Here is a 57,671-nt window from a genome sequence, read left to right on the forward strand (position 1 = left end):
AAGCGGAGTGACGTATGGACACGTCACCCCGCTTCTTCACTGAATTATTCTGCGCGCTTTTAGTGGACACACTAAAGCTGTAGCTTACAGAAAAAGGCTTTTTTGGTCCACCGCTAAAGAGCCTAAAAGGCCGGAGAATGCGACAGGGCGTCGCGCGGCGAAGAAAAACCAGCGCAAACAGGGCGTTTGCGCTGGGTAAAACAGTCAATCAATGCAGATCGAGCACGTCCTGCATGTCATACAGACCTGGCTCGCGAGCATCCAGCCACAACGCCGCACGCACCGCGCCCTTGGCGAATGTCATGCGACTGGAAGCCTTGTGCGTGATCTCCAGGCGCTCGCCTTCGCAGGCGAACAGCACGGTGTGATCACCCACCACATCACCACCGCGAACGGTGGCGAAACCGATGGTTTCGCGCTCGCGCACACCGGTGTGGCCTTCACGACCGTAGACTGCGACTTTCTGCAGATCACGATCCAGCGCCTCGGCGATTACTTCGCCCATGCGCAATGCCGTGCCCGACGGAGCATCAATCTTGTGCCGGTGATGCGCTTCGATAATCTCGATGTCGGCATCATCACCCAGCACCCGGGCAGTCATCTCGAGCAGCTTGAGCGACAGGTTGACCCCAACGCTGAAGTTGGCCGCGAAGACGATCGGAATATCCTTGCCCGCCTCTGCCAACAACTGCTTCTGCGCGGCGTCCAGCCCAGTGGTGCCGATGACCATGGCCTTGCCGGCCTTGCGACAGAACGCGAGGTTTTTCAGCATGACTTCCGGCAGGGTGAAGTCGATCAATACGTCGAACTCTTCCGCCACCGATTCCAGATTGCCGGACAACGGCACCCCGATGCGCCCCAATGAAGCCAGTTCACCGGCGTCCACCCCGATCAGCGTACTGCCGGGACGAACGATCGCAGCGGTCAGGCCAGTCAACGGCGCGCGCTGCTGCACGGCCTCGACCAGAATCTTGCCCATGCGCCCGGCGGCGCCCATCACAGCTATACGTCGCATGCCGACTCCTTACAGATCGCCGAAGAAGCGCTTCACACCATCGAACCAACCGGTGGTTTTCGGCGAGTGACTGTTGTCGTCCGCCAGCGAGCTGCGGAATTCTTCGAGCAATTCGCGCTGGCGACGGTTCAGGTTGACCGGGGTCTCGACCGCGACGCGACACATCAGATCGCCCGCACCACCACCACGTACCGGCGCCACGCCTTTACCGCGTACACGGAACTGCTTGCCGGTCTGGGTGCCTTCGGGGATTTTCAGTTTGACGCGACCGTCGAGGGTCGGAATTTCCAGCTCGCCGCCCAGCGCCGCATCCACAAAGCTGATCGGCACTTCGCAAAACAGATGCTTGCCATCACGCTGGAAGATGTCGTGTTCGCGCACGTTGATCACAACGTACAGGTCGCCAGTCGGGCCACCTTGAGTACCCGCCTCACCTTCGCCGGACAGACGAATGCGGTCGCCGGTATCAACACCAGCCGGCACTTTCACCGACAGCGTCTTGTACTCTTCGACACGGCCGTCGCCGTGGCACGAATCGCACGGGTCGGAAATGATCTTGCCCTGGCCATGGCAGCGCGGGCAGGTCTGCTGCACCGAGAAGAAGCCTTGTTGCATACGCACCTGACCGATGCCGCCGCACGTCGGGCAAGTCGATGGCGACGAGCCTTTCTTCGCACCCGAACCATCGCACGGCTTGCAGTTGACCAGTGTCGGGACGCGGATATTCACGGTGGTACCGCGCACCGCTTCTTCCAGATTCAGCTCCAGGGTGTAGCGCAAATCGCTGCCACGCTGAGCGCCGCCACGGGAACCGCCGCGACCGCCGCCGAAGAAATCACTGAAGACATCGCCAAAGATGTCAGAGAAATTCTGCCCACCGAAACCGGCGCCGCCGCCACCCATGCTCGGGTCTACACCGGCATGGCCGTACTGATCGTACGCCGCACGCTTGCTGGAGTCGGACAATACTTCGTAGGCCTCGTTGGCCTCTTTGAACAGTTCTTCCGACGCTTTGTCATCGGGATTACGGTCAGGGTGATGCTTCATCGCCAGGCGACGGTAAGCCTTTTTCAGGTCTGCATCGCTTGAGCCACGCTCAACACCCAACACTTCGTAATAGTCACGCTTTGCCATAAGTCTTTTGCACTCTTGAGGACGTTCGGCAAACCCCTCCTGAGGATGGCCAAACTCGTTGAGCCCCAATACAGGCCCGGACCCAACTCACGTCAATTCAACGATCCTGGTCTTTGTTTCATGCGGTACTTGCGGCGCGAAAAGCAGGAGCATTTCCGGCCATACCAGCAACACGCGAGGCTTGTCGCATGCTGTAAAAATTCGCGTATTCCAGATACGCCAACGCGGGAGCAAGCTCCCGCGCGGCGACATCCTACCAGTCACCGCCCAAAGGCAGTCAACCGGCCGACCAACAACTTACTTGTGGTCTTTTACTTCTTCGAACTCGGCATCAACAACGTCGTCAGCCTTTTCAGCCTTCTCGTCGTGTGGCGCTGCGCCTTCGGCAGGCTGAGCCTGTTCGGCGTACATCTTCTGGGCAACCGGTGCCGAGACTTTCGACAGCTCTTCAACCTTGGCTTCGATGGCAGCCTTGTCGTCGCCTTTTACAGCGGCTTCCAGTGCAACCACAGCAGCTTCGATCGCGGTCTTCTCTTCGGCGGTGACTTTATCGCCCGCGTCAGCAACCATTTTGCGAGTCGAGTGAACCAGTGCATCACCCTGGTTACGGGCAGCGGCCAGCTCTTCGAACTTGCGGTCTTCCTCGGCATTGGCCTCGGCGTCACGCACCATGCGCTCGATTTCTTCGTCGGACAGACCGGAGTTGGCCTTGATCACGATCGACTGGGTCTTGCCGGTTGCCTTGTCTTTCGCGCCGACATGCAGGATGCCGTTGGCGTCGATGTCGAAGGTCACTTCGATCTGCGGCACGCCACGTGGAGCTGGTGGAATGTCGGCCAGGTCGAACTTGCCCAGGGACTTGTTCTGCGCAGCTTGCTTACGCTCGCCTTGCAGGACGTGAATGGTCACGGCGCCCTGATTGTCGTCGGCAGTCGAGAACACTTGCGATTTCTTGGTAGGAATCGTGGTGTTTTTCTCGATCAGCGCGGTCATCACGCCACCCATGGTTTCGATACCCAGGGTCAGCGGGCTGACGTCGAGCAGCAGAACGTCTTTCACGTCACCCGCCAGAACGGCGCCCTGGATTGCAGCACCCATGGCAACAGCTTCGTCCGGGTTAACGTCTTTACGAGCTTCTTTACCGAAGAAATCAGTAACCAGCTTCTGTACCAGCGGCATACGAGTCTGACCACCGACCAGAATCACGTCGTTGATCGCGCCAACATCCAGGCCAGCGTCTTTCATGGCGATGCGGCAAGGTTCGATGGTGCGCTGAACCAGGTCTTCAACCAGAGCTTCGAGCTTGGCACGCGAGATCTTCACGTTCAGGTGCTTAGGACCGGTGGCATCTGCAGTGATGTACGGCAGGTTGACGTCGGTCGACTGAGCGGACGACAGCTCGATCTTGGCTTTCTCAGCGGCTTCTTTCAGCCGCTGCATGGCCAGCGGGTCACCTTTGAGGTTCATGCCGCTTTCTTTCTTGAATTCGTCAACGAGGTAGTCGATCAGACGAATGTCGAAGTCTTCACCGCCCAGGAACGTGTCACCGTTGGTGGCCAACACTTCGAACTGGTGCTCGCCGTCAACTTCAGCGATCTCGATCACGGAAACGTCGAACGTACCGCCACCCAGGTCATAAACGATCACGGTGTGATCGCCCTTGGCCTTGTCCATACCGTAAGCCAGAGCCGCTGCGGTTGGTTCGTTGATGATACGTTTTACGTCCAGACCCGCGATGCGGCCGGCGTCTTTGGTCGCCTGACGCTGGCTGTCGTTGAAGTAGGCCGGAACGGTGATTACCGCTTCGGTCACTGGCTCGCCGAGGTAGTCTTCGGCGGTCTTCTTCATCTTCTTCAGGATTTCAGCCGAGATTTGTGGCGGCGCCATTTTCTGGCCGTTCACTTCTACCCAGGCGTCATTGTTATCAGCCTTGACGATCTTGTAAGGGACCATCTGGATGTCTTTCTGCACAACTTCTTCGTCGAAACGACGACCGATCAGACGCTTTACTGCGTACAGGGTGTTGTGCGGGTTGGTCACTGCCTGACGCTTGGCCGACTGACCTACCAGGATTTCGCCATCGTTGGCGTAAGCGATGATCGACGGCGTGGTGCGCGCGCCTTCAGCGTTTTCAATAACTTTGGCTTTGCCGTTTTCCAGCACGGAGACGCAGGAGTTGGTAGTCCCCAGGTCGATACCGATAATTTTGCCCATGTTCACTCTCCCGAAACTTTGGATTTTTTTGCCGCAGCAGTGGTGGCTAACTGCGGTAATACTTAAACGCTTGACTTCTAAATGGGGGCCTTGCGGCTAATTTCAAGCCTTCTCGTCAATCGAAGGCGAAATTGGCGCCGGCGCCTTGCTGACCACAACCATGGCCGGACGCAACAGGCGCCCGTTGAGCTGATAACCCTTCTGGAACACCTTCAGAACGCTGTTCGGTTCTACGTCGGCACTTTCCTGCATGGCCATCGCCTGATGGTGAACGGCGTTGAACGGCTCGCCATGCGGATCGATCGCTTCAAGCTGGTAGCGCTTGAGGGTGTCGTGGAACATCTTCAGCGTCAGTTCGATGCCTTCACGCATCGGACGGATGCTTTCGTCGTCCGGGTTCGACAGCTCAAGGCCGCGCTCCAGGCTGTCGACGATCGGCAGCAAGTCGCTGGCGAATTTTTCCAAGGCAAACTTGTGGGCCTTTTCAACATCCTGCTCGGCACGGCGGCGGACGTTCTGCAGATCGGCAGCTACGCGCAGAGACTGATCCTGCGCGGCGGCCAATTGCTCTTCGAGCACTTGTACACGGGTCGCCAGGTCGTCACCCGAAGTCTCGGGCGCCTGATTGGCTTCTGGATTTTGCGTATCTACTGTCTGTTCGTCAGCCATAGGATTCTCCTTTCAATTACGTCCGCGAGCTCGACTCGCGCTTCTGCCCCGATATATGGGGCCGTAAAATCAGGCTTCAAGGGCCTGCAATGATTACCCCTACAAAAAAGTGCTGCATTGTCATTCCCGGCTGGACTAAGCATTTGATCGGATCAAGCAAATCGAGCTAAGCGAGGGCATTGTCAGGCCGAAACAAAACACTGTATAAATAACCAGACCTAAAGCCTGGGAGCGGCCTTTATGCTGGTGCACCTGTCCGTACACAACTACGCCATCGTTGAACATCTCGATCTCGAACTCGATCGCGGGATGAGCGTGATCACAGGGGAAACCGGCGCCGGCAAGTCGATCATGCTCGACGCGCTGGGCCTGACCCTCGGCGATCGCGCCGACAGCGGCGTGGTTCGCCCGGGCGCCGACAAGGCCGACATCCTTGCCACCTTCGATCTGGTCGACATTCCTGAAGCCCATGCCTGGCTGGCCGAGCGCGACCTCGAAAATGACGGCCCGTGCATCCTGCGCCGGGTCATCACTGCCGAAGGACGTTCGCGCGGCTATATCAACGGCACCCCCTGCCCGCTCGGCGACCTCAAGGCCCTCGGCGAACTGCTGATCGATATCCACAGCCAGCACGAACACCAGTCGCTGCTGAAGACCGATACCCATCGCCGCCTGCTCGATGAATACGCCGGCGCTACCGATCTGGCGCGCCAGGTTCAACTGGCTGCTCAGCGCTGGCGTCAAACCCGTCAGGAACTGGAGCGACTCTCCAATTCCGGCGACGAACAACGTGCTCGCCATCAATTGCTCAGCTACCAGCTAGAAGAACTGGAAAACCTCGGCCTCGGCGAAAACGAGCTGGAACAGCTGGAGCAGGAGCACAAAAACCTGACCAACGCCGAAACCCTGCTCGGCATTTGCCGACAAGTGGTCGAGCAATGCAGCGAGAGCGACTCCGGCAACGTGCTGAACGCGCTGACCGCCAGCCTCAATCGCCTGTCGAGCGTGAACAACTCGATTGGTGCACTGGGCGAGGCCAGCAGTCTGCTCACCAGCGCCCAGATCCAGGTCGAAGAAGCGGTGGGCGAGCTCAATCGTTTCCTCGATAACTTCGATGCCGATCCGGCGCGCCTGCAATATCTGGAAGAACGCCTCGACGCGATCTACACCCTGGCGCGCAAACACCGGATCCAGCCGACCGAGGTCGGTGAAATGCAGCAGAAGCTGCTGGATGAAATCGAAACGCTCAACGCCAATGACGAATCCATCGAGCGTCTGGGCGAAGAACTGGCTTCTTATGCCCGCCATTATCAAGAGAAGGCACGAGAACTGAGCGACTTGCGTCATCAGGCATCCGGCAGCCTCGCCAGCGCCGTAGAGCAAGAGATCCAGCGCCTGGGCATGCCGGGAGGCCGTTTCACTATCGAACTGCGCGCCAACAGCAGCGACGAACTGCTGCCCAACGGCCTGGAACAAGTGGAGTTGCTGGTCAGTGCCAACCCCGGGCAACCGCTGAAGGCCCTGGCCAAAGTGGCATCCGGTGGCGAGCTGTCGCGGATCAGTCTGGCGATTCAGGTGATCACCGCGCAGACCTCGCGGGTGCCGACCCTGGTATTCGACGAAGTGGACGTGGGCATTGGCGGGCCGACGGCGGAGATTGTCGGCCAGTTGTTGCGACGCCTGGGTGATCGCGGGCAGGTACTGACCGTGACGCACTTGCCGCAGGTCGCGGCGCAGGGGCATCAGCATTTATTTGTGCACAAGGTGCGCGGCGAGCAAGCAACTCACACCGCCGTGTCCAAGCTGAGCAAGAACGACCGGATAGAGGAAGTGGCGCGGATGCTGGGTGGCATCGATCTGACCAAAGAGTCTTTGGCTCACGCGAAAAAGATGGTCGTCACCGCCAAGGCCTGACCTCAGGTTTCATGCACAACAGAAAGCACGAAGGCGACCCTTGGGTCGCCTTCGTTCGTTTCGCGAACCTGAAATTCGCGCGACATGCTTACTTTTTCTTGCGTACGTACAGCACCAGATTGTGATCTACCAGATCAACACCGTGCTCCTCGGCAATTGCCTTCTGAAGCTTTTCGATTTCCGGGCTGACGAATTCGACGACTTCACCGGTTTCCACGTTGACCATATGGTCGTGGTGTCCACCATCAGCCAATTCGAATACCGCGTGGCCACCGTCGAAGTTGTGACGGACCACGAGGCCAGCGGCTTCGAACTGGGTCAGAACACGGTAAACCGTGGCCAGACCGACGTCCTCGCCAGCTTCCATCAACGCCTTGTAGACGTCCTCGGCACTCATGTGACGCTGCTCGGTAGAGTCGAGCATTTGCAGGATCTTGACCCGTGGCAGGGTCACTTTGAGGCCGGCTTTGCGTAGTTCGCTATTTTCAACCATGGTCAGCTTTCTCGCGATGCTGCTTCGCAGCTTCTCTTAATGCGGGTATGATCGGCGTTTACGTTGTCCCAGCCAAGATAGTGGAAGTCGCCCACCGATGCAAAACACCAAGCTCTTGCTAACCAGTTTCACCTTTGTGGGACTGCTCGCACTCGCCGGTTGTTCATTCCCCGGGGTTTACAAAATCGACATCCAGCAGGGCAATGTCGTCACGCAGGACATGATAGACCAGTTACGCCCGGGAATGACCCGTCGGCAAGTACGGTTTATCATGGGCAACCCTCTGCTGACCGACACGTTCCATGCCGATCGCTGGGATTATCTGTACAGCCTGCAACCTGGTGGCGGTGAACGTCAGCAGGAACGCATGAGTGTTATCTTCAACTCCAACGACCAGCTTGTCAGCCTGTCCGGTGACTTCATGCCGGGCGTAAGCCGTGACGAAGCCATTCTGGGCAAGGACAGTGGCACCAGCGTGACAGCGCCTGCTACCGAGAACGCCGAGAAGCCGAAGCCGGAACAGCCAGCCAAACCAGGTTCCTTGCTGGATCAGATCCAGAAGGACGTGGACGGTGTTGAAACCGTTCCGGTTCCGACGCCTGAGCCGCTGGACACCACGCCGCAATAATTTGCGACGCAATAAAAAACCCGGAGATTCCGGGTTTTTTATTGCCTGCGATTTGGCGCGTTACTGATTCCGCGCCTTGGCCTCGGCAGCCTTGGCCGCCCGCAAGCGTCGCACCTCTTTCGGATCCGCCAGCAATGGCCGGTAGATCTCGATACGATCCCCCGCCTGAATCAAGCGAGCCCGCGGATCACTGACCACCTTGCCGAAGATACCCAGTGGGCACTCGCTCAAGTCCAGCGTCGGGAACTCAGTCCCAATACCGGATTTCAGCGCTGCCTCACGCACTGTCGTACCTTCAGGGAGGCTGACAGCGCGCAAGATCTGACGATCCACGGCGGCATACACCACTTCTATCTCGATCACCGGCTCAACCATGCATCTGCTTGGCGCGCTGGCAAAACGCATCCACCAGCGTATTCGCCGCCTGATTGAACAACGGGCCGAGTGTCGCGCGCACTATCGGGCCGGCGTAATCGAACGACAGATCAAGGCTGATCTTGCAGGCCTTTTCACCCAGCGGCTTGAACACCCAGACGCCGTGCAACTGATTGAACGGACCTTCTTCCAGATTCATTTCGATCGATTGCCCGGGCACCAGCGTGTTGCGCGTGACGAAATGCTGACTGAGACCGCCCTTGGCCACTCCGACGCTGGCACGCATATGCTCAGGTGAGCTTTCCAGCACCTCGGCAGACGAACACCAAGGGAGAAACTCCGGGTAACGCGCCACGTCGTTGACCAGGTCATAAAGAAATTGCGCCGGGTATGGCAGCAGCGCTGATCGTTGAATATGTGTCGTCATGTAAGCGTCACTTCCAGAGCTGGGTGGCAAACACTACAAGAATGCCGATGGGCGCCACATAGCGCATCAAGAACAAGGACAGGGTAAACAACAGCGGATTACGGATCGACAACTCTTCACGCACCGCATCACGCCCCATCACCCAACCGGCAAACAGCACGAAGCACAAGCCACCGAGCGGCAACATGATCCGCGAGGTGAAGAAGTCGATCACACCGAAGAAGTCCAGACCGCCCGCGGCCCCCCATTGGTAGAGATGGAACAGCCCGCCTTCGTTCACGAAAAATTTGGCTTCCTTCCAGATGTTGAAGGAGAACACGGTGCCCAGACCGACGAACCAGCAGATGAATGCCAGCCAGAAAGTCACCCAGCCGCGACTGATTTTGGTGCGTTCAACCAGATAGGCAACCATCGGCTCAAGCAGGGAAATCGCCGAGCTCCAGGCGGCAATCGCCACCAGAACAAAGAACACCACGCCCATCAACTGGCCGAAAACCACGTTACCGAAGGCAAATGGCAGGCTGACGAACATCAGGCCCGGGCCTTCGCTAGGGTTCAAACCGCCGGCAAACACGATCGGGAACAACGCCAGACCCGCCACCAGCGATACAAAGGTATCGAGCAACGCCACACCCACCACGGTGCCGGATAGTGAGGCCTCCTTGGTCATGTAAGCGCCATAGATCATGATCGAGCCAACGCCCACGCTCAGCGAAAAGAATGCGTGCCCCATGGCCGGCAGCAAGCCGTCGAGGACTTTTTCCGGGTGGAAGTCGAACATGAAGTGGACGCCCTCCATGAAATGCCCGGTGGTCATGCTGTAACCCAGGAGCACCAGCACCATCACGAACAGCAGCGGCATCATGATTCGCAGACTGCGCTCAAGCCCGGCGACCACGCCTTTGGCGATCACCACGGCCGACAACAGCATGAAAACCGTGTGCCAAAGTGTCAGACGCCAGGGATCGGAGATGACATTGCCGAAATAAGCGCCAACCTGATCCGCCGTGGCACCCTGGAAGTCTCCGCGCCCCATGTCGATGATGTAATCCAGCGACCAGCCGCCGACCACACTATAGAAAGACAGGATCAGCAACGCGGTGATCATTCCGGCAAATGCGCCCCACGACCACTTGCCCGAATGCCCGGCTTCCAGCGCCAGCACCTTCAAGGCGTTCGCCGGACTCTGCCGTGCGCGCCGGCCGATCAGGGTTTCAGCCAGCATGACCGGGACTCCGATCAGGGCGATGCAAGCCAGAAACATCAGCACGAAGGCGCCGCCACCGTAGACCCCGACCATGTAGGGGAATTTCCAGATGCTGCCCAGTCCCACGGCCGAACCGGTCGCGGCGAATATGAAAACCCAGCGGCTAGCCCAACTGCCGTGGACAGAAACCTTGTCTGTCGACATCGAATATCACGCCCAAGCATCAGAAAAAGAGGCCGCATTGTCCGGGATTCACTCAACCTGCTCAAGCACGCAGCATCACCGTAGCCGAGGACCGTTTATCTCCATATAATGCCGCCCCTATGGCTAAACAGAAGAAACACCCTACAGGGACCATCGCGCAGAACAAAAAGGCGCGACACGATTACTTCATCGAACATCGGTTCGAGGCTGGTCTGGTCCTGGCCGGCTGGGAAGTAAAAAGTCTGCGGGCAAGCAAGCTGCAACTGGTCGACAGTTACGTGCTGCTCAAGGATGGCGAAGCCTGGCTGCTGGGCAGTCACATCACGCCGTTGATGACCGCCAGCACCCACGTCATCGCCGATCCGACCCGCACCCGCAAACTGCTGCTCAACAAGCGCGAGCTGGAAAAACTCGCCGCTGCCGTGCAACAGAAAGGCTACGCCTGCGTCTGCCTGTCCTTCTACTGGAGCAAGCACATGGTCAAGTGCGAGATCGCTCTGGGCAAGGGCAAGAAGGAATACGACAAGCGTGACACCGAGCGCGAACGCGACGCCGGTCGTGAGTTGCAGCGCGCCGTGCGCAACAAGGGCAAGGAAGAATAATTTCTTCTGCCTTTAAAGCGTATTCGCGAGCAGGTCGAAACGTCGCACCGTCGCTCCCACCCTGGAATGTATTTCAAATGTGGGAGCGAGCCTGCTCGCGATAGCTATTGCAGCATCAACACACAAACAACTGATCACATCCCCTTGCGCCGCTCCGCCCGAGCCATGCGCTGAACCTCTTGGCGCACTTCTTCCAGCACCTCCTGCACATACAGAATGTGTCGGCTGGAGACTTCCCGCGCCTGCTCCGCGCGCCCTTCGATAATCGCCAGGTACAGCTCGCGGTGCTGAGAAATCAGCATGTCGCGGGTTTCCGTGCGCTGCTTGTACATGCCACCGATGTTGGTCACCACGTTGCGCTTGAGCAAATCGAATAGCCCGCGAATGGTGTGCAGCAGCACCGCGTTGTGGCTGGCTTCGGCAATCGCCAGATGAAACTTCGCATCCGCCGCGCCCTCCTCCACCCGACTCACTTCGTCATGCCGCGTATAGCAATCCTGCAGCTCGTTGAACGCTGCTGTCAGGCGCTCGCGATCCACGTCGGTAGCGCGCAATGCTGCGTAATAGGCGCACGATGCCTCCAGAGTGTGCCGAAATTCCAGCAAGTCACGCTGCGCCTCCGGATTGCTCTCGAGCAGCAGTAACAGCGGATCGCTGAACGTCGAACCAAGGGTTTCCACCACATAGTTGCCACCGCCCTGGCGACTGACCAGCAAACCCTTGGCCGCCAGTTTCTGAATCGCTTCGCGCAATGACGGCCGCGATACGCCGAACTGCTCGGCCAGCGCTCGCTCAGCCGGAAGCCGTTCACCGGACTTCAGCGTGCCCTCGAGGATCATCCCCTCGAGTCGCTCGACAATATCGTCAGACAAACGGCGCTGACGAATCTGATCAAACCCCATAACTCATTTCTCCACGATCCCGACCGCTCGCCGGGCTCTCTATTCTGGCCTATCAGCGCCTCGCCGACACCTGTCAGACAGCATTTGCCCGACCGGATCAGATGACATCTGCACCGCTCATTCGACAAAAGTTTCAGGGCGACAAATTGACACACCGTCATCAAGGCTTTTACCCTAGCCAACAGCGATTGTAAATTGGTATTACCAATTAACCAAGAACGCTGACAGTGCCTGACCAACAACAATTAGGGGCCACCCCATATGCAAACCTGGCAACAGCTCTACACCCCGCTCGGCAGTCTCGGCGTCTCCGCACTTGCGGCCGTCATTCCTATCGTTTTCTTCTTTCTCGCTCTGGCGGTGTTCCGCCTCAAGGGCCATGTGGCCGGCAGCATCACGCTCGCCCTGTCGATCGCCGTAGCGATTTTCGCCTTCCACATGCCGGTCGACATGGCCTTCGCCGCGGCTGGATATGGTTTTGCCTACGGTCTGTGGCCGATTGCCTGGATCATTGTTGCAGCGGTATTTCTCTACAAACTGACGGTCAAGAGCGGTCAGTTCGAGGTCATCCGCAGTTCGGTGCTGTCGATCACTGACGACCAGCGCCTGCAGGTGTTGCTGATCGGTTTCTGCTTCGGTGCGTTCCTGGAAGGTGCCGCCGGTTTTGGCGCCCCCGTGGCAATTACCGCCGCGCTGCTGGTCGGCCTCGGGTTCAACCCGCTGTACGCCGCTGGCCTGTGCCTGATTGCCAACACCGCGCCGGTGGCCTTCGGTGCCTTGGGGATTCCGATCATCGTGGCCGGCCAGGTCACCGGTATCGACGCGTTCAAGATTGGCGCCATGACCGGTCGCCAATTGCCACTGCTGTCGCTGTTCGTGCCGTTCTGGCTGGTGTTCATGATGGACGGCCTGCGCGGTGTGCGTGAAACCTGGCCGGCAGCACTGGTTGCAGGGTTGAGCTTCGCCGTGACCCAATACTTCACGTCGAACTTCATTGGCCCGGAACTACCGGACATAACCTCGGCTCTGGCCAGCCTGATCTCTCTGACTCTGTTCCTGAAGGTCTGGCAGCCAAAACGCACTGCGGGCGCGCAAATCGCCGGTGCCACGTCGAGCGCAGCAATCACCGCCAGCGTCGGTGGTTTCGGCCAGAAGCGCACCACTGTGGCTTCGCCTTACAGCCTCGGGGAAATATTCAAAGCCTGGTCGCCGTTCCTGATTCTTACCGTGCTGGTGACCATCTGGACGCTGAAGCCTTTCAAAGCGATGTTTGCCGCCGGCGGCTCGATGTACAGTTGGGTGTTCAACTTCGCGATCCCGCACCTTGATCAATTGGTGATCAAAACCGCGCCAATCGTGGCTGCTCCTACGGCCATCCCGGCGGTGTTCAAACTCGATCCGATTTCCGCGACTGGCACCGCAATTTTCTTCTCCGCGCTGATCTCGATGCTGGTGCTGAAGATCAACTTAAAAACTGGTCTTACCACTTTGAAGGAGACCTTCTACGAACTGCGCTGGCCTATTCTGTCGATCGGTATGGTGCTGGCCTTCGCCTTCGTCACCAACTACTCGGGCATGTCTTCGACCATGGCCCTGGTGCTGGCAGCCACCGGTGCCGCGTTCCCGTTCTTCTCGCCATTCCTTGGCTGGCTCGGCGTGTTCCTGACCGGCTCCGATACTTCCTCCAACGCGCTGTTCAGCTCGCTGCAAGCCACCACTGCGCACCAGATCGGCGTCAATGACACCCTGTTGGTGGCGGCCAACACCAGCGGCGGTGTGACCGGCAAGATGATCTCGCCACAGTCGATCGCCGTGGCCTGTGCTGCGACCGGCCTGGTGGGCAAGGAATCGGATCTGTTCCGCTTCACCCTCAAGCACAGCCTATTCTTTGCCACGATCGTCGGCCTGATTACTTTGGCCCAGGCCTACTGGTTCACCGGCATGCTGGTGCACTAAACCTGCAAGAGCCTACAAGCAGCATGGAAATAACCGACGCCGGTTCGTGATGCCGGCGTCAGCAATTCACACCCCGGTCTGTAAGGCTGCTGAAAGCCACACGCTCTATATTCAGCAGCCTCAGCGGACGGATAACCGGGACCACCCGGAGACACGCCTGATGAGCGAGCTTTTTTACAACGCAGTGCCAAACGCGACCCGTGTTGCACCGCCACTGTCCGAACCTCGGCAATACCCCAGCGAGAAACCGTCGCGGGTCTACCTGTTCGGTACGTGCGTGGTCGACCTGTTCTACCCCGAAGCCGGGATGGACGCGATCCACTTGCTGGAGCGCGAAGGGATCACGGTCGAGTACCCGCAAGGGCAGAGCTGCTGCGGGCAACCGGCCTACACCTCGGGTTACACCGAGCAGGCACGGACGGTCGCGCGCTCGCAACTGGCGCTGTTTGCCGGGGATTATCCGGTGGTGGTGCCGTCGGGTTCCTGCGCGGGCATGCTGCGCGAGCATTACGCCGACTTGTTCAAGGACGAGCCGCAAACGTTGAAACAGGTGCAGGCCCTCGCGGCCCGTACCTATGAACTGGCCGAGTTCCTGCTGTTCGTCTGCAAGGTGCAGCTCAAGGACAGCGGCGAGCCGGTCAAAGTCGCGCTGCACACCTCGTGTTCGGCACGGCGCGAAATGAATACCCACCTGCACGGTCGCGAGTTGTTGGCGCAGTTGAGCAACGTGGAGCGGGTCAACCACGATCACGAAAGCGAATGCTGTGGCTTCGGTGGGACATTCAGCGTCCGTATGCCAGATATATCCGGCGCGATGGTGGCGGACAAGACCAAAGCGTTGAAGGACTCTGGCGCACATAAGGTATTGAGCGCCGACTGTGGCTGTTTGATGAACATCAACGGCGCATTGGAGAAACAAAAGGAAGCACTGCGCGGGCAACATCTCGCCAGCTTTCTGTGGCAAAGAACCGGAGGTGCGCAATGAGCACTTCCGCGATTATTCCTACGGTCGCCGTAGAAGAGGATTTCCGCACCCGGGCACACAATGCCTTGGGCGATGCGCAGTTACGGAACAACTTCCGCACTGCCATGGATTCACTGATGACCAAGCGGGCCGCGGCTTTCAGCGATGCCCACGAAAGAGAACACTTGCGCGCCCTGGGCAACTCGATCAGGGCACGCGCGCTCTCCAAGTTGCCCGACCTGCTCGAGCAACTGGAACAGAACCTGACCCGCAACGGTGTGACAGTGCACTGGGCGGAAACGGTGGACGAGGCCAATGGCATCGTCTTGTCGATCATCCGCGCTCACGAGGCGCGGCAAGTGATCAAGGGCAAATCGATGGTCAGCGAAGAGATGGAGATGAACCATTTCCTCGAGGCTCAAGGTGTTGAATGCCTGGAGTCCGATATGGGGGAGTACATCGTCCAGCTCGACCACGAGAAGCCTTCACACATCATTATGCCGGCGATCCACAAGAATGCCGGTCAGGTCGCGTCCTTGTTCCACGACAAACTTGGCGTGGAATACACCAAGGACGTTGACCAACTCATTCAGATCGGTCGCAGAGTCCTGCGGCAGAAATTCTTCGAAGCAGACATCGGCGTCTCCGGTGTCAACTTCGCCGTCGCCGAGACCGGCACCCTGTTGCTGGTGGAGAACGAAGGCAACGGGCGCATGACCACCAGCGTACCGCCGGTGCACATCGCCGTCACCGGCATCGAAAAAGTCGTGGAAAACCTGCGCGACGTGGTGCCGCTGCTGTCGCTGCTGACCCGTTCGGCGCTGGGCATTCCGATCACCACCTACGTCAACATGATCTCCGGCCCGCGCAAGGAGCATGAACTCGACGGCCCACAGGAAGTGCATCTGGTGCTGCTCGACAACGGTCGCAGCCAGGCCTTTGCCGACAGTGAACTGCGTCAGACCCTGAACTGCATCCGCTGCGGCGCCTGCATGAATCATTGCCCGGTCTATACCCGCGTCGGCGGCCACACCTACGGCGAGGTTTACCCGGGGCCGATTGGCAAAATCATCACTCCGCACATGGTTGGCCTGGCGAAAGTTCCGGATCACCCGAGCGCTTCGTCGCTGTGCGGTGCCTGCGGTGAAGTGTGCCCGGTGAAAATTCCGATCCCGGCAATTCTGCGCCGACTTCGCGAAGAAAACGTCAAAGCCCCGGACGCGCCGCATCAAGTGATGCGCGGCCAGGGCAGCAAGTATTCGCGCAAGGAACGCTTCATCTGGAATGCCTGGGCGAAACTCAACAGCTCGCCGACCCTGTATCGACTGTTCGGCTTCTTCGCCACACGCCTGCGTGCGCTGACACCAAGTAATGTCGGACCGTGGACGCAAAACCACAGCGCACCGAAACCCGCTGCCCGCTCACTGCACGACATGGCCCGCGAGCATCTGGCCAAACAGGGAGACCGCTGATGAGCGCCAAGCAAAATATCCTCGCCAAGCTACGGAAAAGTCTGACTGGCGCCACACCGATTGCCGACGACTTCGACGTCAATCTGGTGACGCAGCCTTACACCTACAGCGCCGAACAACGCATCCCGCAACTGCGCAAACTGATGGAAGCGGTGCACACCGAAATCCATCTGACGACTGGCGCAGACTGGCCGGCGCTGCTCGCGCAATTGCTGCGTGATCGCCAACTGCCAAGCCTGCTGATCGCACCGACAACGCCCCAAGGTCAACGCATCACACAACACTGGGCGAACAATCCCGATCTGCCGGCACTGAAATCCTACGACCGACCGATGGAGGAGTGGAAAGCCGAGCTGTTCAACGACACCCCGGCCAGCGTCACCGGCACCCTCGGTGCCATCGCCGCGACCGGTAGCCTGATCCTCTGGCCAACCCGCGAAGAACCGCGGTTGATGAGCCTGGTACCACCGGTGCATTTCGCCCTGCTCAAGGCCAGCGAAATCCGCGACAACTTCTATCAGGTGCAACAGGAATTCGAGTGGGCGCAAGGCATGCCGACCAATGCGCTGCTGGTGTCCGGCCCGTCGAAAACCGCCGACATCGAACAAGTGCTGGCGTATGGCGCCCACGGCCCGAAAGACCTGGTGGTTCTGATTCTGGAGGACCAATGACGTTACCGGCGACTTTCCTGCGAGATGCGCAACAACTGATCCCGGCCGAGCGCCGTTTTGATGACCCATTGTCGACCCTGGCCTTCGGCACCGATGCCAGCTTCTATCGGCTGATTCCCAAACTGGTGATCCGCGTCGAATCCGAAGACGAAGTGGTGGCGTTGCTGAAACTGGCCAAGCGCGATCAGGTTCCGGTGACCTTTCGCGCCGCCGGCACCAGCCTTTCCGGGCAAGCGATCAGCGACTCGGTGCTGATCGTGCTTGGGGATAACTGGAACGCCCGCGAAATTCGTGGCCAAGGCATGCAAATCCGTCTGCAGCCGGGCGTCATCGGCGCGCAGGCCAACGCATGGCTGGCACCGTTCGGACGCAAGATCGGTCCGGACCCTGCGTCAATCAACGCCTGCAAGATCGGCGGCATCGTCGCCAACAACGCCAGCGGCATGTGCTGCGGCACGGCGCAAAACACCTATCACACGCTGGCCGGGATTCGCCTGGTGCTGGCCGATGGCACCCGCCTCGACACCGAAGACGCCGCGAGTGTCGCAGCCTTTCGCGAAAGCCACCGCGAACTGCTGGAGCGCCTGGCGACGTTGGGCCGCGAGACCCGCGCCAATGCCGAACTGGCCGCCAGAATTCGCCACAAATACCGTCTGAAAAATACCACCGGCCTGTCGCTCAATGCGCTGGTGGATTTCGACGAGCCTGTGGATATCTTGAGCCACCTGCTGGTCGGTTCCGAAGGCACCCTTGGATTCATCAGTGCGGTAACCTACGACACGGTGATCGACCACCCGAACAAGGCTTCGGCACTGATCGTCTTTCCCGATGTGGAAACCTGTTGCAACGCCGTTACTGTGCTGAAAAGCCAACCGGTCTCCGCCGTGGAACTGCTGGACCGACGCAGCCTGCGCTCGGTGCAGGACAAACCGGGCATGCCTGATTTCGTACAACAGCTGTCGGACGATGCCTGCGCCCTGCTGATCGAATCCCGCGCGGCCTCCTCCGCTTTGCTGCAGGAGCAACTGGCGCAGATCATGGCATCGCTCAGTGGCTTCGCGGTCGAAAAGCAGGTCGACTTCACCGAAGACCCGACTGAGAACGCCAAACTCTGGGCGATCCGCAAAGACACCTTCCCCGCGGTCGGCGCCGTGCGCAAAACCGGCACCACGGTGATCATCGAAGACGTGACCTTCCCGGTCGAGCAACTGGCCATCGGCGTAAACCGCCTGATTGCACTGTTCGATAAACATGCCTACGACGAAGCGATACTTTTCGGACACGCACTGGAAGGCAATCTGCACTTCGTCTTCACTCAAGGCTTCAACAGCCCGGAAGAAGTCGTACGCTATCAGGCGTTCATGGACGACGTCGCGCAACTGGTGGCGGTGGAGTTCGGCGGTTCGCTGAAGGCCGAACATGGCACCGGGCGCAACATGGCGCCGTTCGTTGAACTGGAATGGGGTAGCGACGCCTATCAGTTGATGTGGCAGCTCAAACGCCTGCTCGACCCCAACGGCATCCTCAACCCGGACGTAGTGCTCAGCGAGGATCCGCAGATCCACCTCAAGCACCTGAAACCGTTGCCAGCGGCTGACGAGATCGTCGACAAATGCATCGAATGCGGCTTCTGCGAACCGGTCTGCCCGTCGAAAGGACTGACCCTCAGCCCACGCCAACGCATCGTGATCTGGCGCGACATTCAGGCGAAAAAACGCGCGGGTGTCGACACCACCGAGCTGGAAAAAGCCTACGAATACCAAGGCATCGAAACCTGCGCAGCGACTGGCCTGTGCGCGCAGCGTTGCCCGGTCGGCATCAACACCGGTGAGTTGGTGAAAAAGCTTCGCGCCCGTCACGCCACGCATCAGAAAACCGCTGACTGGATCGAAGGAAATTTCGCCAAGACTCTGCAAGGCGCACGCTTCACCCTGCACGTGGCCAACGGCGCACGGATGCTGCTCGGCGCACCGCGTCTGGGCAAACTTTCGGCGACCCTGACGCGCTTGTCCAAAGGCCAGGTGCCGCTGTGGACCAATGCGATGCCGCAACCGGAAAAAGCCATTCGCTTCAGCCCGAGTGTCTCCGATGAGCGCCCGCGCGTGGTGTATCTGGCGGTGTGCGTATCGCGGGTCATGGGCCCGGCGGCGGGTGACAAGGAGCAGATGTCGCTCTACGACAAGACCCGTGGTCTGCTGGAAAAGGCTGGTTACCAGGTGGTCTTTCCGGACAATCAGGACAACCTCTGCTGCGGTCAGCCCTTCGCTTCCAAAGGCTATACCGAACAGGCGGAACACAAGCGTCAGGAACTGATCGGCGCGCTGCTTCACGCCAGTCGCGGCGGGCTTGATCCGATCTATTGCGACACCAGTCCGTGCACCCTGCGCCTGGTTCAGGACGTGGGAGATGTGCGTCTGGATCTGTACGATCCGGTGCGCTTCATCCGTACGCATCTTCTCGATCGCCTGGATTTCACCCCGCAGGAAGCACCGATTGCGGTTCACGTGACGTGCAGCACGCAGCATCTGGGCGAGAGCCAGGCGCTGATCGATCTGGCACGCAAATGCAGCAAGACCGTGGTCATCCCTGAAGGTATTCACTGCTGCGGGTTCGCCGGTGACAAGGGTTTCACCACGCCGGAGCTGAACAGCCATTCGCTGCGTACGCTCAAGGATGCGGTGCAGCATTGCAGCGAGGGGATTTCCACCAGCCGCACCTGTGAGATCGGCCTGACGCAACACGGCGGGATCGACTATCACGGGCTGGTCTATCTGGTGGATCGGGTGACTCGGGCCAAGGCCTGCTGAAGAAAAATAGAACCCTTGCGCGCCACCGTAGTCCACAGAACAGGCCCCGAAATTCGGGGCTTTTCCTCCACTCGGTTGCCCGTCCTGACGGCCAGCGAAGTCTGGATCCCTCAGTTCAAGGAGATACACATGAAACGTTCTGTACTGTTAGGTCTGTTCGTGACGGCCTCGATGCTGGCCTCCACCTCGTTCGCCGCCGACAAACCTGCCGACCTGTGCGATGCCAATATCCAGACCATCAACAATGCGAAGGGGCAGCTGTCAGCGAACCCGGAACTCAGTCAGCGTGCAGAAGCCAGCGTGAGCAAGGCTCAGGCGCTCAAAGCCCAGGGCAAGATCGATGACTGCGTTGCGGAAACCTCGCAAACCATCCTGGAGCTGCGCAAATCCACCGGCACCAACAATTGATTCACGCCCGGGCCAACCTTCGGGTTGGCCTTGCAGGCCGTTTGGCGTACACTGCACAGGCTTGTTGCCTCACATGATGTACGAGGCAATGAGTTCGGGGCCGATTAGGATTCGACGCCGGTGACGAAACTTTAGGTGCATGCCGACTTGGTAACAGAAGTCGTAAATCCACTGTTGCAACTTCTTATAGTTGCCAATGACGACCAATACGGTGCTGCTCTCGCTGCTTAATTGCAGCTGACATGCACTCCTGGTGCCTTCGGGCCCAGCAATCATCAGGGGATGTCTGTAAACCCGAAATGATTGTCATATAGAACAGAATCGCCGTGCAGTACGTTGTGGACGAAGCGGCTAAAACTTACACAACTCGCCCAAAGCACCCTGCCCGTCGGGTCGCTGAGGGTTAACTTAATAGACACGGCTACGCATGTAGTACCGACAGCGGAGCACTGGCGGACGGGGGTTCAAATCCCCCCGGCTCCACCAACTTTACATCTAAAGACGTCCAAGGACGTCTTTTTTTGTGCCTGCAATCCAGCAAAATCAAGGCTTTAGCGTCTATTAGCGTCTATGGGCGTCCGACACAATCCACGTAACCCGGTATTCCAGATGGTATTCCAAGCCCTTCAGTGGTAATTTTTGGAATACCAATTGATGTCATGGAACACCTCATGTGCGCCCAAGCCACCCGCCTCTCTGACCGCCAGCTCAAAGCGGTAAAGCCGAAAGACAAGGACTACGTCCTCAGCGATGGAGACGGCTTACAGCTGCGCGTGAGGATCAATGGCTCTACGCTATGGAACTTCAACTACCGGCAGCCGATTACCAAAAACCGCATCAATATGGGCCTCGGCACCTACCCAGAACTCTCGCTCGCTCAAGCCAGGAAGAAAACTGTCGAAGCCAGAGAGCTTCTCGCTCAGGGCATCGACCCGAAAGAACAACGTAGCGAGCTGGAGCAGACAAAAAGACAGGCAACCGAGCACACATTCGAGAACGTGGCGTCTGCGTGGTTTGAACTGAAAAAGGATTCTGTGACTCAAGCTTATGCCGAGGACATCTGGCGCTCGCTCACACTGCATGTCTTTCCATCGCTGGGAACAACACCTATCTCGCAGATCAATGCCCCGAGGGTCATCGAGCTGCTGCGCCCTTTGGAAACCAAAGGCAGCCTGGAGACAGTGAAGCGACTGACCCAACGACTCAACGAGATCATGACCTACGGTGTGAACTCGGGAATGATCTTTGCCAATCCACTTAGTGGTATCCGGGCGGTTTTCAAAAAACCGAAAAAGCAAAACATGGCTGCCCTCCGCCCAGAAGAACTGCCAGAGCTAATGGTCGCCATCGCCAATGCGAGCATAAAGAGAACAACACGCTGCCTGATCGAATGGCAACTCCACACCATGACCCGTCCTGCGGAAGCGGCTACGACGTCCTGGGCTGACATCGACCTCGACAGGAAAACCTGGACGATTCCAGCGGAGCGCATGAAGAAGCGACGCGCTCATGTCATTCCGCTGACCGAGCACGCGCTTGCCCTGCTAGAGACGATCAAACCCTACAGCGGCCACAGAGAGTACGTGTTCCCTGCTGATAGAGACCCGCGGACCCACTGCAACAGCCAGACGGCAAACATGGCCCTGAAGCGCATGGGTTTTGAAGGTCGATTGGTGAGCCATGGAATGCGCTCCATGGCCAGCACCATCTTGAACGAACAAGGATGGGACCCAGAGCTGATCGAAGTCGCACTTGCGCACGTGGACAAAGACGAGGTGCGTAGCGCCTACAATCGTGCAGATTACATTGAGAGAAGACGCCCAATGATGACTTGGTGGAGCGAGCACATCCAACAAGCCGCCACCGGAAGCTTGTCAGTTTCAGCCATCCAAAGGGCTAGAGGCTTAAATATAGTTTCGATGCAATAGCCAGCAAGTATCGAAAGTCGTTCGGGGTGGCCGGTCCCCCCTCCTTCCCTCAAACCCCAATATGGTTTCCGCACATAAGTTCAGCCTCCCTACTAACTCGTTTTATCTTCCATAAATTAAACGGTTACCTAATCTAACTTTATGGCGGTTCTGACACGCGAAATAGGGGAGCTAATGCCAGTTATGTGGAATCTTTTAGAATCGTATTTCGCAGGGTGAGCTGATAAGTAGTCCTACTTGGTTAGTGCTTGTGCGGAAATGAACATCGTGTCAGAAGCGACGCACTGCGTGTTGACCTAACATGAGTCCTCTCTCCTCAATCCGAGTCAATCTCATCCCCCAAACCGGCCACAGCAGAAAGTCCCTCCAACGGATACACTGTACTCAGCCGGATCCCGCTTCGACCATTACCGTCTAGTTCCAGTATTCGAAGAGGCGGCTGCCGCCCACTTGGTGTCTCTACCAAACCTACACCAGCAAACTTTTCTATGAGGTGTCGAGCCAATGCGCGACTAGAGGTGGTAATGACGAGGTTAAGCGTATTACTGCTTTCTAAGACAGTCGCTCGCAAAATGTCGAGAAGACCGACACGATTCAAGTCGTCCAAATGGACGATCGGCTCATCAAGAAAGAATGTCCCGCCGAGGCTGCGTGCCCGCGCCAAGAATAATGCGAGCGCAAGATCTTGCCGCTGGCCTTGGCTAAAATCTTTGCCCGGATCGAGCTGCTGGTCCCCTGCGTCAGCGAGCCAATGCAGAAAGTCAGTATCCGCACCGAGATTGATCCGGTCAAAAACACGATTAGCATGCATCCGCGCGAAGAGCGGGTTTACCACTCGGCTCAGGTCTTGAACCTTTTGACGGCTAATCGTGGTATAGGCCTCATAGAACACTGCACGCGCGCGGTTCGCGGCGTCCAACCTACCCGTCATCACACTTGATTCATCGATTAAAAGTTGGGTCGCCTGCTGAAGCTCCAACAGACGAGAGCGACGAGATTCGGCTGCCCATGCTGCCCGAGCCGCCGTAATGTGTCCTTCAATTACAGTAAGTCGAACGTTTTCTTTTGTGAGTTCAGACATCAATGTATCGAGCTCGGCGTTCGACCATTCAATATCTGGCGAAGCCTCTTGCCATGCCGATTGCAAAGAGGCGAGTTCCGCTGACTTTTGCTCTAAGCCCAGACGGCAATCCTTCAAATTTTGCTGCGCCGCGGCATACTTTGCGCGTAGATCGTCACGATTACTGATCGCAGCCTCGATAGACTTCGCGAGCTCAGCAAGCTCGAGCTGTACCACACGATGTCTTGCCTCGAAGACGGTATCCAAATGTTGGTGCAGGTCTGCGACCTGGAATCCGGAAGCGGGCATGCGAAATTCAGAACCGAAAACTGTAGGTAAAATCCCATCTCGGGCTGACAGCAGCACGGAAATAGCATCGGCTACATCCAGATGCGCAGCAAGAGACTTGAACTCTTCTGCCGTGGCACCTTGGCTGACACCGAGCCTTTCCAGCTCGCGATCATGAACAGCATTGGCCAACTGCAGATCCGATTGCTCTTTTTCCAGTCCGTGTAGATATTTTTGCTTTTGCAGAGCTGCATTGAGCTGGGAGTGTGCAAGCGTGGCCGCATCATCGGCTGCGGCAACCCCAGACCTGGCGGCTACAACTAACTCTGGGGCGGCGGAAAGCGTCGCATTGATTGCTGATCTTAGATTTTCAGCATCCTTCCAGTCATGAGAGCAAAGAGGGCATTTTCCAATGTCCACACCATGGTCATGATTTAAAAGCTCCCTCGCAGCAGCTTGTAAGCGAGCCACAGGGCTCGCCACAGCATCTAGCAGCTTGGTGGCAGCTTTGGCGTGAGAAACGGTCTCAGCGGCTTTGTCCTGCAAATGCTCCAGCTCCTCACGTGAGGGTGCATCTGAGCGAGCGGCACTAACCTCGAGGTCCAGTTCCGCTAAGCGCTTGGTCTCATAGCTGGATCCGGCACTAGATAACTCAAGCCCTTTCAATTCATGACGACGTTGTTGTCGTGCGCTCGCCGGCCATTGGTATTCAGAGTATTTATGCGAAAGTTCTATGAGGCTTAGAGAAAGATCATCGGCAAAACCGCCATCCAGAAGTGTGGCGACTACCATCGCACCCAGATGAGTCAGTTCATCCTTAGCCTTCGCGAGTTCTTGCGCCAGCAGATAGGTGGCTTCCCGCCGAGAATTAAAATCAGTGAGCTCAGTTGCAGCTTGCCGTCCATCCTTTTCAATGTGGGCTAAGGACTGCGCCAACGCAGCCTCAAGATTGATCCCTTCAGTGACAGCCATTTCTAGGCTGCTACGGATGCTCCACTTCGCCTCAACACGCTTAGCTGCGTGTGAGCGTGCATCGAATAAGTGTTTGTAACGACTGTGCAACGCGGTGAGAGAGGCGAGTTGATCGTCGAGGTTGGGCTGCTCTACGAACCACTGAGTATCCTCGGGCGCAAAGAGATTCGCGGCAGTATCAGCCTCGAGACGCGCCGAGCTCGAGTGCGAAGTTCCGGCCGCTTCATCAGGGCCAAGAGCGAGCTCCAGATCAGTAACTTCCGCTGATCTCGACTCAGTCATTTTTGTAAGATTTCGCAGGCGCCTACCGATCTCAACAATGTACTTTTCACACTGCCGCTCGGCATCAAGCAGATGCCGAATTCCGAGCAAATCCGCGAAGACTTGAGTTCGTCGCTCGATAGTTTCTTCGTCGGTATCGACCAAGGCCGCCAGCGCTTCAGAACTCAAAAAGCGCGTTCCTTTAAGCCACCGCTGCCGTAAATTTATAGCCGTTATAGCATGTGCTTCGTCTGCCGCAGCGACCGGAGCCAAGAGGGCCAGAAGTTCGTTGGGACGAAGGGTAACTGCTGCCCCTTCATCGGCACCATATGCTGCAGAAGACTGAGATCCATCAACATCTCTTCGGACAAATTGTTCCGTTCCATCAATATAGAGGCTCGCAGCGGCGGAGGTAGTGGCGTCATTTTGGCTGGGAAACTTCGGACTCAGAACTAGAGCGTCGAATCCATTACCTTCCTTCAACCTTTCTACTTGGCCTGTAAGCAGCCATTCTGCAGCCTCGCACATTGTTGTCTTGCCGGTGCCGTTTGGAGCGTATACCACGGTCAAAGGTGAGCTGAAATCAAAGCGGACAGAGTCGTTGAGCCCACGAAAGTGAGACACATTTAGAGTGTTAAGTCTAATTCCGCGCATTCAGCGGCCCCTCATGACGTAAAATTGTCCCATTGACGCCAAGCGTTGAAAGCTCGGCCCACAATGCTTGAGCTTCAGAATCCAGCTCTGGCCATTGGAGTTCATTACCCGAGGGGGCAGCTGAATCTGGCAGTCCCAAGACTGTTATGTCGGCTACTCGTTGCCACAGACCCGGCTCATAATTGTAATCTACAGGTAATGAAGGCCAAATCATGTGCTTGCGGCACACCTGCGCCGACAGCTCTAGTCGGCGAATCTCCTCTCGGGCATATGCCTCAGGGGCCTCGGGGATGGCGAGCACTAGATAGCCATCTATTGGGCTTCCAGGAGACAGCCTTTCGTTCCGGACGAGAACTTCATCAAACCAGGCTTGGCCTTGCGCTGCTGCTCGCTCGATGGAAATATGGTCACTTCCACTGCAGGGCCATAGGAGGACAAGCGCGTAAGACGAAGACCAAAGCGTTGTTCCCGCAGGCGCGGAAATCATTATGCCCAGTGAGGGAAGCTCTGGAGTTTGGTCGAGACCTACTTTGACGCACAGCTCATTAAGCTGCTCGCGGGCGGAGTTCCAAAACTCAGAGTCTTCATTCATGCATCTTTACTCCCTAAAAAAAGAGGCGATCTGACCGAGCAATTCCGCGACTCGCTCGTCATCTTCTGATGCCACATATTCTGTGTAGACCGCGGCGGCTTTCGACAATCCGAGACCGGCTACTCTGCGCATGCCTCTGAGACCCCTTATGTCCCCTGTCACGGGTGCAAGTGATCCACCAGCGCGAAGATCAGCATTGCTCCTTGGAGTGGTGCTGATGTCATCGCGCCTCTCTGGTGCGATCTCCCCGCTGTCTAGGTCGCCATAACGAGTCGCTCCTAGAACGATTAAAGGCGGATGTGGACCACCTCTATCCCGCCATTCTCCGAGAGAACGTTTTAGCGCCCTAGGTGACTCGTTATGAGAACGCCATATTAGTAAATGCCGGTTTTGAGCGCGGACGATGAGTTGACCAGCGGCACCAGGAGAGTCTTGCCAATCTATTCCATCAATCGATTTCAGCGTTGCTAGCGCGTGAAGGCCGGCTCGAAGAGCGCTGATCACTTCAGGATCATAAACTGCGTCAGGATCGACCGGTTTGAGGGAGCTTGTGCCCTCCAAAATGGTGTTGAGCATGGAACTCGAGTCGGCTGATTGGATAGTGCGCAAATGTTCGCCGATTTCGGCGATGCCTGCATCTAGCCGAGGGGCTGCATTCATGTCAGGCGGATACCTACGTAAAAAACGCTCAATCTCATAGGTGACCTTGTTAGGAGCAGCCGGCACCGGGAGCATCATCCCTGTGTTCTGAATAGGGCAAACCATATTCCCTCTCCAAATCAGCAAGCTGTTAACAGGGGTGTATGGCGGCCAATACACAATACCTGCAGTGACTGATGGGTTTGTCGCTCGTACCACCGCCCCCACAATGCCCTGAGAACTCAGCGCCCGCGTCGCAGTGAGACTTTTCTGACCGTGAGGCATCTCAGTAAATGACGCAAAAACACCACTGAGACTTCTCCATTTATCGTTCGCCTCATCTGCAACGGGCCTATCGTGAGACACGTTGCATAGGGCGACTACTCCCCATCGACCCGCAAGAACGTGGTTCAAAAGTGAGTCGATAGCGATTCCCCAATTCTGGTTGTATCCCGTCTGGAGCAAGGAACCTACGATGAGCGCTGGACGGTCATTGTTCAGGCTCTCGAGTTTGCGGTGGATACGTGCTTGGGGTGAACGCCCATTCTGCCCTGCAGGCATCAGTAAATCAGCACAGATCAGAGGAAATAGGTCCAAGTCGTTGAAACGCAGATGCAAAAGTGTGTCATGGGCCTGCACATCGTCTAACTCGATTGCCTCATAACTTTGCTGGAGAACATTTTTAAGATAAGTGATGCAGTGCGTCTGACCGTTTGGCTCATGAATCCAACACCAACCGCCATTCACACGCATCGCTGGGCTGATGCCATTACGAGCCTGCTCCCAGGCGAGGTGCCTAACTGTGCCGTCTTCGGAGGGCGCCCCATACCATTCGAGTACAGCTTCACCCGACGAGACACCAAATCCGCTGACCAAAACGAGTGGTCGATCGACACCTCTGACAAGAGCGTCAACAGCGTTCCAGTCCACTGAGCCCAATGCCCACTCCGGCGCAACAATGAGCACAGGGTCACCACCTGGCGCTATCGTGGACAGGGCAGGTCTCGTCCCACCTGGCCCAGCCTCGAGCAGATTGCGCAGAACATTCAACGCAGTCGTCCGACTTAGATCTCCTAAGGCCTCATCAATGGACGCAGGCAGCTGCAGCAGGCATAGATTGAGTCCACCTCTGGGGCGAAGCGCACAATTAACTTGAACGCTCGTGTAGTTGTCTTGAAACTCAAAATTCAGGTCGGGCACGATAGCGCAGCCATTAGCCTAGGGCATCGAAGAGGGACGGTAGAGCAGCAATTTTGGCGGGCCAATACGCCATCATCTGCAGAAAAATTATCGTCGAATGAATGAATCACTTAGGGTACAGATCGCGAACGCGAATGAAGGGGGAACCGGTCTCTGCCGCGCGGCGGACTTTGATCTTGAGGAGTTCGGATAGCGAAATCTCCCGATCTAACATTTCGTACAGATCTAATCCATCCATGCAAATCACCCGCCTGCCTCGGCCGAAGGCGGCAAGACCATCCTCTGTGAACCCGCTATTGCTTACAAATAGTCCTCGAGTCCAAGCAGCCTTCTGCTCGATCTTCCCATGAAACGTATGCAAGTCGGCGACACCAATGGGTTGGCCGTGCCATTTCGCTTCGAGCAGATAAACCTCGTTGTCCAGCTCAAAACTACCGTCTATTTGCTCACCTCTAAGCCGAAATGGTTCTCGGGCTGCCAGCTGAAATGCATCGAAGAGGTTTTTGAGAAATGCCTCGAAAGCATAGCCACGAGCGTGAGGCAGGAGCGTACCGACTTCTAAAAGGATATTTTTGAATGCGGCGAATTTACACCCTTCAATTACCGGCTCGACCGGTTTCGCTGCCGTAGGTGCGGCCTGCGGTTGACCCGACAGCCGACTTAACAATGCGTGATACCTCTGCTCTGCATTGGCGATTGGGTCTGGGGATTCAGTCCGAATGAGATGTTCGCTCCGATGCTCCCAAAGGGCAGCGAGCAGCCGAACAGCATCAGAGTCGTTGCAACTCTGTAGGAAGCACTTTAAACGTTTGCCCTTCGAACGACCATTCACCGCAAATTTAGGATCGTCGATATCAACATTCAGCTCAGCCGCGAAAAAAGCCGCATAACTGACGTCTGAAAAGTCCAGGACATAACCAGCACCACGGACGAAATCGACGAGGTCGTCTACGAAGCGTAAGTCGATAGGTCTGATCGAGCTAATGTTGGACTCCTTCCTATGACTCACATTTCCTAGGTGCCCAATCTTCCTTCAACACCTAAAGCTAACGCAAGACCGTTCGACTCAGGGAAGGAAAATCGGCTCTTCGGGTAGCTGCGTTTATGGGGCCGTCAAGAACGTAGCTGAGCGTCAAATACGCCAAAGCCGCGAGCATCGACCCGCCTTGGCGCAAACGGGCTGAGGGCCACGGCAGCGACCAATGCCTTGGCATGAGGCCAACATGGCCAAGGTTCTGGCCTGGCAAGGCCACTCCAATAGCACGACCCGAATCAATGCCGCCGACGGCTAAGACCGGAGTATTCTCCGACGTTTAAGGCCACAACCTTGTCTAAATGCGGACATTTTTTGAAAAACCTTCAGGGGTTTCGGCGGATCTCAGGCCCTCTCCCCACAGCGCTTATGAGCCCAATCTAGTCGGCCATACCCAATAGCTATGATGCGTATGCCTACTTGAAGGGCGTCCTCACACGCCCGCCCACGCAGCCGGCGAGTGAAATCGGGAAGCTGGTGCCGCATCGTTGGCGACCGGCTTGGTTTCGCCAGACGGGATACCCAATAGCTTACCGCCATTCTTTCTGATTGCGACTTTGACATTGTCAGATTTTTAGTAATAATATCTGACAATGTCAAAACCGGTATTCACTGGGGGCTAGACGAAATGAGCGATGGGCCACATAGAAGCTTGAAGCTGCGAAAGCCATGGAAAGAACTGGCAAAGCGTGCGGACCAAGATACCTACGATGCCTCCCAGATAGCTGAGGCTACGGCGTACGCAGTGGCCAGTGACTTCAGAATGGAGGTCTCGTGGCATCTGATGGAAGCCCTGAAAGCAGTCTTTACCGGTTGTGATAACTCCCTGGAAATGCCGGAACTTGCGCTGGATCAACTTGAAAATGCGAAAGCTCTAGCAGCAGCCTCCGTTTTTGGAACGAATCTTGTGGAATGGAGCATCACCCTCATCCATGAAGGCAAATTTGGAATTGAAGCATTCCATGAAGCGGTAGGCCTTGCCGCTAAAGACCGCTGCCACGCAAACATCCGGTCGATCGAAGAACACTACCTTCGCGACTCGAATGAGTACAGAGCAGAGCACGTGAGTAAGAGACTCCAGAATGCCATTTCTACTCTATCGAGCACCCAACTCGGTCTGGATCTTGTGGGCCCAGAGCCCAATCGAATCCTCCCCTTTAGGAAGATGGAAGGTCTTGATGACGGAGTATCGTTGTGATGAACACCTTGCCGCCTAAGGAAATAGCTGTAGATATACTTGAACCTGGCGCCCGCAAAAGAAACGGTGTGGTCCCGTGTTACATCGAGAAGAACATCGAGTTCAATCTTGAGGCTCTCGCATCCTTCTCATCCCATGACAAATGGGAGCCCGTAGCGTATGACGCACTTCTCATAGCCGCTGCGGTCGAGTTCTGTGATCGCATCCTTGTCCGCAGCACCATGAGCTGGGGCAGGCGGTTCATCGTGCATGTTCCAGTACACGACGTTGAACGGTGGTCGAGTAACAAGGTAGATCGAGCGCTCGTCAACGCGCTGAACCTCCTGACCGGCGACGACTGGAATTTCAACTTTCGATATCGAAAGCAACCCGCACAGAGACCGCCACAAGGCCAAATATCTTTTCCTTCCGATGCAGAGGCGGTCATTGCTTTCAGTGATGGAATGGACTCGCGTGCGGTCTCTGAACTTGAGAGCAAGCGCCTAGGCAAACGCCTGATTCGTCTTCGAATAGGGAGCAAACAACATGATATTTCAAAGAGGGAGCGACAAAGGATTCCGTTCACGGCCATCCCATATTCAGTCAAACTTGATGACGCAAGAAGCGCCGAGAGAAGTGCGCGCAGCCGCGGGTTCAAGTTCAGCATCATATCCGCAATTGCGGCGTATCTAATTGATGCTCCAATGGCCATCATCCCCGAAAGCGGACAAGGTGCCCTTGCACCTGTGCTCCTTCCTGTTGCACATGGGTATGAGGACTATCGAAATCACCCCGTGTTCACCAAGCTTATGGAACGCTTTATCGAGGCCCTTCTTGGTTATCGATTCCAGTACACCTTCCCCAGGCTTTGGATGACGAAAGGCGAGACCCTGCGTGAGTTTGTGGAAACCTGCGGCCCTCACGCGAATTGGATAACGACCAGGTCGTGCTGGCAGCAATCCCGACAGGTAGCCGTTTCAGGCGCAAGAAGGCAGTGCGGTATATGCGCCGCGTGTATGCTTCGCCGCCTTAGCGTCCATGCTGCAGGATTAGAGGAGCCACCAACGAATTATGTATGGGAATCCCTAGACAGCCCAACCTGGGAAACAGGCGCAGCAAAAGAATTCACCAGTTGTACTAAAGCCTTGCGACAATACGCTATCGCAGGGGTGCTTCATTTCGAACACCTTTCTTCGATTCGGGAATCTTCGCAGTACGAACTGATCAAACGCCGCAGAACGACCGAACTGGCTCGAGCTCTGGCCGAGTCGCCACATGCCGTGGCGCAGAACCTTGACAGGCTCTTGCAGCAACATGCCAAGGAATGGTCAGCGTTCACGAGCGATATGAGATCAGAGTCGTTCGTGAGGAAGTGGATAGATGGCGCATCATGACCAAACCAAACTTTGAACTGAACCCAGCTGAACTGGGTGACCGACTGAAGGTCGCGCGCGAAACCGCGGCCATGACCCAAGACGCAGCGGCCAAAGCAGTTGGCTTTGCTCGAACCACTCTTGTGGCCATTGAAAAAGGACAGCGCTCTGCAAAGCTTGACGAGATCCAGATGCTTAGCCGCTGTTATGGAGTATCTGCTAACTCTTTGCTGCGCCGAGAAGCGGTCCATGTGGACCTTGTTCCTCGCTTCCGCTCACTCCCAGACACTGGTGATGCAGGCATCGACCAAGCTGCTCGGATGCTGAATGATCTCGTCAGGGCAGAAGTAGAACTTGAGAACATTTTAGGTGTTCGGAAAACCTCAAATTATCCGACCGAAAAAAGCATCTTGCCTGGCGATGTACGCAAACAAGCAGAACACGATGCACATAGCCTCCGGAGCTGGCTAGGGCTCGGCGAGAGCCCGATTCAAGATCTGTTTTCACTCATAGAGATGCAACTTGGAATTCGTGTCTATAGCCGGAGACTTGAATCGAAAGTGTCTGGGCTGTTTGCCTATGACGACGCCGTTGGCGCCTGTATGCTAATAAATACAGTACATCGGAAGGATCGTCAAACTCAGACTGGCGCCCACGAGCTAGGGCACTTTATAGCGACGCGGCGTCAGCCCGAGATCTATCAAGCCGAAAAGTATGAAAACTCGCGTGAAGAGCGTTACGCGAACGCTTTCGGAAGCGCGTTTCTAACGCCAGCCCGTACTGTCATGGAAAAGTTCAAAGAAGTGACCATTGGATCAACTCACCTCACTCGTCGGCACATCATCCTGCTCGCTAGTTTCTTTGGTGTTTCACGCCAGGCGATGGTGTTGAGGCTTGAAGAATTGGACCTGACGAAAAAGGGTACTTGGGATTGGTTCATGGATAATGGCGGTATAACCGACGACCAAGCCCAGCAGGTACTAGGCCCGATAGCTCACGATTCCACGCCTACGGAAGGCGCGCAATCAACGAGGCTTTTTTTATTAGCTATCGATGCGTGGAAGAAAGATTTAATCAGCGAAGGGCAAATGTCGGATTTGCTTAAGCTCGATAGGGCAAAAGTACGCGAGTTGCTTGATGAGGCAGAAGAGGATGAGGTTGATGACCTTTTCAAGCTGTCTCACTGATCGAGATAGCATTCTCGTTCTAGACGCCAGTGTCATCATAAACTTGCTGGCGACTGGCTATGCAGGCGCAATCCTGCAAGCAGTTCCGGCACCTATTGTCGTCACCGACAATGTAATACGGGAGATTGCGCAAGGAGCAGTAAACGGCCGGCCTGAGCCGAAACAGCTTTCGGAGCTAATCCATAATCAAACTTTAAAGAGAGAAGAGCTTTCTGGCATTGCACTAGAGCACTTCTTTGACTTGGTATCCGGATCCACAGCGGCCTCGCTCGGAGACGGAGAAGCCGCGACACTCGCGCTTGCACATAGCAACGGGTTCACAGCTGTCATTGATGAAAAAAAAGCAACTCAGATTTCCTCCCAACGCTTTGGAACACTGAGACTAATTACAACAGTCGATATTCTTGCTTACGAGCCCGTGCGTATTTCAATCGGAGATAAAGCCTTAGCCGATGCAACGCTTCAAGCGCTGAAACACGCCAGAATGCAAGTCCGAGACAGTCAATTCGACTGGATTGAAAAGGTGATCGGATGCGAAAATGTAGGTTTATGCCCAAGCCTTAGGAGGCTTGTAAAGCTTAAGCTGGCAGAGCGCCGCAATGTTAGCCAGTAATGCTGGACCAACTTATACAGCTAAAAATTAGCTGTATAAGTCTGAGAATTCAATCACCAGAGGGCCGCACTAGGAGAAACAAATTTCTCTTTGCTCGAGTAGCAGCAACGTGCAGCAAGCATCTTTCAGAAATTTCAGTATCTTCGGTTACCCCTGCATCCTCATCACGGCTTAATTGGTCGGCGTAGGAAGCGGCTCCTTTGTAGGCGGCAACAATCACTACGCTAAACTCAAGCCCTTTGATGCGATGCATGGTGGCCAGGCGAACGCCCGGCTGTGCCGAATCGTCAGAGGTTGAGTTGTCCAGTTTCAATTGAACAATACCTGCCTGCTGCAGAGCCCGAGCGACATTATCCAGATCGTCATTAGTACGCGCAGTGATGCAAACCTGTCGAGGCTCCATCCCATCGTCCTGCAATTGTTTAAGGATCGCCTTTATATGCGGCATATCTTCGTGTGCGGAAGACGACTCGATGATATCCGGCACATCACCATGCGTCAGAGACCGATAACCGCGCAGAGAGTCCACGTTGCCATCCAAGTCATCGACAGCACATCCTTCGAGTTGAGCGCAGGCCCATTGACGGATTTCGTCGGTGGTTCGGTAATTCACCTTCAGGTTATGGCTACGGCCGCGAACCTCGATGCCCACCCGACTAAGCACGACTTTGTGCCGGTAGATACGCTGGTGGGCATCACCAACAATAAACAGGTCGTTTTCGGCTACCTTTACTGCCGTACGAATTAGCTCAAAGCCCGCGTTGCTAATGTCCTGGGCTTCGTCCACCACCATGGTGCGGATACCCAGTGCAGGCTGCTCCTTCCTTAACAACTGAGAGGCCTCACGGAAAGCTTCTTCTGGCTCACGCAAATTGGCAGCTTGCAGTTGGGCCCGGTATTCGGCAAACACCGGCCAGATAGACTTACGCATCGCACGGCCAAGCTGACCGCCGCGGCCTACTCGACTAGCACGCATATAGTCCTCAACAGTTTCGCAGGCTTGAGGAAGCACCACCCGCTCATATTCGGCACGCATGAACTGCAAGCTGAGATCAACCGATGCGGGCATCGCCGATAAGGCTGCTTGCCAGAAACGGCGACGGTCGCCTTCGTTATACAACAGGTTATGTGGGTAGCCAAAACGACGCAGAAGACTGGAAGCCCACTGATCCAGGTTCACCACCTGAATTTTCTCCAGCTCCTGCGGTGTGCACAGCAGAGCCAAATGCTGGCGAATGTCCTCAGCCAGGGTTTTGGTGAAGGTGGTAAACAACACCGGACGACCTGGCAAATCCGAGTATTGTCGTGCAAGTCTTGCAGCGCGATGCATGGCTACAACAGTTTTACCAGTACCTGCGCCACCGGTCACCTTCACAGGGCCACTCCAGTCACGCTCAACCAACTTACGCTGGCTTGGGTGCAGGAAGACCCTCCAATGCTCTAGAGGTGCCGCCAGTAAAGCTTCTAGATCGCTGTCGTCAGTAAGCACCACGAAATGACGGCGTGAGCTATCACGCTCCAGCGCAGCACCGAAGTCTGTAGGGTCGACCGCCGCCGGCGCGGATTGATCACTGATAATCTTGTCGAAAGTCTCGCCGGCAGCAAACAGATACAACGCTTCGTATGCCTCATCGGGCAATTGCGCTTCCAACACCTCAAGCTCGCGCTCATTAGTAATGGAGCGCACAGCTTCCAGCCGGTCATCAGGTACACCCAGGCGGCGAATTTCGCGGTCTTTGAGTGCATCGAACAAGCCTGCCACTCGCACTTCAGCCGGTGTGTCAGCAGCCGTCGTGTCAGCAGCCTCCTGCACTGCATAAACCTGAATACTGCCAACATCCGGGTGGATAGCGACTCGATGGCGACGCGCCCAGTGATAGGCATCGTCATGCTGATCGACCCATAGCAGGCAATACACATTGCCTACATCCGGCTTGAGTACAATGCCACGCATATTGTCGTTGATCCGAACCGAGCGCATGTTCGGATCGGCGGCATCATGAATGCGTTCATAATTGATGCCGGTCGCCATTGGGTTCTGACGAAACTTTGCAACGAAGGCCAGTACCGCCTGCTGATGAGAACGTGGAACTACCGAAAACGACTTCAGGAAGTCATCGGACATTGCAATCTTGAGTGCCAGCGTCATGCCAGTGTCTCCATCAAAAGGGTTCTCAGCTCATCAGGCAACTCACTGCCGTCATTGGTAAAAGAATGCCAACCTTGGCGAGCAAAAAGCGCAGCCTCTGATCCAGAATCTGGCAGTAGTACCGCGGTACGAACATCTGGCCAAGCCAATTCAGCTTCTGCTATTATGCGACCTTTTTCATCCATCAACTCATAGCCCACTTCTGGGGCGGTTACGTCCAAACCAGCCAGAGCCAAGCCCCAAGTTTGTACTTCATGAGCAGCCAAACTCAGCGCTTCCCGCCAGGCCTCAGACAGCCCGCCGGATTTTGCTTTGAGCGCAGAACAATCCTGCAGCGCAGGTAACCCTGGCATTTCAGCGTTGCCAACCCAAATCTGACTCAGCGGCAACAATAAGTTCAGCGCCTGCCAAAGTTGCTGCCAGCGTAACTGAAGCTCGCTTTCGGACAGGCCATCTTCTTTCCACTCGCCAACCAAAACAGGCTCAGAGCCTGCAGAGCCATTTCCCGTCATCACTTGCTTCAGATGCTCCGGATGCATGGCAATGGCCAGCATCCAGGCTGTACCGAGCTGACGCAGGCTCAACCTATGCAGTTGCAGGCCTAGTAGCAGACCCAGCTCATCCAAACGCTGCCAGAAAGCTCCTTCGCGCAGGACTTGAAGCGCAGTGGTGTCCCCCGGCGGCATCAACATTCCCGCAGCCAGGGAGACGGCCAATTTGCGGAGCGCTTGGTGTTGCCCATGAGCTAAACGCTGATGCAGCTGGGTAAAGGACGGCAGCGATTTGAAATTGGAGAGTGTTGCGATGCCCTGTGCCGCGCACAGCTTCTGCACTACCTGCTGCGGATCATCATTAAGCAAAGTTGGCCAAGGCGATGGCGTAGGTAATACCTGGCTTTGCAAGGCGCATTCGACATCATCCCAGGTCAGCGTCCAGACTGAGAACTTCCCGCTCTTGGCCACCGCCATACGTTTTGCCAGATCGGTAGTGATGATGTCTTTGTGGTACTGCCAACCATCAACAAAAACCGCCACGGGCATGTCGTCGGCTGCATCATCCGGCCAGAACACGAAGTCAGGCTTGCACGGAATCAACACACCATCGCTGGCTCCCAGATTGACCTGCAACTCCATCCGCCAGCGACGCGAGCCAGCCTGTATCTGATAGCCCGCCTTGCCCTTGAACAACAGCTCACTCAGCTTGAACTTCTCACCTTCATGCTCACGGCGCAGCGCTTCGACAAACCGCTTCTCCAGCATGCTGTCCAGTAACTGGTTAGCTGGCTGGGCTTCGGTCAGATGGGTAACAGGCTTCAGTGCTCCCTTATACTGCATCACCTCACCCAACAACTTCTGTGCTGTACGTCGCGAGATAGACTTACGATCATGGCTGTTGTGATAGCGGTACACGCAGCGATAACAGCCATCGGTGTCCGCATTCTGGTTGCAAGTACAGGTATTGAGGGCTTGGAGTGCAATGTCGAATACTTCCAACAGCGGTTCGGGCGCGCGCATCAATTCCTTGAGATAGCCGGTGCCACCTGGCACGCTGTCGTAGATCACCAGATAACAACGCGGCGTATCTGAGCCCGCGGCCATACGCATATCTAGGGCAATACGCAGATGGTCCACTGCGCCCCTAAACCGCCGCGCCAACCCCAACTCCAGAGCCGACACAAAGCTCAGCAGGGCCTCGTTGGTATCGGCAAAACCCACCTCGGGCAAAAATAGACGAATGCCCTCACTAGTGAACTCTCGGTAGAGGAACACGCACTGCTGCGTGCTCGCCTCGGGGTTCTTGCGCTTCGCGCACCAGGACGAATGGTTGCGATATAGCTCCTCGGCCTTACGCTTGCGCTGTAAGGTGCCGCACTCGGGGCAGATGCTAAAACCAGGGCGGCTGAGTTCCTTCCCGCCGATCTCCATCGGCATGCCTTCCGCTGACTGCTCGCCAAAGTTCACCTCGCGAAAAGTCACCCGATCGAGAAACTCGAAGCCGAAAGGAAATGTCTGCTCGTCAATCACAAAGGCCTGACGCACGGCATCAGGCGGGCTATCCACCAAAGCTTGGCGCACATAAAAGCCGCGCTGACGCTCGTCTGAGTCGTCAGCAATACGGCTATCGCGATCCAGCGTTCTGGCAAACACCGTGGTCAAGCGCAGCATCTCATGTACGCGCCCACTGTCGCGCCACAGCGTATCGCCACATCGTGGGCAGTAAGGGTGTTGATCACCTGACGACAGCGGTTCGGTATAGGAACACTGCCTACAAAAACGCCAGTGTTCCGGCTTGATCTTCGATACGTCGATCTGGTTGATCACCACCCGCCGGCCTTCGGCATAAAAGGTGTTGTTCGGTGCCAACTCAGTGATGGCCGTAGATCCAGGTCGCTCATATTCGAAGGTCAGCGGATCAGGAGCGGATGTTCCAGGCTTTGAATCGCGCACAATGATCGAGCGCAACAGCACACCTTGCTCCGGGAACGCATAGTTGGGTAGCAAGCCCTCATCAGTCAGCACATTGAGCGTAGCCTTACCCTCAATGCTGCCAATCAAACGCGAAAGCGCAGTTCGATCTTGAAGCAGTCGTGCCAACTCCAAATCCTGATCCTCACCACGCACCGTCAATGCCTGCAGCTTATCGATCTCCTTCACTGCGGCCTCACGCTTGCGCTTGATGCTTTCAACATCACTTGCAATGCCCTGCAAACGGTTGACGATCTTGTACGCCAACGGGCTGCTATCACCGTTGCTGCCCTGAATGAAATTAGCCAGCCATTGGCATGTACCGTCGCTCAAAGGGCACATCTCCCCCTGATTGAACAGGCGCAAGAACCGTTCAAGAAGCGACGCCTGGTGCTGTTCCACAAAACTCAACCAGGGGTAAGGAAACTTGCTGTTGGTCTGATTATTGACCGCAGTGAACACCCCACGAATTTCCTGAGGGATCTGCGCCGCCCGTCCGTTCTCATGCACCCAGCAATCCAAGGTGAACGCTGTAAGTTGACGTTCAAGTACCGCTGAGGCGTTAAGGAAAACCCCTGGTGCCTGCACGGAACCTGCAATCATGGTTTTCGGGTCATCCCAGAAATACAGGTCATGCGACTTGCTGGTCGCCATGCTCATCAGCAACGCATTACCCGTGCTACGCCCTGCCCGTCCTGCTCGCTGAATGTAGTTTGCCTGCTGGGGAGGAATCGAACATTGCAGCACACTGGATAAATCGCCGATGTCGATGCCCATTTCGAGTGTGGGTGTTGCGGAGAGCACATTGATGCCGCCAGGGCGATCACTGTTGGACTTGAAGTTACGCTCCACCGCCTCGCGTGTCTCGCGTGGCAGCAAGCCGGTATGCTCATGCGCTACCACCCGCTGAATGTCCGCATTCAGGTAAAGCTTGCGATAAAAATCACCGGGCAACTCAAGTGCCTGCAACTCGCCCCGGCAATCAACGCGGCGACACGCTTGCTCAGAAAAATCATCCTCTGGGCCAGAGAGTGTTGTGTTGTGGCAGCTGGCACACCGCCACACGTTGCCACCCAAGATAACGTGGAAAGCAGAGGGCTCCAGCCCCCATACACGGATATCCGGCTTCTCGGTAGCCTCCTCAAAACCTGCTAAGCCAACGCTTTCCAATGCCTCAAGAGCAAGCCGATAAAGCGGCGCAATCAAGGCATCCGTGCCCAGCGCCAGATCATGCAAAGCAGGCAGTGCCTTGAACGCCCAGTCGCTAAACAAACGGGCATGGCTCTTAGTTATACTGACGCAGCGACCAAACTCTGCAAGTGTCAAAAACCTCGGTGGCCTCGGGCTGGTTAGAAGCTTGAACTGGCTAGAATTCTTCTTATACCCCCAAGGGCTGCTACCCATTCGCGCATAAAACCCTAGTTCCTGATCACGCCAAGCCCCGATGCGCTGCATGTTTTCCAGTAGCCCGCGCAGTAAAACAACAACTTCGTCCAGCTGCGCGGCGGCTAACGGTTCAAGCGTGTCACGTAGACGTGGCAATAGCCATTGAGCGGCTTCGTCTAACTTGCCAGCAAGTGGCACTACGCATGCAGTTCCCGTAGCTACCAGAGTGCGACCAATATGAGCATCCTGGCCAAATTCTGCATTGAGCACCCAAGGCAACACCCTCGCCAACTCGCCAGGTAGGTTGCTGCTTTCAGGCAGCGCTCCCTCTTCCATCAGGGTCTCGTAATCACGTAGCCACTGCATTTGCGGCGGCAGGAAGTTAGCAATGTAATGACCATCACCTAACACCGTGCGCCAACGTTGCGCGAATGCTGTTGGCAAATTTTCCAATGTCACAGGTCGCCCAGCTGCGTAGGCATCAGCAATTACCTGCGCCAACGCCGGGCGTAAGTTCATTCGCCAGGTTCGCGCGGCAAGGAACCCTGCACGATGCGCCGCATCCTGTACCGAGTCAGAGAAAGCAATCAGCTTTTTGTCCGGGTTGAAGCGCGTTGCAAACAACTGTCCCACCATCACCGCCGCCAGACTGGCCGCTTGCGAACCAACAATCGTCAGCGTTTTATAACCGGCACAGAAAGGACAATCATGGTGCGACTTGGTGAACTTCGCGCCATTGCGCGTGCCTTCACGCAGGTTGCTGGCAATATCTACAGCCAGCAAAGGCTGATCCTCACAGTGTGAGCATTCGGTTTGCGATGCCTGATGCAAGGAGCCGCAGGCAGGGCATACCTGCTTGCGCTCGAACACCGCTGGGTTCGCCCCCGCACTGGAAGGAAAGACAAAACGGGTACTCACATCCTCGGCGAAGAACGCGCTGTAAAACGCCTGCAAATCATGGGTGAGTTGATTGGGGCTGATCTTTTGCTGCGTAGAACCCCAGCCGGTGGCGTGGCACTCGCGGCAATGGATCACCGGAAGATGCAGTCGCTCCATATCGGCTTTACGTAAGTCATCGTAATGCCGAAGCTGCGGTTCAGCATCCAGCACAGCTACCATACGGCGCAGCTCACGTAGCCAGATTTCCACCTTAACCTGCAAGAAAAAGTTCTGATGTGCATCCTGGCGTGCATGCGCTACCAACGACAGCAAGCTAGACAACCAAAGCAGCGCAAAGCGCTCATCATCGCAGTTCGGCAAACGGCGCTTGAGCAGTACCAACAGGTCATCCAGCAACACGGACTTTGGCCCAAGACGCTCCAGATCACGCAGAAGATTCTGGAAGGCGAAATGGCTCTTCAGGTGCTTACCTAAGCCACAGCGCCAAGCAAAATCCTCTGCCTGCATGAGCGAGCAAGGCTCACCGAACCACAAAGGTGCTTGGGCCGCCAGATAGGCATGCAGGTCGTTGTAGTTCTCGGGTGCCAAGACATCCAGGTCACTGGGATGCGGGCTTTGGGTGAACTCAACCAGTGCTTCAGCGAGATAATCCCCAACCGACTCGCGGTCCTCGGCGATAACCGCACTGTCATCCAACACTTCACCAAACACATCACCAGCAAACGCCAGCAAATCGCTAACGCCATCATCGCCCAGCGTTGCCGAAGTACCGACGCACACCAACTGGCCCGGCGGCGCATTCAGCCGCCCCTTTAGGCGGCGAATAAGACAAGCCAGATCAGTTCCCTGCGCACCATCAAAGGTATGCAGCTCATCCACCACCATGTAACGCAGCGTGTCCGGCTGCTGATGCGCCCACAAAGGGGTATCAGCTGCACGCAGCAGCAGAAAGTCCAACATTTTGTAGTTGGTCAGCAGAATATCCGGCGGATTTTCACGCAGGGCATTGCGGTCTGTAACCACCGAATAACTGCCGTCGCTCAATTGGGCGACCGTTTGCGACTCGACAGCCGGCGCATCCCCCACATACAAGCCTGCACGAATCCCAATAAGGCCAGCGGCCTTAACGATTTCCTTGGCCACGCGCCCAGATTGGTCGCTGGCCAAGGCATTCATCGGATAGAGGATGATCGCCTTGATGCCACGCCGCCCCTCTGCACGCGCCACACGACAATGCTCAAGGATCGGATATAGAAAGCACTCAGTCTTACCCGACCCCGTCCCCGTTGCTACCAACGTGGATTGAGCCTCTGAGCCCGCCAGCCGCGCAAAAGCCTTGGCCTGATGTGCATGGGGCACAAAGCTGCTGGGTAACCAAGGGAAAGCCGGTAGGCCGCCATTCAGCTGCTTGCGAAATGGCAGGGGCAACGTCAGATACGGCCCTTTGAAGATATTGCTGCGCTCAGCCAAAAAGCGCTCCAGCAAGTCCTCAAAACCAGTAGTAGTGGACGGGAATGCGGTACGCAGAAAGTCTGCGACGCCCTGAGTGACCTGCTGAGAAACGATTAGTGGCTGCATATTTTTTACTCGGCAAGATCAGCTTCAGTGAGGGGCCATTTTTTCACTGAGAACCCGGCGAGCTCCATGCTGCAGGCAAGGATCGCATCCTTGGAAAAGGCTAGGTTGGTATCAGTATTCTTGGCCGCCAGCCCCTGGATTACGGGATGCGTGATGTAGGTATTGTGGGAGTGCTCCTTGATGGGCAACTCATCGACTGCATTAACCAAAGCGTTGAGCAGCATGGTCAGTGTGGTAAGCCGCTGTTGACCATCCACCACCCGCAACGGTGTCATCTTTCCAGTCTGCGACAAAATAAAGGTGCCCAGATGGTGGCCACCGCCCAGCTCCATTGCTTCCTTGATATCCTCGAACAGGTCACCGATATTGTTGGTCGTCCAGGCGTAGTCACGCTGGCGAGCGGGAATTTCCAGGGTTTTGCCTGTGAAGAACTGCTCGATGGATAGGGTAGCCAAAATCCGTTTCCTGATGGTGGTGGCTCAGCGGTGTGCTGGTATCCAGGCTTTACCGGCTAGCGCACGAAATAACGATGGCTCACGCCATCACGCAGCAACATCTGTTGCTCATACATGTCCGTCAGCAGGCCTTTGAGCTGTTCGATACGAACAGAGGTCCTGTTCTGCCAACCGTAAAAGGGCGCCAAGATCGGAAACAGATGCGCTGCCAGATCTGCTTTTTTCATGCTGTCTGTCAGCGTCTTGTTGATCGCCCGCAGCGTCAGCCAGTAGAGCGGGTTCATCTCGAATATTCGGCTGTCTAGACCGCTCAACAGGCTACGGGCCGTAATTCGCAGCTGTGTTGCAGCGCGTGCGCATTGGCAGACCAATTCAATTGCTAGCTCATCAATGAAGTGGCTACCCGAGGATTGCTCGGCGACAAAAGCGCGAATGCGCGCCTTGTGCTCCATCACCGAATGATCGGGGCGCTTTCCCGTCAGCAGCTCCAGAAAGGTGATACCCAGTGAATAAAGATCATGCCCAACTCGGGCTTCCAGCTTCTTCGGATAGTCGTACGCCGGAGTGCCACTGAAGTTAAGTTCGCCGCGTGGGGTGCTGATGCCCAAGTCGATTATCCGTAGCATCTCTTCATGTGTCGGCATGCGAAACACCGTGTTGGCGCGCTTCTTCGGCTGGCAGAGGAAGAAAAGATTGGCCGGTTTGACATCAGCATGCACATAGCGCCCCTGCCGGCTATAGGGGCGCCCGTGAATATCTGCCAGCCCGAGCAGGATTTCATAGACAATCTCGAAGCAGTCAAAGTAATGCTGGAGGTCGTTGGCCTTGTACTTGTGTTGTTTGATGAAGGCAGACAGCGTCACCCAAGGTTTAACGAGCAACTCCATGACATAACCATTCCAACCATCCTCTCCCCGGTAATAGTCGAAGATACGTACGGTCTGCCCCTCAATATCGCGGCACATCACGATCTCATCACTTAGATCGGCGTGGCTAATCTTGACTGCCACCTCACGGTCTAGCCAGCTATCCAGCGCTTTCCATACCGCGCCAAAGCCGCTGCGCTCACCAATGGGAGCCTTCCCCCGGAGGACAAATCGCTGAGCCAGCTCTGGCAACAAACGTTCGATATCCGCCTTGCTGAGTCTCTCTGCAGGGTTAGCCATGATTCGCCTCCTTGGCAAAATGCGCCCAGGCTACGCGATAGTCAGCTTCGCGGTCAGCCAGGGTGAAAGGGGCAGTGTATTGGATAGTGCGTTGTATCGGGCCGCCGGGTTGAGTGTCGTCGAGGATGGGGCGCTCGATGAGGGTGCCGTCGGGGACTTGGGGGTGGCCGTCCTTAGGCTGCACGTCTTCCCAACCGAGACGACCTGTTTTGGTACCGCCATCGGGCAGGCGAACTGTGCAGTTGGCATCGCGCTTACCGGCCTTGCGCGGTAGGCCGACGCCAACCAAGCCCTTACTGGCGGTGAAGACGATGCGGCCGCTGGCATCGTACCAAGTGTCGCGCTCGTATTGGCGCATGACGGGGAACTGCACGCGGTAGATGGTCAGCAGTTCGTCCAGGGTCAGGCCGAGGGCCCGCGCGGCGAGGACGTCAATTTCCACCAGCGCCTGACGACGGGTAAAGTCGCCGCGCGCGGTGCAGTTGCGCTGCCATTCGGGAGTGAGTTCGGCGAAAAAGCGCCGCGGCAGGCGTGGGTCATTGCTGGCCCAGGAGCCCTGCTGGAATGCGGTTTGCCAGCAGTCGCGCCAGAGATCGGCGTAGTGAGTGGTGAGGCAGTTTAGAGCCAACACCCGAATCGTCATTGCGCAATCTCTCGGCATTAAAGGCATCAGGCTTGCGGTGCCGTCACGAAAGTCTTTCTTACCCGAGACTCTTACAAAAAAATCGAATGGTAGCGATGCCCAGTAACCTGCAGCAGAGACGGTATGCTTTGAATCGCGAAAGGTAATAGAAAACACTCCGTCGATATGTGCCACCTTAGGAGGCATAAGAATCGGCCTGACTGATCGCTCGTCAGCGGGATGCGCACCTCGACGCGATGCAACTCTCCAGTATGCCGTTACTGGCCTCGCATCCTGCTCACCATCTTCCACCCAGCTAACTCGCGGCACGCGGCGAGCGTAATCTGCGGGGGCGCAGGCGGGTAAATAGTTGCTGCGAGGGAGATAATCGTCTGGCAGGTTTTCAAGGTCGAGCACATCGTAATGGCTATTCTGGGTGCATACTGCACGTGGGGTTTTGTTAAGCGGATTGCCTACGAAGAAATGTGGGCCTGACAGTACGAAGTCGACGTGGGATTCGACAAAACCCGTGCTGCGGCGAATGGTACCATCTCTTTGTCGGCCACTTTCATGCCACATCTCTGTGGGAAGGTAGTCTTTCTGCAGGTTTCCAAGGCGTTGTGGTGTCTGCGCAAATTTCTCAAGCACTGCTACGAGCTCGCGGCTATGCACCGCTGGTAGGCGCGCTTGCAATGCTGGAGTACCGGGTGCGTCGTAGAGTTGCGCAAAGGTTGCCAGCAGAGCTTCATCTACTTCGATCACGCGACTGGCATGGCCTTCAGTGCTCCAGCCACCTTCGTCGCGCTTGATTCCAGGAATTGCACCGCCTCCTGCATGGACAAGGCTGGCACCAATCGTTGCAGGCCAGAAAAGGTTAGCCATCGATTTGAAATGCACTGCCTGCTGGGGGGCTGCATAGATATGCAGGCCAAAACGCATTCGTCCGTGATCGTTAGTACCCTCAAATAACGCAAATTCATTTTGAAATTGATAATGCTGCCGTAGCCTTGGGTAAATAGCCTCCCGCAGCGCACCTGCTTTCGGGTCGTCGTACACACCCTCGGGATGCACTAGCGCTTGTACACCGCAGCCAATCTGCCATACCAGCGGCAGAAAGCACTTGAATAGGTTGCTCTGCTGGCCCTTGAGCAGAGGGTAGTTCTGGGTGGCATTTAGAAATGCCCCCATACCCTCAGTCGCCGTGCACTCGCCCAGATAATCCGCCCGCGCCTGCTGCAGCGCTGTAAACACCACCTCACGCTGCTTGGCTGCATCTGAAGCACTGAGCTTGCGGATTGCAAAGCGAGGATCGAAGTCCGATAGCAGCGACTGTTCGTTCCACTCGATCTTGATCCACGGTGGATTACCAAGGATCACATCAAAGCCACCACGGGCCTTGAACACATCGGCGAACTCCAGCGCCCAGTGCATAAAGTGCTGCTGGCCGGCCACCTGCTGCGCCACCTGTAATTGCGGCAAAGCATTGATCAGCGCGGCGATATCGACATGGCCGTAACGGTCGCGCTCGGGAGCAAAGTCCAGCCCATGCTGCGCCTGGGTTTCAGGGAATAGATCATCGGCCGACGCGCCGCTCAAACTGGCGTTGCCTAGCAGCACCGTTTCCAGCACAAACCACCAGTGTTCACGGCTGGGCAACTCGCTGCCTTTATCCAGCGGCCAGAACCACAGGGCACACCAGGCATCCATCACCAGTTTGAGACGGCGGTAGGGGCTGGCGTTTTTCTGTGCTTCACTAAGCATTTCACGTTGATAGGCGGCGTCTTTTTGCGCGGTGCTAGTCGGAGCGCGGTTGGCGGCCAAGTCGGGCCATACATGCAGTTCATCGCAGGTAGCGGCGCGCACACGGGCCAGCTCCTGAGCGTGTTGCTGCCAGAGCTGCTCAGTGGCGGCACTCAGCGCTTGCACCCGTCTGATTTCATCGCGACTCAGCGGCGCAGTAAAACCTTTGCGCCATTGTTTGAACTGCTCGAAGGCGGCTGGCTCAAGCGCCTTGACCACCTTATCGCTGACCATGCCCATGCCTTCAGCAGGCAGCAAAAAGTGGAACACATCGGTAGCGGCTGGAACTTGTGTGAGTGGCAAAGCACGTGGTGAGGCAGCGCGCCAGTCGCGTTCGGGCTGACCGTTTTCACCTTTGCCTGGGCTGAGCTGGGCCGTGCTAAACAACTCGCGCCGCGCCCCCACCAGGGAGTTACCGTTGTACAGTTGCAAGCCAAACCATGGCACATGACTGCCTTTGAAAATGGCGTTAAGCCACAAGGAGACTTCGGCCAGCTCCACCGCGATGGGGTTAAGGTCCACACCGAAGACATTGCTGTCGGCGATGTACATCTTCACCCGCTGCTTTTCTTCGGTGTACTGCTCGTGCGGAATGGTGCGGCCCAGCTCTTTCTGTTTGGCTTGCAGATAGGCTTCGGCCAATTGGCTGACTGCCTCGTTCAAGAACGCCGCGCTGCCCATAGCCGGCTCGCATACGGTGAGTGTCAGAATTTCATCTGCTGCTTTACCGGGCAAGATTTCCTTTAGTGCATGTTCCACCAGGCACTTGGTCAACACTTCCGGGGTGTAATAGCTGGCTGACTTCTCGCGGGCACGACCGGCCAGACGATAGATAAAACTGCCTTTGGGGTGGATCTTGGTATTGCCGCCAAACAGGCGTTCAGCGTCGGTGTACTGGCTGATGCTGTTGGCAGGTACAAAGTAGGCCGCATCCAGCGGGTTGACCTCGGCTTCTTTTTTCTTCTCGGCAGCGCTAGGGGTATCGAGGCCATCCTCGCTGCCCGTATCGCTCTCGCTCGAATCGTCCTCTTCGCTCTCGTCTCCCGTAGTTGCCTTCTTACCCTTGGGGTCAGGGCGTACTTCGTAGAGATCTTCTTCGGCGAAAAAGCCACGGAAGGACAGCAACGATTCGTACACTGCACCTAGCTGGTTGATCCCGAGGGTGCCATAACTGATACGTCCACGACGACTCTTGCCACCACCACGGGACAGTGACATTAGCTCAATGACTTGCTGCAGCACCGAGTTACGTAGTTTGACGCTACCCAGCAGCGGCGTGCGAGTCGGGTCAAACAGGTGGCCCTGCAGCGGCGCAATGGTGAAGCCGTTATCGAGCAAGCCATCATTGCTGCCACTCAGGTCGAGCTGACTCGCTGTGGCATCCCGGCGCGGATAGCCTTGCCAGATCAGGCCAAAGAGCTGCTTGAGGCTGTCGTGAAAATAGAAACCTTCCTGGGCTTCGCTGGTGGTCAGCGGGGTTTGCTCCAGCTCGCGCAGGTGCTCGATGCTGTAGCCCTTGAGGTAGGCCTCGGCATCGATGGGCGCATAGCCCAGCTCGGGCCGTGCTTCGATATAGAACATAAACAGCAGGCGGTACATGTAGCGCAGGCTTTCACGGCTGAGCTGGTCGGCCAAGTCAGTATCGTTACGCTCGAACACCTTCTCTTTGGCCACAGTGCGTTTGTACCAGATGGCCTCGTTGGCAATGAGCTCAATGCATTCACGCAGGGCGTATTTGAGATCAGTGGATACCTCAAAGGCATGTTTGTGCGAGCTGTCGTCCAGGCTGTCGAGCAGCGCCACTCCGCCTTCCACCGGCAGCACCGACTGGCTGCCCAGCAGAGCGGCCATAGCGCGGAACTGCTTGTCATCACGCGGGCCGAACAAGTCCGGCAGGTTGAAGCGCAGCAGTGCCTTGCGCCCCCATTTGCTGCGCTCGATTAGCAGCCACTCTTCATGGTGCAGCAGCAACACCCAGCGTGGCGGGTGATCATCAGCAAACAGGCGCTTGCTGAGGGTTTCTTCCCAGTCGCTGTGGGCATATTTACCTTTGCCCTGCTCACTGGCCGCTGGCGCAAGCAATTGCAACGGGCTGCTGTCGTCGTCTTCCGCATTGGCAATAGCTGCCGCAATGACCAAAAGCGGCTGATGTTTGGCATCGCGATACACCGCGAACACCGGCAATTCGCCTTCGGCCAACGTCAGGCTCTGCGGCGCTAGCTCGTAACCCAGAGCGGCGAGAAGTGGCTGCACTAGGTCAATAAACAGGCTGGCGCGCTCGCTGGTTTTGCGCTCACTCAGAAAGCGCTCGCGGGCACGGAAGTAACCATTAGCCCCCGCAGCAGTGCGCAGACGAGCGACGGGGCTTTGCGCGCCCTGCTCTTTCCACTGGTCAAACAGCGTCTTGAGGTCTTTTTCGAGGATCTCATCCAGGTAGTGCTGGCTGTAAAACTCGTTGGCATTGGTGAGGCCGGTGATGGCAAAACTCATGCTGTATTCTTCCTTAAGCCATCAGTGCGGCGACAACTGTGAACTGAGCGCGGTCATCCAGTTGCAGGGTGTCGCGTATCCATTGTTGGTAGTTGCTGAACAGGTCTGCGGTGGCGCTTTCTTTCTGTTTACGTTTGGCTGCGATGACCTGTTCGATACCTTTGGCGAAATCAATTTCCAGCTGTTCGTTGTGTTTGTGCTGCAAGGTTTGCAGCTTAGCCAACTCGCGCTCAAGACGCTGGCGACAGCTGGCATCGAAGGCCTGCTTGATCGGTTTGATGTGTTTCTCAGCAGCCTGAATAACCGCAGGTAGCGCACTTTGCAGGGCACGGCTGTCGGGCGCCTGGCCATTGTTGGCCTGGGCTTTTGCGGTGCTGGTGAGCCCTGTGCGCTGCAGTGTTTCCGCCAGGCTCAGTACGCCTTCTACCTGCCCAGCAGCATTGAGCTGCACACCGAGCCACTCGGCCAGTACGGCTTGGCCGCGACGGTTAGGCACCTGGGCGAGCACCAGCACGATGGCTTCGCCTACGGTCAACCCCTGTGCGACGCGCAGCAGCGGCGCGCGCTGGCGACGGAACAGAGCCATAAGTTTGTAGTCGAGCCACTGGGCAATGGGGTTGAGCGCCCAGAGGTAGTGCAGCTGCGGCCAGGCATTGGTGTCGCGTGCCTGCTTGATGGCCTCTTCAACCACAGCCTTATCGGCGCTCAAGGCAAAGGTGTTATCGGTCGGCCACATTTCGCTGGCCAGATCACGCTTGAGCACCTGGGCAAGGTCGCGACTGGGCTGGAAGCTTAGCGTGCGGCTGGCATCATCCGTTTTGATTGCAGCATGTTCGCGTGGCGACTGTTGTGCCAGCCAACGCAAGGCATCGCGAAGGTAAATGTAGCTGTCGTTAAACAGACTGGTGAGTTCAGCAGTCGGCGCCATGAGTGCTGCTGTGCTGGCGGGTGCAACGCTATCATTGCTGGGCACGTTCGCGCCCCACAGGGCTTCGAAAGGGTCGATATCATCCCCAGCCAGTAGCGCGGCGAATTCATCGACAGTGCGGTTGCCTTCAATGGCCTTGGCCACTTCGACGGTTTCCAGCTCCTCGTCATATAGCCCCATAAAGGCTGATGGGTCGCCGATATTCTTTGCCGCCTGCTCGTCCTTGTCGATCAGGATTTCCAGGTAGCGCAAGTCACCGCGAACTCTCTCGTGGCGAGGTTCGGTCAGCAGGTAGCCGATTTTCGGGGCATACAGTTGACCATAGCGATCCACACGACCATTGCGCTGCTGGAACACCATCAGCGACCAGGAAATATCGAAGTGGATCAGCCGATGAGCTTGGTAGTGCAAGTTAAGACCTTCGGAGGCTACATCCGAAGCAATCAGCAGGCGCAGGGGCGAATGGGTTTTGCCGAAATCTTCGACTGTTTGCTGGATGTCCAGGTCAGGCAATTGGCCGTGCAGAATGGCTACGGCGTTATCCTTTAAACCAAGGGCCTTGGGTAGCTCTAGCTGGAGGAATTTCAGTGTTTCCACCCGCTCGGTGAAAATCACCAGGCGGTCACTTGGATTTTTGCCATCCCAACGCCAGTGCTGACCTTGTTTGAGCTGGCTGATGAGGTGCTGGAATTTGCTGAATTTGTCGACACTGATGGCCTGTACCAAAACTTGAAAATTACGCAGCCCCTCAAGATCAGGATGACGTGCGTCTTTTATCTCGAGCTTTCGGATGCGCTCTTTCAGCGTTTGTAGGCAGGCTGCCGGGGAAGAGAAAAGCGCCTTTTCCAGCACGGTGCGGAACAACATGGCACCGTCGCGCGCACCGGTCCCGTCACTATTAAGTTTGAGCTCGGCTAGGGCATCGAAGGCGAGGTTTTCCGCCGGGCTTGCGGCGCAGGCCAAACGAAACACTTCTCGCTCTGGGAACTCCTGCTTCATCTGCTCGCGCACGTCTTTCTTGAAACGGCGAACAAAAAGGTGATCGACATCCTCGCGGGTGTAATCGGCCCCTACTGGAAGCACAGTGGGGTCGAGCATGCGCACGAGGCTGGCGAAGCTGTCCTTTTTGCCGTTGTGTGGTGTGGCGGTGAGCAAGATCAGTGCATCGGAGCGTTGCGAGAGTAACTCGGCCAAGCGATTACTCTGGGTGCGATTGCCCTTGTAGGAAACGTTGTGGGCTTCGTCGATGATGATCAGATCCCACCAGGCGCTTTCCAGGTAGTGCCGGTACTCGCTGTCGCGCTTCAAGGTATCGACCGAGATGATGGTGCGGTCGTAGTAGTTAAAGGGATTGTGATTGGCTGGAATATCACGACGAATGCGCTGAATACCGGCTGAGTCCAGGCGGGTGAGCGGGATAGTAAATCGGTTCCAGAACTCCTGCTGAAACTGGCGCATCATACTTTTGGTAGTGACCACCAAAATGCGGCGAGCTTTACCTCTGCGCATCAACTCGGCGGTAAGGATGCCGGCCTCAAGGGTTTTACCCAAGCCTACTGTGTCCGCAATGAGCAAGCGCGGGCGTAGTTGCTGCAAGACCTGATGAGCAGGCTGCAACTGAAACGGCAGCGCATCCATTACTCCATGGTGTCCAATGACTACAGATTCGTTTTGCAGAGCCGATTGACGCAGACGCGCCTCGATAAACAGGCGCGAAGCGATAAATGTGGGCGAGTCGTCGTACACCAGCTCAGTTTTTGCTGGATCAATCAGGGTAACGTCTTCGAGCTGAGTGAGGAAAAGAGCATGACGATTGCGTACGGTTTCCGAAACGCCAATACACGAAAGCTGCCACCCGCCAAGACTACATTGATCTGCATTCTGGATAATCCACTCTTCATCGCGGATTAGTGCACGGGCACCGGGGGCCGGGGCTTGGGTCAGTTGCATGGTGCAATCCTTGTCAGGGCTTTAGGTGCGCAGCGAGCGCTGGAAAACGGAAGGCAATCACCACATGGGCCTACCCGGATCGGCACTGCCATCGATATTGAATTAATCGTCTGTCGCGTGGGTAGTTATGTCACCCAAAGGGGCATAACGAGGTATAGGACACAACGCATATTGCCCCCGAGCAATCGGCTTTAAGATTTTCACCACAGCGATGCGGCGGGTGGCACTTTACCAGCTTTTTAATCCCGAACTGGGCGAATGAGTTATGACAGACGTACTCATCCCAACACGTAGAGCCATGCAATACAGTACATACGGCTGGACTCGAAGCTACCGTTATGCCAACAGATGCAGACCATTTCCCATAGCAGATCTGACATTTTTATGCGCGATTTTCGGTGGAGTGACTACCTGCCAAATGCCGGAGTAGCCGTCCTACATTCCTTGCGTGGTCAAACGGGTGCCATCTGTGCGGCGCCGACTGGAAACGCCTAAAAGATATCGATTTTCCGCCTTCTTTTACATTCTGAGATCGATTTAAGAGAATCTCAGACCTACTTAATCGCAATGAAGTACCACCGGAGAGGTTCGCCCCTTGTCATTGCAGTGCCCTCGCAGCCACAAGCGTAGCCGCGCTCACCTGCGACAACCTGTCACAGATAGCGCGCCTGGCTCTCAGGCGCACCTCAATTCAACGATTAGGCTGTCTGGTGCGGCGGCCTGTCGCACTTGGGGTGTCAAAACACTCTTATTAAACTCAATACGCCTTCATGATGTGCTTTCTCCCAAGCGGTGAATGCACTGGCAATGCTCATCCGCAACGGACTGACTCCGCCCTTGCAAAGGCATCGCGTGATTATAAAAATGCCCAACGAGGTCCACCGTGAAAAAAGTATTGGCAGCTGTTTGTTTACTCGTACTCTCAAATGCTTTTGCCGCCCAAGAGCCTGAAGCGGTGTTCAACCGCTCCTGCACTATGTGCCATAACGGCCAGTCACCCATGGCTCCAAAAAAAGGTGATCAAGTGGCTTGGAAACCCCGCTTGGAGCAAGGCACCGACGCATTGGTCAAGCACGTGACCGAGGGCTTCAAGGCCATGCCGCCACGGGGATTGTGCATGGACTGTAGCGAAGAAGATTACAAAGCCGTGATTGCTTGGATGTCTAAGTAAGGTTGCGGCAGGGATGGCAGCTTGCTGCCACCCACCCGCTCTTATCTACGGCCGCGGAACGACGGCATATCGATCATGATGGTGTCTTTAGAAGCGGGCCGTTAGCGTTAGGTAAGCTGAACGTGGTTGAGTGGGTAGTACCACTGGAGAGCCCATATATTGATAGGTCTCAAAGACTTTGCGACCTGTCAGGTTTACCGCCGAAACCGAGATCGTGTAGCGGTCGAAATCGTAGGAAGTCTGCGCATCCAGCAGTGTGTAGCCTGGGACGGATACCGTATTAGGTAGGGTTAACTCACGCGCGCTGAGTGCTGTAATACCAGCACCGAAGCCCAGTCCCTTGGCGGCGCCGTCAAGTATCCGATAGCGGGCTGCGAGGCGACCGCTGTGCCGCGGTACGCGAGGCAGTCCGTCACCGACCGGAATCGAGTTGTCCTCTGTGATTTCTGCCTGGGTGTAGGCGTAGTTGCCCAGCAATGAAAGAGCGGGGGTCGGTTCCCAAACCAGATCAGCTTCTACTCCGCGAGCGCGTTGTTCGCCGCTCTGCACCGAATAACCCAGAATCGCGTAGGTAGGGTCAGGATCAGGGGTGGACACATTACGACGCGTCTGCTCGAACATGGCGAGAGTGCCAGAAATGCCCAGATCGTTGAACGCCAGTTTGACGCCCGCCTCATAATTGCGAGACAGCTCAGGCTTGGGCGCCTCGTTACCAGTAAAGTTGAACGCCCCCCTGAAACCGGTGGAATACGCCGCGTAGAGCGCAAGACTTTCGGTCAGGTCATAAGTGATGCCAAAACGTGGTGTCACACGATGATATGAAGTATCTACACCTTGCTCTTGTTGGTTGATGTCGAGCTGGGTCAATCGCAACGACCCCAACAAGTGCAAACGGCCATAGGTCGCTTGATCCTGAACGTATAAAGCCTTCGTCTCGTAACGGTTAGTCTGGGACACAATTGTTTCGGGCGTCGCGCCGTAGGAAATCCCATATCCCGGATTGGCAAGGTCAAGCTCGCCGATGAGTTCAATGCCGGACATCCCCGAGCTGAAGTGAGTATTGTCGTAACTAATACCAACCAGCAACTCATGATCTCCGCCCAGCGATTCGACTCGGGAGCCTAGGTTGGTATCCAGCGTGCTTTCCCGGATGTTCGTGGGCAGGTAAAGCTTAAATATCGGGTAAACCGTGGGTGTCGTAGGATTCGGTCCCAGAAGGTCCGGAAATACAAGGCTGCCATAATCACGAACTTTGCCCTCGTAATACTGAGCGCTGACGGTCAGTCGTGTGTCGTCATTAAGCTCATGCGTGAACTCGGCGGTGGTTGTTCGATTCTCGATGGTGGTGTGAGGCTGTCCGTTGGTCGCTCCTGGGAAGGCGTTGCGATCAATGTGCCCGCTCAATGCTGGAGCGGCTGGCAGGCCGGAATATTCGACCTGGCTGCGATTCTCGTATTGGCCGCGTAGTAACAACTCAGTCTCTGGCGATAGCTGGAAAGCGATGCTTGGTTGTATCGACCACTGATGGCCGTTGACATGATCAATCCAACTGTCGTTTTCTTGATAGTCGGCGGTAATCCGTGCGGCGACCTTGTCGCCGATGGGTGTGTTGAGATCCAGCGAAGGATTCTCTGTGCCGAAGCTACCGGTGCGCATCGACAGCAGTGCACTTGGCTCGGTCTCGGGCTGTTTAGAAACTACGTTAATCAAACCACCCAGCGGTGCGCCGATACCGCCGCCGTACAACGCTGATGTAGGGCCTTTGAGTACCTCAATTCGCTCGGTGCCGATGAGGCTGGTCGGGTCGATGGTCGCTGCCGTGCCACCAAATGCAGGCAGCCCGTTCACGTAAATTTCCGCCGGAAAACCGCGCACGATTGGCTGAGCGAAAAGTGCCTCTTGCGGCTTGGTTGCTCTTACCCCTGAGACGTTAACCAGCGCGTCAGCAAGCGAATGACTGTCCTGCTCCTTGAGCATCGTTTGCGTTACAACTTGAACGGATTGCGGGACTTCGACCAGGGGCGTGTCGGTGCGAGTGGCCGACGCAGAAGATGGTGCGCTGTAGCCTTCACGCGCCCCAGAAACGTTTATGGTTTCCAACGTCCAAATCTGTGATTGATCGGATGTTGGGGGTACATCCACGGCACCGTCTTGTGGGTGCGCAATGACCGGTAATGCTAGCCCCAGAAACACGCAAAAGGCATGGCGCCAACGCAGACGCGATGGATCAATGTAAAACAGCGGCCCGTTCTTGTCCGAGTACATGGGATCTTCCGATAAAAGTCATTTGAAGCAGAACGCGCAGAGGGATTCGGCGTCGGCGGACTCAAAAGCCGGTCGATGCAGAGTCGGCAATGCGCGTTCAGCCAAAAGTGGGTATGACGTTCAACGATCGAATCGGTGGCGCTCGGCTTCTTGCACCGAGGAATATCGGTGGCGCTGCTTGCTTGGGAATTAAGTGAGTAGAAAAAAGCTGTAACGATGGAACATTAAGTTGAAAACTGGACAGGTTTGACTCGGCGAGAGCGGGATGCTGGAACAGAAGAGAGCAATATCCGCATTTTTCCCACACGACCAGATCATGGGTCTTGCCGACAGAAGCATGGTGAGACTTCTGGCTCGTGCCAAGCATGTCGTGGCACTCCATGCCAGCCATGCTCATTGGTTGACTTTTGCCATGGGAAAGGCTGATCCCCTGACTGATCAGGGGGCCGGCAAAAATCATCAGTAATGCGAACAGGCTCAGCCATGCTCCGATAATGTGACGCTTACGCATTAGCAGGGCTTCTGCTCATCACGCGCAGCCTTCGATGCCTGTGTCTGCCGCTCGTATTCGGGGATGGGCAACCAGCGTCGAAAGCCGGCACCCCCTTTCCCCGTCAGAGGACACCAGGAAAAATCCCAGGGTGCCGGTGGAAAATCCTCTTTTTCAGGGTCAACACCAGCGATAGAACGAGGCTCTACTTTCCAGTCAAACCCCCTCATCGGCGAGCCTTGCCAAGCCAATACCAGTCCTCGTGCTTGGCTATCGTCAGTATTTATCCACCGGGCCGCTGCCGCAGTCATGAAGGCATCAATGTGTTCTTCGTGGATGTGCGCCTGATAGGTCGACGTAAGTAACCAACGGCAGACACTCAGGTAGTAAGTCCAATTCAGCGACGGATGATTGCGGTACGCCCAGGTCATAAAACTGCGAAATATGTTCAAGCCGTCTGGTGGATCTAGCTTGAGCAGCCCCGGACACACATCGAACAACGTATGCCAATAAGGCAGCAATCTGGCATCCAGTTGAACAAAGCTGCGTGCGTTGCAGGGATAGTCTGGAAACGGCAATAAAAAGTCGCCACGACTGTTTATGCGCGACGTTTTGCTAACCAGCCGCGAAACGCCTGAAGGAATAACTACAGAGCGCATAGCAGCGTCCATGCCATCGCCGCTTGCGATTTATTGAATGCAGGAAAACTGAAAGTCAGACCTTCGGGAGCACTGGAACTGCAACCGGAGTGATTAATAACGCGAGACATACTGCCTTCTCTACAAGACGATTGGAGGGCGTTCAACGGCAGTCGCTGCAGCGACGACCTAGCGTAAACGGACGACAAAAAACGAGCGGTGGCAGATAAATCGAGCCAGCCCCCTTGGAAGCGTTAACTGAGGGAAAGCTCGAGGATGGGCTGAGGATCAGGAGTATCCAGAGGGTTGCCTTGCAGTGCATCTCGCGGCTAGAGCGCGGCTTTTGTCCAATTCGTAGTAGCGAGGTCAGGCAGAAAAGTAAGGCGATGCTCAACTTCGCCACAGGACAGAATAGGCAGCAAAGACTACCGGCCCAACCACGGGTTGAACGGTCAGTGAAGTCCATGCTCTGTGCCGGATTATGGCTGCCCGATGCAGAGCAAACTGACCGCCACCAACAAGTTCGAGCCCTATCATCTGCCATGCCCTAAGCCGAATCACCACGTGGAAAACTGCTGCTACAGGACCTTTTCTCACTATGGCTTAACACTCTCAGATCCGGCCATTAACGTTAGACATGCTGGCCACCGTTAACGTGAATCTCTGCGCCGTTTACATAAGAAGCGCCACCGGTGCAAAGAAAGTAGACGAGCGAGGCAACTTCTTCAGGTTTGCCCAGCCGGTTCATCGGCACTAGCCGTTCAACGATTTCCGCAGTGCCTGCGGACAGTATTGAGGTTTCGATTTCTCCAGGTGCGATAGCGTTGACCCTTACGCCATGTCGGCCAAAATCAAAGGCCATTTCCCGAGTCAGGGCGGAGAGCGCAGCTTTGGATGTGGAATAAGCGACACCTGCGAACGGGTGCACCTTGGATCCTGCTATAGAGGTAACGTTGATGATGCTGCCTTTTGCAGCTTTCAATTCATCAAACAGCCCCCGCGCAAGGAGGGCCGTAGAAAACAGATTGACATTGAAGACCTTGATCCAGGTTGCATAGTCGGACTCCAGAACACCAAGTCGTGTCCCCTCAGGCCCCTTAGGCGAAACTCCTGCATTGTTTACCAATGCATCCAAGCGTCCGCCCAATTTTTCCCTGATGGCCGCCAGGCTGTCACTGACGCTATCAATATCTTCGAGATCAAGATGAATGTGGTTGAGTAAGCCCTCGGCCCATGGGCATTCAGCGACCCAGTCCTGGCGAGAGGCGGTGAAAATCCTCCACCCAGCGGCTTGAAAGTGTTTGACGGTGGCATGGCCGATGCCACGACTGGCACCGGTCAATAACAATGTCTTCTCGCTCATACATGCATTTACCTATTAGAAAGTTTCGCTTTGTTTTTAAGCGGTCTAGGTCAAAAAAATCGCAATCTTCGATGCGCTACTTTTTGGCAGGTTGTCATGAGAGGCCATGACTCTCATAGCCGCTTTTGATCGCAGCAAACATCGGGTGGTCCGCTGGAATCCCAAGCACTTTTTGGCCATTTCTCGTTTCCTTGCGTTGAAGCGCCTGAACGGTGATGAGTGTCCTTCTCCAGGATGAGGATGAGTCAATCTTACCGTTCGAACGTCGACTCTACGTCTGACTGCAGGAGGCGGAAACGACATTTTTCCCTCATTACCGGTCACGGGATGGCCCACTTACGGCGGCACTAAACTGCAGGTTTCTTCCGTCAAGAATCGCTGCTTCGACGAGCTGAGCCCTAGCTCAGAATCGTAAGTTCGCGAAGGGTCCAAAGCCAGTTCCGGCTGGCTGCGGTTTGTTAGGCACGGCACTCGATTGGCGGCTTGTACGAAGTTGAGCTACTCGCCCGGGATATGAGCGATGAGGATAGGCAGCGCATATCTGCTTAGTCATGCAACGTGACTTCGGCGGACGCATACGAACTGACCTCACAGCTCTGTTGTAGTCCGGCCGAGGCTCCTTGTTTGATCATTATTCGTACTCATGGACTCTCGGCAGGCTTGCATTCCATAGGCTCATTTCGTGACACTTGAGTTGCGTAGCTGCCTCCTCAGTCGTCGGTACGCGCTTATATCTACCAATCCAAGGAGCGATGAATGCGTGTGCGTCCAGCGATAATGAGTGACTCTGAGAGCATGAGTAGAATCGCGAAGGCT

General features: G+C 56.2%; 39 protein-coding genes and 1 other RNA gene (1 of these 40 only partly in view). 17 read left to right on the plus strand and 23 right to left on the minus strand.

The features are described from left to right. Positions 1-208: 208 nt before the first annotated feature. The 4 genes from dapB to grpE all read right to left on the minus strand — a co-directional run bounded on the left by dapB (position 209) and on the right by grpE (position 5,032). The gene (gene dapB, locus U862_RS0111085; RefSeq protein WP_025110459.1) at positions 209-1,015 is read right to left on the minus strand and encodes a 4-hydroxy-tetrahydrodipicolinate reductase; all 807 of its coding nucleotides are present in this window, start codon (positions 1,013-1,015) and stop codon (positions 209-211) included. A gap of 9 nt (positions 1,016-1,024) precedes the next feature. Next, positions 1,025-2,149, minus strand: coding sequence for a molecular chaperone DnaJ (gene dnaJ / locus U862_RS0111090; RefSeq protein WP_003221522.1), 1,125 nt, complete (start codon positions 2,147-2,149; stop codon positions 1,025-1,027). Positions 2,150-2,446: 297 nt separating this feature from the next. After that, positions 2,447-4,363 (minus strand): molecular chaperone DnaK, encoded by a 1,917-nt coding sequence (gene dnaK, locus U862_RS0111095; protein ID WP_025110460.1) that lies wholly within the window; start codon positions 4,361-4,363, stop codon positions 2,447-2,449. A 102-nt stretch (positions 4,364-4,465) separates the two neighbouring features. Next, on the minus strand, positions 4,466-5,032 hold the full coding sequence (gene grpE, locus U862_RS0111100) for a nucleotide exchange factor GrpE (RefSeq protein ID WP_025110461.1): 567 nt from the start codon (positions 5,030-5,032) through the stop codon (positions 4,466-4,468). A gap of 240 nt (positions 5,033-5,272) precedes the next feature. On the opposite strand from grpE, the gene recN reads away from it, so the two are divergent. Further along, positions 5,273-6,946 carry a DNA repair protein RecN gene (recN, locus tag U862_RS0111105; protein WP_025110462.1) on the plus strand — a complete coding sequence of 558 codons (1,674 nt, stop codon included), beginning with the start codon at positions 5,273-5,275 and terminating at the stop codon, positions 6,944-6,946. An 88-nt stretch (positions 6,947-7,034) separates the two neighbouring features. Here recN and fur read toward each other — a convergent pair whose 3' ends face one another. After that, entirely contained in the window at positions 7,035-7,439 is a 405-nt protein-coding gene (fur, locus tag U862_RS0111115) for a ferric iron uptake transcriptional regulator (protein ID WP_003221515.1), read from the minus strand. Positions 7,440-7,536: 97 nt separating this feature from the next. Here fur and bamE point away from each other — a divergent pair, with 97 nt between their 5' ends. After that, positions 7,537-8,067, plus strand: a complete 531-nt coding sequence (bamE, locus tag U862_RS0111120; protein ID WP_025110463.1) for an outer membrane protein assembly factor BamE — start codon at positions 7,537-7,539, stop codon at positions 8,065-8,067. A gap of 60 nt (positions 8,068-8,127) precedes the next feature. Here bamE and U862_RS0111125 read toward each other — a convergent pair whose 3' ends face one another. From U862_RS0111125 to U862_RS0111135, 3 genes are read right to left on the minus strand one after another with little or no spacing between them, the layout of a single operon-like run. Continuing rightward, positions 8,128-8,442: an RnfH family protein gene (locus tag U862_RS0111125; RefSeq protein ID WP_025110464.1), complete on the minus strand. Its 315-nt coding sequence runs from the start codon at positions 8,440-8,442 to the stop codon at positions 8,128-8,130. After that, positions 8,435-8,869 carry a type II toxin-antitoxin system RatA family toxin gene (locus U862_RS0111130; protein ID WP_025110465.1) on the minus strand — a complete coding sequence of 145 codons (435 nt, stop codon included), beginning with the start codon at positions 8,867-8,869 and terminating at the stop codon, positions 8,435-8,437. The genes U862_RS0111125 and U862_RS0111130 overlap by 8 nt, the downstream gene beginning before the upstream one ends. A 7-nt stretch (positions 8,870-8,876) precedes the next feature. Further along, positions 8,877-10,280: a sodium-dependent transporter gene (locus U862_RS0111135; RefSeq protein ID WP_025110466.1), complete on the minus strand. Its 1,404-nt coding sequence runs from the start codon at positions 10,278-10,280 to the stop codon at positions 8,877-8,879. Between the two features lie 119 nt (positions 10,281-10,399). Here U862_RS0111135 and smpB point away from each other — a divergent pair, with 119 nt between their 5' ends. Beyond that, on the plus strand, positions 10,400-10,882 hold the full coding sequence (smpB, locus tag U862_RS0111140; RefSeq protein WP_003221505.1) for an SsrA-binding protein SmpB: 483 nt from the start codon (positions 10,400-10,402) through the stop codon (positions 10,880-10,882). A 134-nt stretch (positions 10,883-11,016) separates the two neighbouring features. Here the strand turns inward: smpB and U862_RS0111145 are convergent, their stop codons facing one another. Then, positions 11,017-11,784 carry a GntR family transcriptional regulator gene (locus tag U862_RS0111145; protein ID WP_025110467.1) on the minus strand — a complete coding sequence of 256 codons (768 nt, stop codon included), beginning with the start codon at positions 11,782-11,784 and terminating at the stop codon, positions 11,017-11,019. 261 nt (positions 11,785-12,045) lie between these two features. Here U862_RS0111145 and U862_RS0111150 point away from each other — a divergent pair, with 261 nt between their 5' ends. From U862_RS0111150 to U862_RS0111185, 8 genes are all read left to right on the plus strand, one after another. Next, complete coding sequence (locus tag U862_RS0111150) at positions 12,046-13,740, plus strand: lactate permease LctP family transporter (RefSeq protein WP_025110468.1); 1,695 nt, start codon at positions 12,046-12,048, stop codon at positions 13,738-13,740. Between the two features lie 160 nt (positions 13,741-13,900). Further along, a complete protein-coding gene (locus U862_RS0111155; RefSeq protein ID WP_025110469.1) occupies positions 13,901-14,725 on the plus strand; it encodes a (Fe-S)-binding protein in 825 nt (274 codons plus the stop codon). Then, the gene (locus tag U862_RS0111160; protein WP_025110470.1) at positions 14,722-16,176 is read left to right on the plus strand and encodes a LutB/LldF family L-lactate oxidation iron-sulfur protein; all 1,455 of its coding nucleotides are present in this window, start codon (positions 14,722-14,724) and stop codon (positions 16,174-16,176) included. Before U862_RS0111155 ends, U862_RS0111160 begins: the two co-directional genes overlap by 4 nt. Further along, complete coding sequence (locus U862_RS0111165; RefSeq protein WP_025110471.1) at positions 16,176-16,847, plus strand: lactate utilization protein; 672 nt, start codon at positions 16,176-16,178, stop codon at positions 16,845-16,847. Before U862_RS0111160 ends, U862_RS0111165 begins: the two co-directional genes overlap by 1 nt. Next, the gene (locus tag U862_RS0111170; protein ID WP_025110472.1) at positions 16,844-19,654 is read left to right on the plus strand and encodes an FAD-binding and (Fe-S)-binding domain-containing protein; all 2,811 of its coding nucleotides are present in this window, start codon (positions 16,844-16,846) and stop codon (positions 19,652-19,654) included. Before U862_RS0111165 ends, U862_RS0111170 begins: the two co-directional genes overlap by 4 nt. A 129-nt stretch (positions 19,655-19,783) precedes the next feature. Then, entirely contained in the window at positions 19,784-20,062 is a 279-nt protein-coding gene (locus tag U862_RS0111175) for a hypothetical protein (RefSeq protein WP_025110473.1), read from the plus strand. Between the two features lie 96 nt (positions 20,063-20,158). Continuing rightward, positions 20,159-20,548, plus strand: a transfer-messenger RNA (tmRNA) gene (gene ssrA / locus U862_RS29535). Between the two features lie 185 nt (positions 20,549-20,733). Then, positions 20,734-21,990 carry an integrase domain-containing protein gene (locus U862_RS0111185; protein WP_025110475.1) on the plus strand — a complete coding sequence of 419 codons (1,257 nt, stop codon included), beginning with the start codon at positions 20,734-20,736 and terminating at the stop codon, positions 21,988-21,990. Between the two features lie 316 nt (positions 21,991-22,306). Here U862_RS0111185 and U862_RS0111190 read toward each other — a convergent pair whose 3' ends face one another. From U862_RS0111190 to U862_RS0111210, 4 genes are all read right to left on the minus strand, one after another. After that, positions 22,307-25,225 carry an ATP-binding protein gene (locus tag U862_RS0111190; RefSeq protein WP_081794873.1) on the minus strand — a complete coding sequence of 973 codons (2,919 nt, stop codon included), beginning with the start codon at positions 25,223-25,225 and terminating at the stop codon, positions 22,307-22,309. Further along, on the minus strand, positions 25,212-25,817 hold the full coding sequence (locus U862_RS0111200) for a hypothetical protein (RefSeq protein WP_025110477.1): 606 nt from the start codon (positions 25,815-25,817) through the stop codon (positions 25,212-25,214). The genes U862_RS0111190 and U862_RS0111200 overlap by 14 nt, the downstream gene beginning before the upstream one ends. A 6-nt stretch (positions 25,818-25,823) precedes the next feature. Beyond that, positions 25,824-27,422 (minus strand): ABC-three component system protein, encoded by a 1,599-nt coding sequence (locus U862_RS0111205; protein WP_025110478.1) that lies wholly within the window; start codon positions 27,420-27,422, stop codon positions 25,824-25,826. A 340-nt stretch (positions 27,423-27,762) separates the two neighbouring features. After that, a complete protein-coding gene (locus U862_RS0111210; RefSeq protein ID WP_025110479.1) occupies positions 27,763-28,665 on the minus strand; it encodes a restriction endonuclease in 903 nt (300 codons plus the stop codon). Positions 28,666-29,473: 808 nt separating this feature from the next. Here U862_RS0111210 and U862_RS0111215 point away from each other — a divergent pair. From U862_RS0111215 to U862_RS0111230, 4 genes are read left to right on the plus strand one after another with little or no spacing between them, the layout of a single operon-like run. Further along, entirely contained in the window at positions 29,474-29,887 is a 414-nt protein-coding gene (locus tag U862_RS0111215; RefSeq protein ID WP_256214666.1) for a hypothetical protein, read from the plus strand. Beyond that, the gene (locus U862_RS0111220) at positions 29,887-31,260 is read left to right on the plus strand and encodes a 7-cyano-7-deazaguanine synthase (RefSeq protein ID WP_025110481.1); all 1,374 of its coding nucleotides are present in this window, start codon (positions 29,887-29,889) and stop codon (positions 31,258-31,260) included. The genes U862_RS0111215 and U862_RS0111220 overlap by 1 nt, the downstream gene beginning before the upstream one ends. Next, positions 31,257-32,426: an XRE family transcriptional regulator gene (locus U862_RS0111225; RefSeq protein WP_025110482.1), complete on the plus strand. Its 1,170-nt coding sequence runs from the start codon at positions 31,257-31,259 to the stop codon at positions 32,424-32,426. Before U862_RS0111220 ends, U862_RS0111225 begins: the two co-directional genes overlap by 4 nt. After that, complete coding sequence (locus tag U862_RS0111230; protein WP_025110483.1) at positions 32,401-33,039, plus strand: hypothetical protein; 639 nt, start codon at positions 32,401-32,403, stop codon at positions 33,037-33,039. The genes U862_RS0111225 and U862_RS0111230 overlap by 26 nt, the downstream gene beginning before the upstream one ends. Positions 33,040-33,088: 49 nt before the next feature. On the opposite strand, the gene U862_RS0111235 is transcribed toward U862_RS0111230, so the two are convergent. The 6 genes from U862_RS0111235 to U862_RS0111260 are packed head-to-tail and all read right to left on the minus strand — an operon-like array spanning position 33,089 to position 50,928. Next, positions 33,089-35,188 (minus strand): UvrD-helicase domain-containing protein, encoded by a 2,100-nt coding sequence (locus U862_RS0111235; protein WP_025110484.1) that lies wholly within the window; start codon positions 35,186-35,188, stop codon positions 33,089-33,091. Beyond that, positions 35,185-41,517 (minus strand): DEAD/DEAH box helicase, encoded by a 6,333-nt coding sequence (locus tag U862_RS0111240; protein WP_025110485.1) that lies wholly within the window; start codon positions 41,515-41,517, stop codon positions 35,185-35,187. Before U862_RS0111240 ends, U862_RS0111235 begins: the two co-directional genes overlap by 4 nt. 5 nt (positions 41,518-41,522) lie before the next feature. Then, positions 41,523-41,972, minus strand: a complete 450-nt coding sequence (locus tag U862_RS0111245; RefSeq protein WP_025110486.1) for a DUF262 domain-containing protein — start codon at positions 41,970-41,972, stop codon at positions 41,523-41,525. Positions 41,973-42,028: 56 nt separating this feature from the next. Continuing rightward, positions 42,029-43,138: a hypothetical protein gene (locus tag U862_RS0111250; RefSeq protein ID WP_025110487.1), complete on the minus strand. Its 1,110-nt coding sequence runs from the start codon at positions 43,136-43,138 to the stop codon at positions 42,029-42,031. After that, entirely contained in the window at positions 43,131-48,050 is a 4,920-nt protein-coding gene (locus U862_RS0111255; RefSeq protein WP_025110488.1) for an Eco57I restriction-modification methylase domain-containing protein, read from the minus strand. The genes U862_RS0111250 and U862_RS0111255 overlap by 8 nt, the downstream gene beginning before the upstream one ends. A gap of 13 nt (positions 48,051-48,063) precedes the next feature. Further along, complete coding sequence (locus U862_RS0111260; RefSeq protein WP_025110489.1) at positions 48,064-50,928, minus strand: DEAD/DEAH box helicase; 2,865 nt, start codon at positions 50,926-50,928, stop codon at positions 48,064-48,066. Between the two features lie 883 nt (positions 50,929-51,811). Between U862_RS0111260 and U862_RS0111265 the strand changes: the two genes are divergently transcribed. Then, positions 51,812-52,099: a cytochrome c5 family protein gene (locus U862_RS0111265; protein ID WP_025110490.1), complete on the plus strand. Its 288-nt coding sequence runs from the start codon at positions 51,812-51,814 to the stop codon at positions 52,097-52,099. Positions 52,100-52,186: 87 nt separating this feature from the next. Here U862_RS0111265 and U862_RS0111270 read toward each other — a convergent pair whose 3' ends face one another. The 4 genes from U862_RS0111270 to U862_RS0111280 all read right to left on the minus strand — a co-directional run bounded on the left by U862_RS0111270 (position 52,187) and on the right by U862_RS0111280 (position 56,855). Next, positions 52,187-54,364: a TonB-dependent siderophore receptor gene (locus U862_RS0111270; RefSeq protein ID WP_025110491.1), complete on the minus strand. Its 2,178-nt coding sequence runs from the start codon at positions 54,362-54,364 to the stop codon at positions 52,187-52,189. Positions 54,365-54,461: 97 nt separating this feature from the next. Further along, complete coding sequence (locus U862_RS29545) at positions 54,462-54,875, minus strand: DUF2946 domain-containing protein (RefSeq protein ID WP_081794874.1); 414 nt, start codon at positions 54,873-54,875, stop codon at positions 54,462-54,464. Then, positions 54,875-55,513 carry a putative natural product biosynthesis protein gene (locus tag U862_RS29550; RefSeq protein ID WP_081794875.1) on the minus strand — a complete coding sequence of 213 codons (639 nt, stop codon included), beginning with the start codon at positions 55,511-55,513 and terminating at the stop codon, positions 54,875-54,877. Before U862_RS29550 ends, U862_RS29545 begins: the two co-directional genes overlap by 1 nt. 610 nt (positions 55,514-56,123) lie before the next feature. Further along, a complete protein-coding gene (locus U862_RS0111280) occupies positions 56,124-56,855 on the minus strand; it encodes an SDR family NAD(P)-dependent oxidoreductase (protein ID WP_025110493.1) in 732 nt (243 codons plus the stop codon). 756 nt (positions 56,856-57,611) lie between these two features. Here U862_RS0111280 and U862_RS0111285 point away from each other — a divergent pair. Continuing rightward, positions 57,612-57,671: the start of a GNAT family N-acetyltransferase gene (locus U862_RS0111285; RefSeq protein WP_025110494.1), read on the plus strand. It continues 441 nt past the right edge of the window; only the first 60 of its 501 coding nucleotides appear in the window; its start codon is at positions 57,612-57,614; its stop codon lies beyond the right edge, outside the window.

The sequence above is a fragment of the Pseudomonas sp. H1h genome (assembly GCF_000633255.1).
In the GTDB taxonomy this organism is placed as follows: domain Bacteria; phylum Pseudomonadota; class Gammaproteobacteria; order Pseudomonadales; family Pseudomonadaceae; genus Aquipseudomonas.

Coding starts and splice junctions, on each gene's coding strand:
- U862_RS0111145 (WP_025110467.1), bottom strand. CDS start 11,784: ATGGGGTTTGATCAGATTCGTCAGCGCCGTTTGTCTGACGATATTGTC.
- U862_RS0111130 (WP_025110465.1), bottom strand. CDS start 8,869: ATGACGACACATATTCAACGATCAGCGCTGCTGCCATACCCGGCGCAA.
- U862_RS0111270 (WP_025110491.1), bottom strand. CDS start 54,364: ATGTACTCGGACAAGAACGGGCCGCTGTTTTACATTGATCCATCGCGT.
- U862_RS0111190 (WP_081794873.1), bottom strand. CDS start 25,225: ATGCGCGGAATTAGACTTAACACTCTAAATGTGTCTCACTTTCGTGGG.
- U862_RS0111280 (WP_025110493.1), bottom strand. CDS start 56,855: ATGAGCGAGAAGACATTGTTATTGACCGGTGCCAGTCGTGGCATCGGC.
- U862_RS0111260 (WP_025110489.1), bottom strand. CDS start 50,928: ATGCAACTGACCCAAGCCCCGGCCCCCGGTGCCCGTGCACTAATCCGC.
- dapB (WP_025110459.1), bottom strand. CDS start 1,015: ATGCGACGTATAGCTGTGATGGGCGCCGCCGGGCGCATGGGCAAGATT.
- U862_RS0111155 (WP_025110469.1), top strand. CDS start 13,901: ATGAGCGAGCTTTTTTACAACGCAGTGCCAAACGCGACCCGTGTTGCA.
- U862_RS0111175 (WP_025110473.1), top strand. CDS start 19,784: ATGAAACGTTCTGTACTGTTAGGTCTGTTCGTGACGGCCTCGATGCTG.
- U862_RS0111200 (WP_025110477.1), bottom strand. CDS start 25,817: ATGAATGAAGACTCTGAGTTTTGGAACTCCGCCCGCGAGCAGCTTAAT.
- U862_RS0111240 (WP_025110485.1), bottom strand. CDS start 41,517: ATGCAGCCACTAATCGTTTCTCAGCAGGTCACTCAGGGCGTCGCAGAC.
- U862_RS0111135 (WP_025110466.1), bottom strand. CDS start 10,280: ATGTCGACAGACAAGGTTTCTGTCCACGGCAGTTGGGCTAGCCGCTGG.
- U862_RS29545 (WP_081794874.1), bottom strand. CDS start 54,875: ATGCGTAAGCGTCACATTATCGGAGCATGGCTGAGCCTGTTCGCATTA.
- grpE (WP_025110461.1), bottom strand. CDS start 5,032: ATGGCTGACGAACAGACAGTAGATACGCAAAATCCAGAAGCCAATCAG.
- U862_RS0111255 (WP_025110488.1), bottom strand. CDS start 48,050: ATGAGTTTTGCCATCACCGGCCTCACCAATGCCAACGAGTTTTACAGC.
- U862_RS0111225 (WP_025110482.1), top strand. CDS start 31,257: ATGACCAAACCAAACTTTGAACTGAACCCAGCTGAACTGGGTGACCGA.
- recN (WP_025110462.1), top strand. CDS start 5,273: ATGCTGGTGCACCTGTCCGTACACAACTACGCCATCGTTGAACATCTC.
- fur (WP_003221515.1), bottom strand. CDS start 7,439: ATGGTTGAAAATAGCGAACTACGCAAAGCCGGCCTCAAAGTGACCCTG.
- U862_RS0111150 (WP_025110468.1), top strand. CDS start 12,046: ATGCAAACCTGGCAACAGCTCTACACCCCGCTCGGCAGTCTCGGCGTC.
- U862_RS0111220 (WP_025110481.1), top strand. CDS start 29,887: ATGAACACCTTGCCGCCTAAGGAAATAGCTGTAGATATACTTGAACCT.
- U862_RS0111185 (WP_025110475.1), top strand. CDS start 20,734: ATGTGCGCCCAAGCCACCCGCCTCTCTGACCGCCAGCTCAAAGCGGTA.
- U862_RS29550 (WP_081794875.1), bottom strand. CDS start 55,513: ATGCGCTCTGTAGTTATTCCTTCAGGCGTTTCGCGGCTGGTTAGCAAA.
- U862_RS0111125 (WP_025110464.1), bottom strand. CDS start 8,442: ATGGTTGAGCCGGTGATCGAGATAGAAGTGGTGTATGCCGCCGTGGAT.
- U862_RS0111165 (WP_025110471.1), top strand. CDS start 16,176: ATGAGCGCCAAGCAAAATATCCTCGCCAAGCTACGGAAAAGTCTGACT.
- bamE (WP_025110463.1), top strand. CDS start 7,537: ATGCAAAACACCAAGCTCTTGCTAACCAGTTTCACCTTTGTGGGACTG.
- dnaJ (WP_003221522.1), bottom strand. CDS start 2,149: ATGGCAAAGCGTGACTATTACGAAGTGTTGGGTGTTGAGCGTGGCTCA.
- dnaK (WP_025110460.1), bottom strand. CDS start 4,363: ATGGGCAAAATTATCGGTATCGACCTGGGGACTACCAACTCCTGCGTC.
- smpB (WP_003221505.1), top strand. CDS start 10,400: ATGGCTAAACAGAAGAAACACCCTACAGGGACCATCGCGCAGAACAAA.
- U862_RS0111230 (WP_025110483.1), top strand. CDS start 32,401: ATGACCTTTTCAAGCTGTCTCACTGATCGAGATAGCATTCTCGTTCTA.
- U862_RS0111160 (WP_025110470.1), top strand. CDS start 14,722: ATGAGCACTTCCGCGATTATTCCTACGGTCGCCGTAGAAGAGGATTTC.
- U862_RS0111170 (WP_025110472.1), top strand. CDS start 16,844: ATGACGTTACCGGCGACTTTCCTGCGAGATGCGCAACAACTGATCCCG.
- U862_RS0111235 (WP_025110484.1), bottom strand. CDS start 35,188: ATGACGCTGGCACTCAAGATTGCAATGTCCGATGACTTCCTGAAGTCG.
- U862_RS0111215 (WP_256214666.1), top strand. CDS start 29,474: ATGGAAGCCCTGAAAGCAGTCTTTACCGGTTGTGATAACTCCCTGGAA.
- U862_RS0111250 (WP_025110487.1), bottom strand. CDS start 43,138: ATGGCTAACCCTGCAGAGAGACTCAGCAAGGCGGATATCGAACGTTTG.